A 57,671-nucleotide genomic window follows, 5' to 3' on the forward strand; every position below is an offset into this window, starting at 1 on the left:
GAACACCCTGAAACCCGAGGACAAGAAGACAATATCTAATTCCTGTTTTCTACTCTACAAAATTTAAAAAATTCATTGGATGACGATTTAAGAGGAGCGATTGTTCATCTTATGGTAAAATAGAACCGATTAATATTTTTATACGTCCGGACACAGCTCTATTCTTTGTGGATAGTGGAGATCCCGGCCGTCACTATCATTTTTGAATGGAACGCTTTTTAGGAGGAAACATGAACAAACAGATTCGAATTGCTATTGATGGACCTGCAGCGGCAGGAAAAAGTACGGTTGCAAAAATCGTTGCGGAAAGGCTCGCATACCTTTATATAGATACTGGTGCGATGTATCGGTCCCTTACATATAAGGCGATAATCAATGACATCGATTTACATAATGAGAATGCTTTAGTGGACATTCTTCACAATACGGAAATCGAACTGGTTCCGGAAGCGGGCGGACAGCTGGTCTTTTTGGATGGCAAGGATGTCACAACAGAAATCAGGAAAGACGTTGTCACGAATTCAGTGTCAATTGTCGCGAAGCACCGTGCGGTCCGGGAAGAAATGGTCAAACGTCAGCAGAAGTTTGCAGTTGGTGGCAGTGTTGTCATGGATGGCCGGGATATTGGCACCCATGTCATCCCCGATGCTGAGGTTAAGGTATTTCTGCTTGCAAGCGTACAAGAAAGAGCCGAGCGGCGTCACCAGGAAAATCTCGAAAAGGGATTTCGCTCCGATTTAGAAAAATTAAAAGAGGAAATCGCGGCAAGAGATAAGCTTGATTCCGAACGGGAAGTGGCTCCGTTAAAAAAAGCGGAGGACGCTGTGGAAATTGATACAACGTCGCTCTCAATTGAAGAGGTTGTCGAGAAAATCATGGTACTGGCCAGGGAAAGGATTGGATGACCATGAATCTATATAGCTTTGCAAAATCGCTTATTTACGTTCTGCTGAAGCCTGTTTATCGTTTTGAAGTAATTGGAAGGGAACATTTTCCGAAAGAAGGAGGGGTGTTGCTTTGTGCAAATCATATCGACAATCTCGATCCTCCTGTAGTTGGCATTAATGCACCCCGCCCGGTGCATTTTATGGCGAAAGCCGAGGTTTTTTCCGTTCCGTTACTGGGAAAGATCCTTCCCCGTGTAAACGCCTTTCCGGTAAAAAGGGGAATGAGCGACAGGGAAGCGTTGCGTAAAGGCCTGGCAATCTTAAACGATGGCCATGTTTTAGGATTGTTTCCAGAGGGAACAAGAAGCAAAACAGGGGAATTGGGAAAAGGTTTGGCCGGAGCCGGTTTTTTTGCGCTTCGTTCCGAGTCAGCGATTGTCCCATGTGCGATTATCGGCCCTTATAAACCTTTCAAACGACTGAAGGTTGTATACGGCAGACCGGTCGATTTTACAGAAATAAGAAGAAACAAGGCTACCGCAGACGAAGCAACCGAATTGATCATGGCGGCGATTCATAAACTAATTGAAGAGCATAAATAGAGGTTCACACTTGACAAAAGTACTCATTTGTAAGAAGTTAGGTAAAAGAGTTTTTTAAAAAGTTTATAAAAATCTATAAACTTTTTAAATTGGTTGGGCGTCTCAATTTCCAGGCTCCGACGTACAGGATGTACCATTGCCGACGACGCCACAGGACGTAGCGCTTTAAGTCGGGGAGCGCTGTCGCGGTTAAGCGATAGGAAAAAGCGGCTTTTGACTTTTTCCGCAAGGTCTTCCGCTTTTCTAATTCTTTAGTCATTTTTGAAAGCTCGGTATTAAATGCGGCACTGCTGCATTTCGAATAAATTTTTGAGCAGTCATTGGATTAAGGAGGAGTACATATGACAGAAGATATGAATAATGTTGAGGTTACAAACTTTGAAGTTGGCGATAAGGTAAAAGCTCAAGTAACAAAGGTTGAGGAAAAGCAGGTGCTTGTTCATGTTGAAAACAGCAAGCTTGATGGAATTATCCCGATCAGCGAATTATCAAGTCTGCATGTTGAAAAAGCTTCAGATGTAGTTGCTGAAGGAGACGAACTCGAACTTGAAGTATTAAAGGTCGAGGAAGAGGCCTTGATCCTGTCGAAACGAAAGATCGATGCCGGGCAGGCATGGGAAAACCTTGTGAAGCGATTCGAAAGCGGCGAAATATTTGAAGCCGAAGTAAAGGATGTTGTTAAGGGCGGACTTGTTGTCGACCTCGGTGTCCGGGGTTTTGTACCGGCTTCGCTTGTTGAAGCACATTTTGTAGAAGACTTTTCCGATTATAAGGGCAAGCAGCTTACATTTAAAATTGTTGAGCTCGATCGCGACAAGAATAGATTGATTCTTTCCCATCGCGCAGTAGTTGAAGCAGAAAAAGGAAAACAAAAAGAAGAGCTGCTCGAGTCTCTTCAACCCGGCCAGGTTTTGGATGGTACGGTCCAGCGCATAACCGATTTTGGAGCTTTTGTTGATATCGGGGGAATTGACGGCCTTGTCCATATTTCCCAGCTGTCACATGAACATGTTGAAAAACCATCCGATGTTGTCGAAGAAGGACAGCGGGTAAAGGTAAAGGTACTTAGTATCGATCGTGATAATGACCGAATTTCGTTATCGATTAAAGAGACTTTGCCTGGGCCGTGGGCGGATATTGCTGAAAAAGCCCCTAAAGGAAGTACGCTTGAGGGGACTGTCAGGCGTCTTGTCTCTTACGGCGCATTTGTCGAGGTTTTTCCGGGCGTGGAAGGACTTGTTCATATATCGCAAATTGCCCACAAGCATATTGGAACGCCTCATGAAGTATTAAAGGAAGGCGAGCGCGTCCAGGTCAAGGTCCTCGATGTCAATGAGCAGGAACAGCGCTTATCTTTGAGCATTAAAGACCTTCAGGAAAGGGATTCTTATGATGCCGGGGACTATGAGCTTCCGGAGGAATCCAAAGGCTTTCAGCTTGGTGAAATGATTGGCGATAAATTAAAGAATTTGAAAAATTAATGGTGATAATCTTTGTCGAGATCAAAACGAAAATGGGACCATGTTCAATTTGCCCTGAAAACGGGGCAGGAACGCAGCAACGGTTTTGATGATATTCAATTCGTCCATCAAAACTTGCCGAGTGCATCTGTTAATAATATCGGTTTAAACACGCAAATTGGCGAACTTTCTTTAAGTTCGCCAATTTTTATCAATGCCATGACTGGCGGCGGTGGTGAGAAGACATTAGAAATTAACCGGAAGTTGGCAATTGCAGCCAAAAGGTCCGGGATTGCAATTTCCATGGGTTCGCAAATGTCTGCGTTGAAGGATCAGACTGAGCGTAAGACATATGAGATCATTAGGAAGGAAAATCCGGACGGAATCGTTTTCGGCAACATTGGCAGTGAGGCAACTGTCGAGCAGGCCCAGGCTGCTGTGGAGATGGTTGCCGCTAATGCGCTGCAAATTCACTTAAATGTTATTCAGGAGCTGACAATGCCCGAGGGAGATCGCGACTTCCGCGGTGCTTTGCGGCGAATCGAAAAAATCATTCAGCAACTGCAAGTTCCGGTCATCGTGAAAGAAGTCGGTTTTGGCATGAGCGGGGAGGCCGTTGCACAGCTTGCTTCTATCGGGGTAGCCGCAGTGGACGTGGGCGGATTTGGCGGTACTAATTTTGCAAAAATCGAAAATGAGCGCAGGGAAAGGCTGTTAAGCTTTTTTAACAGTTGGGGAGTACCGACCGCTGTATCGATTGTCGAAGCCAAACACGCAGCCGCATCTGTTCCGATCATTGGTTCGGGAGGAATCCAGAACAGCTTGGATGTTGCAAAAGCAATTGCTCTAGGTGCCGATGCTGTTGGAATGGCCGGGTTTCTATTAAAAATTCTGTTCGAAAACGGGCTTGAAGCACTGATCGATGAGATCGCAATCATCCATCATGAGCTGACGTTGATGATGACTGCATTAGGTGCAATAAATATTAACGCATTGCAGAAAGCACCGCTGATTATATCGGGAAACACTTTCCACTGGCTGAATGAACGCGGCATAGACACAAAAAAATACAGCCAGAGAACGCTTATGTAAAGAAAGCTTTGGTTTATGCCGAAGCTTTTTTCTATTGAAAATCCAACCAGCCCGCTTCAGGTCTTGACCTGCTCCTTCCCTCCGCATTTTTCTTCCCCCTATATCACACACGTATGATTCACACCAGAAAATTAAGTGCTGAAAGATTAAATCACATATTCTTTACCCATACTGGAAACGATAGGGGGGTAAAGGGATGGAAGGAATAATATTTTATTGGATTTCCTGGCTTATCTGGATTTTGGCAACCTTTTTTCTGAAAAAAGAAAATCGATATCGGTTCAGAATATCATTAGCAATGCTAATTGCAATCATGCTTTCGACTGCACAGTTTAGCCTGTTCGGATTTAGTTTTTACTGGGCACCTGTGGTTTTGCTCCTTTTTGTTTATTGGGAGATAGCCAAATTGAAAAAAGGACAGTTGGCCTATTATATCATCTGCGCATTGATTGTAACGCTGGCGTATGTCAGTTTTTTGCTGTTTGAATTATTTGATCCAGTCTGGGTTCTATTCGACCGCAAGCTCATGCTTGGCTTTATCATCGTTTATTTAATTGTTGTGCTTTACGAGGATATAAAGATGAGAATCTGTATCTTACTTTCAGGAGCTTTTCATGGCGAGGTCGTATTCGCGTTAATTATAAAAAAGCTGGCTATCAATTACAAAATCGGCGCACTGGAATTTTTAGATCTTGTCGCCCTGGCAGCAGGTGTGCTTTTGGGCTGGAACGGATTAAAATATGCGATCCTCTTATTAGAAAAGACAGTAAGTCAGTTTGAAAGGGAGAAACAAAAAACCTCATGAACGAATACACACTACCGATTATATTTGGGGTTGCCGCCGGAACTTTAAGCCGTATTTACATGCTGAGAACAGATTATCGGCAATATCCAACCTATCTTCACGGAAAGATTATTCATATTGCACTTGGCTTTATAGCTGCCGGGTTGGGAGCCGTTGCCATTCCTTCCATTATGGAGGAAGAGTTTACGGCCGTTACTTTTTTAACTCTCGCAGCTTCGCAGTTCCGTGAAGTCCGCAATATGGAAAGAAATACGTTATCTGAGCTTGACGGTTATGAATTGGTGCCCCGGGGTAAAACGTATATTGAAGGAATTGCTGTTGCATTTGAAAGCAGAAACTATCTTGTTATTTTTACCTCACTAATCAGTACCTTTGCGTATATCGTTTTTAATATTTGGGCGGCACTGCTGACCGCTGCAGTTGGCCTGATCATCTGCCGAAAATTGATGGCCGGCGGCAAGCTCAAGGATATTGTTGACATCAACTATACTCAGCTGAGGTTTGAAGGTGCCGGCTTATATATTGATAATATTTACATCATGAATATCGGGCTTCCTGAGCGACAGAAAGAGATTTTACGGTATGGGATGGGATTTATTCTGAAGCCGAAAAACTTTAATGCAAGGTCTACGATTGCAAATTTGGGCCAGCGCCAGGCCGTCCTTCATGACGTATCGACCGCACTTGGCGTTTATCGCGATTCAGGAACTCCTGCGCTTGTCCCGCTTGCAAAAAGGGATCTGGATGATGGTAGAGTTGGTGTGTTTGTTTTACCTCAGGAAAAGAATATTGAAAAAGCGATCCGGATCATCGGTGAGGTTCCGACTCTGGAAAATGCGATCAGAATGCCTTCGGAAAGAAAGGAATAAAAGGAAGGACGAAACAGCTAATGACGCATGAAAAAATGATTATGGCTGTGATTACGACCAATCCAAAGAAGGTTCCAAGCGGACTAGCGGTTTTTCATTGTGATTCTGGCGAAGAGTTGACAGTCATAGCAGAGAACCTTGAGGCAATTCTCGACGGAATTGCCCACAGACTTACGGATGAACTTTATGTGATCGTCAGACATTGATTGTTCTTCCAACTTTTATTTGCTAGGTTGTAATCACTTTGATAAAATAGTGAAGCTAGACCCTTCTCTTGTCAAGAAGGGTTCTTTTACTATTTATCAAATTTAAGGATTTTCTTGATTTTTAGCGAGTGCACGGTTCTTAATTATAACTAATATTAGAATGCACGGATAAGAAAGGGTGGAATTGATGGCGAAACCAGTCGTAGCGATCGTCGGGAGGCCAAATGTCGGAAAATCTACGATCTTTAACCGAATCGCCGGTGAAAGAATTTCAATTGTGGAGGATATTCCCGGAGTAACCCGAGACAGGATTTACAGCTCGGGAGAATGGCTTACTCATGATTTTAGTATTATTGATACAGGTGGCATAGATATCGGCGAGGAACCATTTTTGGAGCAGATTCGCCAGCAGGCTGAAATTGCAATTGATGAAGCCGATGTCATCATTTTTTTAACGAACGGCAGAGAAGGGGTAACAGCAGCGGACGAAGAAGTCGCGAAAATACTGTATAAATCAAAAAAACCGGTTGTTCTCGCTGTAAATAAAGTCGACAATCCGGAAATGCGCGCCCAGATTTATGATTTTTATTCGCTTGGTTTTGGCGAGCCATTCCCGATTTCAGGTACACATGGTCTTGGTTTAGGAGATCTACTTGATGACGTTGCCAAGCATTTTCCAAAGACCGATTACCAGGAATATGATGATGATGTGATTAAATTCTCCTTGATCGGGCGTCCGAATGTTGGCAAGTCATCACTCGTCAATGCGATCCTTGGTGAGGACAGAGTAATCGTCAGCGATATTGCAGGTACGACAAGGGATGCAATTGATTCGACATACACGTATAATGGAGAAAAGTATGTCATTATCGATACAGCTGGAATGCGCAAAAAAGGAAAAGTATATGAAACAACAGAAAAATACAGTGTCCTTCGTGCATTAAGAGCAATTGAACGTTCAGATGTCGTTCTCGTTGTGATTGACGGGGAAGAGGGAATTATCGAACAGGACAAACACATTGCCGGCTATGCACATGAGGCGGGACGTGCTGTTGTAATCGTTGTGAATAAATGGGATGTCGTTGAAAAAGATGAAAAAACAATGAAGGTATTTGAACAAAAAATTCGCGACCACTTTTTGTTTCTCGATTATGCACCGATTGTTTTTTTATCTGCGAAAACGAAAAAACGGATCCATACATTAATTCCGATGATTAATATGGCCAGTGAAAACCATTCCTTGCGAGTGGATACGAGCGTTCTGAATGACATCATTATGGATGCTGTGGCGATGAATCCTACTCCAACCGATAAAGGACGAAGATTAAAAATTTACTATACAACCCAGGTTTCTGTTAAGCCGCCGACATTTGTTGTGTTCGTGAATGACCCGGAATTGCTTCATTTTTCATATGAACGATTTTTGGAAAACCGGATAAGGGATGCGTTCGGTTTCGAAGGAACACCGATCAAAATATTTGCAAGAGAGCGCAAGTAGATCGGGAGGAACGAGCCCGGGAGGTTAGTTTTTTTAGGTTTGCGGTTCTGTAACAGGGAAAAGATTTTTTTAACCGAGTAAATTTCACAATGCATTAAGCTAACCGAAAAACGAATTGAATTGTCTTAATAAACCAGGGAGCCTTAGTAAGAAACGAATAATACTGTGTTAATTCTAAATAATTGTTCGTTTTTCAATTGAAGACATGCTTTATGGAATTTACTCAACTACAAAAAAGGTTGTGAGTGACATTGAACCGTCCAAAGGAAAAAGTTGCTGTTATCGGTGCAGGAAGCTGGGGAACGGCGCTTTCAATGGTTTTGGCAGATAATGGTCATCGGGTACGATTGTGGGGGCATAATCAGTCCCAAATTGATGAAATTAACGAAAAACATATGAATTCAAAGTATCTCCCCGATATTTTATTGCCTGAATCAATTGAAGGGTATCATTCCATGGCAGAGGCGGTGGATCATATCAATACGATCATCCTCGCTGTCCCTACGAAGGCGATCCGGGAAGTTCTTGGCCGGATGAGGGAGATAAAACTTGAGCCGCTGACGATTGTCCATGTCAGCAAAGGAATTGAACCGGATACGCTGCTGCGCATTTCCGAAATGATTGAAGAAGAAATGCCCGAGGAGCTATTGAAAGACGTTGTTGTTTTATCCGGGCCAAGCCATGCAGAAGAAGTCAGTCTCCGTCACCCGACTACCGTCACCGTTTCTGCTAAAAACATGAGTGCTGCCGAGCGGGTGCAGGACCTGTTTATCAATCAAAATTTTCGTGTCTATACGAATCCTGATCTTATTGGGGTCGAAATTGGTGGAGCGCTTAAAAACATTATTGCGTTAGCTGCGGGACTGTCAGATGGACTTGGCTACGGGGACAATGCGAAAGCGGCTTTAATTACGCGCGGGCTCGCTGAGATCGCCAGACTCGGCACGAAAATGGGGGCCAACCCGTTGACTTTTTCGGGCTTAACCGGAATCGGCGATCTGGTTGTAACGTGTACAAGTGTTCATTCCCGTAACTGGCGGGCCGGGAACCTCCTCGGCAAAGGAAAGAATCTTGAGGAGGTTCTCGAAAATATGGGAATGGTTGTCGAAGGAGTACGGACAACAAAGGCTGCCTATCAGCTTGCTGAAAAATACCAGGTTAAAATGCCGATTTCACAGGCTCTTTACGATATTCTGTTTAACAATATAAACCCAAAAGATGCAGTTGATGCGTTAATGGCCCGGGGCAAGACACACGAAATGGAAGATCTCGTTGATATACTCGGTGAAAGAACGAGATGCGAATAATATTAATCTGCGAAATATAGGCATTAGAGGATGCGCTTCCTGTCTCCCATGCATACAATGCAACGAAGCAAACTGGTAATCTGAACAGGGTGCATGGGTGATTTAGTCGATTTGGCTAAAGTAAAGATATTGCCCCATCTTTACTTTAGCCATTTTTTCGTTGTCGCTTGGCCAGATTGCTAGAGACTGGCTGAAGTTGAACTTTGTGCCTGTACTTTTCTGTTTAATGGTCCTGTGATATAATACTTTTCGGAAAAAGGAGTGGTTCATATGTCTCCCGCTTTAATGAAAATGTGGGTTTCTCTTGCCGCAATGGCGTTTATGTTTATTTCAATTATTTCAATCTATTTGAGCCGCTATAAGCTAAAAGGATTTTTTCGGATTTTTACGGCCGTAGTAGCTTATCTATTAATGATTGTGTCCGGAATTATTATTCTTCTCGTTGTTTTAAGCGGGCCAACAAGTGAATAATCACTACATATAAAGGATTGATTCGGATGAAAAAAGCATTGATTGTTTTTCTTGTGGCAATCATCACCGCTATGTTGACAGGCTGCATGTATCCTAACGAACGACTGGCTGAAAACCAAATTCCATATAAAGACCAGGCAGATGCTGTCCAGTCTGCCGTTGATCAGTTTCGGGAAGCATCAGGAGGACTGCTCCCGATTAAGACAAAAGAGGCAGAGACACCGATTTACGAGAAATATCCGATCGATTTTGCAAGAATTGTTCCAACCTATATGGCTGAACTGCCGGGAAATTCTTTTGAAAACGGCGGGGTTTTTCAATATGTGCTTGTAGATGTTGAAACAGACCCAAAGGTAAAGCTGTTTGATTTACGAATAGCCGAGACAATCAGGGATATTAAAATGCGGATCTATTCAAATGGATATCCACCTTACAAAGAGCAAATTGCAGATGGTATTTTTACGCTCGACTTCAAAAAGCTTGGCTATAAGGAGGACCCTGTAGTGATCAGCCCCTATACGCAGCAAAACCTTCCGTTTATAGTGACAGGCGAAGGTGTGGTTCTGGTAGACTACCGGAGCGATTTATATCAGGCTCTGAAAGCGAAAGAAAGTAATTACGAACCTGGTGAAGATATCCGCAATATACTCGTCGAGGACTCTTATTTTGTCCCTGCCTATTCCCACCCGTATACAATTGAACCGGAATCAGATGAACCAATCTTTTTGGTGAAATAGTCATAACCCTTCTTCTGCAAAATATATTGTAGGAGAAGGGTTTTTTCTTTTATTCTTTAAAAATCTTTTCATCACATCATACGATGCTTCTTAAAATAACTGGCTGGTATACGGAATAGAATCGGGACAGGAGGTAAAAAAATAAAAATCTGTCATAACTTCATAGGACAACATCATAAACATATACTGTCCAAAATTACCGAAGAAAAGGATATTATTTATCCCACTAACTGTAAGATTCGGGAGGGGAGATCACTTGGAAAAGGTCGATATTTTTAAAGATATTGCCGAAAGGACTGGCGGTGATATTTATTTAGGAGTAGTAGGAGCAGTACGAACTGGCAAATCAACATTTATTAAGAAGTTTATGGAGCTGGTTGTTTTACCAAATATAAGCAATGAAGCAGACCGGGCCCGGACACAGGATGAACTGCCTCAAAGTGCAGCTGGAAAAACGATTATGACGACTGAACCGAAATTTGTTCCGAACACAGCGGCAAATATCCATGTTGATGAAGGGCTGGAAGTGAATATTAGACTGGTAGATTGTGTAGGTTATACCGTGCCGGGAGCGAAGGGATATGAAGATGAAAATGGCCCGCGCATGATAAATACTCCGTGGTATGAAGAGCCAATTCCGTTTCATGAAGCGGCTGAAATTGGTACAAGAAAGGTGATTCAAGAACATTCAACGATTGGTGTTGTGATCACAACGGACGGAACAATCGGGGAGATTCCGAGATCAAACTACCTTGAGGCAGAAGAACGTGTTATTGAAGAACTGAAAGAGGTAGGCAAGCCGTTTATTATTGTGATTAACAGCGCCCAGCCTCACCATCCGAACACAGATACCCTTAGGGGCCAGCTTGTTGAAAAGTACGATATACCGGTTATCCCAATGAGTGTCGAAAGTATGCGTGAAACAGATGTACTAAATGTTCTCAGAGAGGCGTTATACGAATTTCCTGTTTTAGAAGTAAACGTTAACCTGCCAAGCTGGGTTATGGTGTTAAGAGAAAGCCACTGGCTGCGCGGAAGCTACCAGGATGCAGTAAAAGAGACGGTAAAAGATATTAAGAGGCTCCGTGATGTAGACAGGGTCGTCCATCAATTTAGTGATTTTGAATTTATTGACCGGGCCAGCCTGGCTGGGATAGAGATGGGTCAGGGGGTTGCGGAAATTGACCTCTATGCACCGGATGATTTATACGATGATATTTTAAAAGAGATTGTCGGTGTCGAAATTCGCGGGAAGGACCATTTGCTTGAGCTTATGCAGGATTTCGCACATGCGAAGGCAGAATATGACCATATTGCCGATGCTCTTAAAATGGTGAAGCAGACTGGTTATGGTATCGCAGCCCCGACATTGACAGATATGAGCCTCGATGAACCAGAAATTATCAGACAGGGTGCGCGGTTTGGCGTAAGGTTACGGGCAGTGGCACCTTCGATTCATATGATCAAAGTCGATGTGGAATCTGAGTTTTCGCCGATCATTGGCACGGAGAAACAAAGTGAAGAGCTGGTCCGCTATTTGATGCAGGATTTTGAGGATGATCCGCTCTCGATCTGGAATTCTGATATTTTTGGCCGCAGTCTAAGCTCAATCGTCAGGGAGGGCATCCAGGCAAAACTTTCGTTAATGCCTGAAAATGCACGTTATAAATTAAAAGAAACGTTAGAACGGATTATTAACGAAGGTTCCGGTGGATTAATTGCGATCATTCTCTAATATTCGACTCCGATAAGGGGTCTTTTTCTTTTTTAAAATTTTTTCTCCCATCACTAATTTAGATTTGCTAATTTGCTGATTTCTCAAGCGGGATCTAGGTTGGAAGGGCGTTTCAACTGCGAAAAATGACGAATTTTATATTACAAGAATATTTCAAATAAGAAAACATTACCATTATTTTGATGAATTTTCTTGATATAATGAATCTATTATGATAATCTTTTAACAGAATTGAAGTTGTGAGGCTCAAAACCTTATGGATAAAGGATTTTTTCAATAAAATAGATTGAAATCTTCCTCTTAATCATTTAATATAAGGGCTGTGCTGAAAAAATCTTTCACAACGTATAGAATTCAGTAATTATGTTTAAGAATGTAGGTAAGACGCCTATTGTTACTGAATTTTATTTCAATTTTTGGGAGGAGGTGACAAGCATGAACAAGACAGAACTAATTAACGCAGTTGCAGAAGCTAGTGAACTTTCTAAAAAAGACGCTACTAAAGCGGTTGACGCTGTTTTTGACGCAATCCTAGATGCTTTAAAAAATGGTGATAAAGTACAATTAATTGGTTTCGGAAACTTTGAAGTACGTGAGCGTGCAGCCCGTAAAGGCCGCAACCCACAAACTGGCGAAGAAATCGAAATTTCTGCAAGCAAAGTCCCTGCTTTCAAACCAGGTAAAGCGCTTAAAGATGCAGTAAAATAATTACATAAGTGCTTAAAGCCAATGCTTGGGGAAAAGGTCGTGTGAAAACACGGCCTTTTTCTTTTGTTGCGAAATTTTGGTTTTTTTATCGAGTCAACAAACATAAGGTGTAAATGGCTGCTTAATTAAACTTCTGTTTTGCTTGAATGAAAATGATTATGCTAATATGTAAATGTTATACTTTAAACTAGTGGGATAGTGCTTTATTAGGAGGAAGTTGTATGTCTAACGTAAATCGTACGCAGATAGAGGAAGCGGTTCGTCTAATTTTGCAGGCAATCGGAGAAGACCCGGATCGTGAAGGGCTTGTCGATACACCGAAGCGTGTTGCTAAAATGTATGAAGAAGTTTTTGCCGGTTTAAACAAGGATCCAAAAGAGCATTTTGAAACGATTTTTGGGGAAGACCATGAAGAGCTTGTGCTCGTTAAAGATATTCCTTTTTATTCGATGTGTGAACACCATTTAGTGCCATTCTTTGGGCAGGCACATATAGCTTACATACCGAAAAACGGGAGAGTGACAGGATTAAGTAAATTAGCAAGAGCATTGGAGGATGTGGTGCGCAGGCCCCAGCTTCAAGAACGAATCACTGCAACGGTAGCCGATGCTATTATGGAAAAGCTTGAGCCTCATGGTGTGATGGTGGTTGTTGAAGCAGAGCATATGTGCATGACGATGCGGGGAGTTAAAAAACCCGGGTCAAAAACAATTACATCGGCTGTGAGAGGCGTATTGCAGGAAGACCCAAGAGCCAGGGCTGAAGTGCTTGCACTAATAAATAAACAATAGAGCAGGATAAAAGGCTGGGAGATTACTTTTAGCCTTTTTAATTGCTTTAATAAAGCATGCTGGCAAATTTAATTAATAATTAGCCAGCTCGCATCTTAACTGGAGAATTTTTAAAGCTGGAGGTGAAAGAATTGGAAAAACGCAACCCGGCAAATGGTGACTATGTCGTAATCAAAGCGATGGATGATGGAGTGAATGTCATCGGATTAACGAGAGGGACCGATACAAGATTTCACCATTCCGAGAAACTGGATAAAGGTGAAGTGATGATTGCACAGTTTACCGAGCATACCTCTGCGATAAAAATTCGCGGTAAAGCTTCGATCATAACTTCGTATGGGCAGGTAGAAAGTGATCCGAAAAAGTAATCGGGAAAATGGGAGATTTGGGAAAGTTTTTTATTTCCTTAACCCCGACAAACAATTGATATTTTGTGATATAATTGTCACTGCCTTTCAATGCATGGATTTTCTTACTAACACTACCATCGATGCAAAAATACATATACATATATTTTGGGGAACAAGGGTGATTAATTTGCAAGATCTTCGAGAGAAACTAGCTGAAATAAAGGAGCATATCAAAGCAAAAGCATCCCATCCATACTTGCTTAAGCACGTTGAGGCTCCGGACATTGATGAAGACAAGCTAATATTGCTTCTTTCCCTGTTAAATCAGCTTGATCTGTCAAAAGCTGAAATAGATCGTTATGCACTAACGATAACGCTTATTCAAATTGCCCTCGATACCCATGAGCATGTGACGAACAGTAAAGCCTTAAAAGATAGCAGCCAGAACATGCAAAGACGGCAGTTGACTGTTCTAGCAGGCGACTATTACAGCGGGCTCTATTATAAATTTCTCGCTGAAATTGATAATATATCAATGATTCGTACTCTTGCCGAAGGAATTAAGAATATAAACGAACATAAAATCACCGTCTATCAACGGGATACCGACGGTGTTGATAAATTGATGAACAGCATTAGGAAAATTGAATCATCTTTATTTGAGAAGATTTCTGAATACTTTCATGCCGGAGCCTGGAATGAAGTGGCGTCCAATCTTTTGCTTGTAAAGAGGTTAATGGCAGAAAGAAAGCAGTTTTTACAGGCCAGTCCCTCGATTGTTTTTGAGATATTAAAAAAATTGACTTTCCCTAAACATGATTGTGCGAATCATGAACTATCAAGCGAACAACAGAAATATTTATTATTGGTGTGCGATCGTTACATTGAATATGCCAGGAAATTGATTGAAAATGGCTTAAAGAAGCTCCCAAAAATAAATGAACTTCTTGAAGAAAGGATTTTATTCTTCTTCAACGAGCATCAGCCGACGGCGAAAACTTATGTGGAAGAAGGGTAAGATACATGCAACAATCAAAAGAAGAACGCGTTCACAATGTTTTCGAGAAGATTTCCCAAAATTACGATAAGATGAATTCAGTGATAAGCTTTCAACAGCATAAAAGATGGCGCCAGGATACAATGAGACAGATGAATGTGCAAAAAGGGGCAAAAGCTCTCGATGTATGCTGCGGCACCGGTGATTGGACAATTGCGCTGGCTAAAGCGACAGGATCCGACGGAGAAGTGGTCGGACTCGATTTTAGTCAAAATATGCTGAAGGTTGGCGAAGAGAAGGTTAAAGAACTGGGGCTTGACCACGTTTCACTTATACATGGAAATGCAATGGATCTGCCGTTTCCTGCCGATTCTTTTGATTTTGTAACGATTGGTTTTGGTTTAAGAAACGTCCCGGATTATATGCAAGTTTTGAAAGAAATGAATCGGGTTCTAAAACCGGGCGGCGTTGCAGTATGCCTCGAAACCTCACAACCGACAATGATTGGTTTTAAACAGCTCTATTATTTTTATTTTAAATTTATTATGCCAATTTTCGGCAAAGTGTTTGCGAAAAGCTATGCTGAATATTCATGGCTGCAGGAATCTGCCAGAGAGTTTCCGGGCATGAAAGAGTTGGCCCGGATGTTTAAAAAAGCCGGGTTTGAAGAGGTAAAATATAAACCGTATAGCGGAGGAGTTGCCGCGGTTCATATGGGCCATAAAAAATACTGATGTCAAATGAAAACCTGCAGCGAAGGGATCCATTGTGACAGGAAGTTGAAGCTGGGTGGGAACAGATGAAATTAAAAATGATGTATTCATTTTTGAATTCGGATTTAAGCATAATAGAAAAAGAGCTGGAAGAAACAATACATGCAGATTCGCCGCTGCTTCGGCAGGCATCTTTGCATTTATTGCAGGCCGGGGGAAAACGGATTCGCCCAGTTTTTGTATTACTTGCTGGTAAGTTCGGAAATTATGATATTAATGTGACTAAAAACATAGCAATGGCTCTTGAATTGATCCATACAGCCAGTCTCGTTCATGATGATGTCATCGATGATGCCGAGCTGCGGCGCGGGCGGCCAACCATTAAAGCAAAATGGGACAATCGGATTGCGATGTACACGGGTGATTATATTTTTGCCCGCTCTCTTGAATTGATCACGAATATTGAAAATCCTCTTGCCCACCAGATTCTTTCCAATACAATTGTCGAAGTTTGTATTGGGGAAATTGAGCAAATCAAAGATAAATACAGGTTTGATCAAAATATAAAGGATTATTTCCGCAGAATAAAAAGAAAGACAGCCCTGCTAATTGCAGTCAGTCTGCAGCTTGGTGCCATTTCAGCCGGCGTTGAAGAAAGAATTCATCGAAAACTGTTCCAGTTTGGCTATTATGTCGGCATGTCCTTTCAAATAACCGATGATATTCTCGATTTTACAGGCACGGAAAAGGAGCTTGGCAAGCCAGCGGGTGGCGACCTGCTCCAGGGGAATTTAACTCTGCCGGTATTTTTTGCGATGGAGGATGCGAACATTCGGACAAAGATCGTTCGTGTTCATGAAGATATGCCGCGCAGCGAGATCGATGAAATCATCTCCCTGATCAAAAACAGCAGTGCCATTGAACGCTCGGTTCAAATAAGTGATCGATATTTGGATAAAGCTATTTCACTTCTTGATGAACTCCCGGACAATCGGGCGAATAAGACACTTAAAGAAATTGCCAGATACATCGGAAAGCGCAAATTTTGAGTAAAGTTGCTAAATAGTCAAAAGAATGTTACTATTTTCGTGGATTGTCCTCCAAGGGTAATCCACTATACATAATGTTGTAGGAGTGGAGTTCATGGAAAAAACATTTTTAATGGTAAAACCTGACGGCGTCCAACGCAATTTAATCGGTGAAGTTGTCGCACGTTTTGAGAAAAAAGGTTATCAATTGGCGGGTGCCAAGCTGATGATTATTTCGAAAGAGCTTGCCGAACAGCATTACGGAGAACATAAAGAGCGTCCTTTCTTCGGCGAACTCGTCGATTTTATTACTTCCGGGCCTGTGTTTGCAATGGTTTGGCAGGGAGAGAACGTAATTGCTGCCGCACGACAAATGATGGGCGCTACGAATCCTAAAGATGCAGCTCCTGGAACACTGCGTGGCGATTTTGGTGTGACTGTTGGCAAGAATGTCATTCACGGTTCGGATTCACCGGAAAGTGCCAAGCGGGAAATCGGTCTATTTTTTAACAATGATGAAGTGGCTGAATATAATAAGCTTGTCAAAGAATGGATTTATTAAAATAGAACGTGTCACAGGGCGCTTGAAATTTAGGCGCTCTTTTTTGTATCCCTTTTCTCTGCTGATTTAATAAAAACAGAGCTCTTCTCTGAAAAAAAGCTCTCATGATTCTCGGTTTTCCGCTATACTTAAGAATGTTATTAGAAAATATTAGCGGATTTTGTCAGAGGAGAAGCAGAAATGGCACAAAACGATTATCAAGACTTTATCAGTAAAATCAAAAGAAAGACCGGAATAGATCTGTCCCTTTATAAAGAAGCACAGATGAAACGCAGATTAACATCTCTTTATGAAAAGAAAGGTTTCGCTTCCTTCGAGGTTTTTTATGAAGCATTATCAAAAGAACATCAGCTTTTAGATGAGTTTCTTGATAGAATGACGATTAATGTCTCCGAATTTTACCGTAATTCGAAACGATGGGAAGTACTCGAACAAAAGATTTTGCCGAAAATTCTTGCCGAAAACAAGCGGCCGAAAATTTGGAGCGCTGCGTGTTCAACGGGGGAGGAACCATACACGATTGCGATGGTTATGTCGAAATTTATGCCTCTTTCAGAGCTGCAAATCCAGGCTACCGATCTTGACACCAATGTGATTAATCGGGCCAAGGCAGGAGTTTACCCGGAAAGGTCGTTAAACGAGGTTCCAGCTGAGATTAGAAAGAAGTATTTTACCCAGGAAGGCAGCTTTTATAAAGTAGACGATAAAATCAAGAAGACGATTGTTTATAAGCAGCACAATTTACTTGCCGAGCCTTTCGGCGGTCCATATGATTTAATCGTCTGCCGGAACGTCCTGATTTATTTTACCGAAGAAGCAAAGGATGAACTGTATAAAAAGTTCAGTGCCGCTCTAAGACCTGGCGGAATCTTCTTCGTCGGCAGCACAGAACAAATTTTCAACCCAGCGGCGTATGGTTTCGATACAGAAGATACATTTTTTTACAGGAAACAGTAATAGCAGCCGGGCGGATACAGCCTGGTTTTTTTCTGTGAAAAACTGCAGCCGCGCTTCACCTCACTTTTGATACATGTCTGTTAAATGTTAAAATAGCTTCATTCATGTTAAAGAGGATAAAAAGATTATTTTGAATCTTTGACTATTCTTATCCACAGTCATATGATATATTGATACATAATCCTTTAACGAGTTGAAGGGAGAAAGAGTTATGAGATATTTAACCGCAGGAGAATCACATGGGCCGCAATTGACGGCGATTATTGAAGGCCTGCCGGCTGGAATGCCACTGTTGGCTGAGGATATTAACATCGAGCTGGCAAGAAGGCAAAAAGGCTATGGCAGAGGCCGCAGAATGCAAATCGAGAAGGATACAGTGCAAATTGCCGGTGGCATCAGGCAAGGACTTACGCTCGGATCACCAGTGGCCCTTGTCGTTGAAAATAACGACTGGAAGCATTGGACGAAAATAATGGGCCAGGAGCCGGTCGCCGACGATGATGAAGAAGTAAAACGAAAAATTACCCGGCCTCGTCCCGGCCATGCTGATTTAAATGGCGCTCTGAAGTACGGGCATCGCGATATGCGCAACGTTCTTGAACGTTCCTCTGCCCGTGAAACAACGGTAAGGGTGGCGGCTGGTGCTGCGGCTAAAAAATTATTGTCGCTTCTTGGCATTGAAATAGCTTCCCACGTCATCGAAATTGGCGGGGTGAAAGCAGAAAAACGCCGCTTTCAATCGATACAAGAATTAATAGAACGGACTGAACAATCTCCAGTCCGCTGTGTGGATGATGAAGCCGCTGAAAAAATGATGAAAGCGATTGATACAGCCAAAAATAATGGAGACTCAATTGGCGGAGTGGTCGAAGTTATTGCAGAAGGGATGCCGGCAGGAGTCGGAAGCTATGTGCACTTCGACCGGAAGCTCGATGCAAAATTAGCTGCTGCGGTTGTCAGTATTAATGCATTTAAAGGTGTTGAATTTGGAATCGGCTTTGAGGCAGCACGTAAACCAGGCAGCGAGGTACATGATGAAATTGCCTGGGATATAGAGCAGGGTTATTATCGAAAAACGAATCGTCTGGGCGGACTGGAGGGCGGAATGACAACAGGAATGCCAATCATTGTCCGCGGCGTGATGAAGCCAATTCCTACCTTATATAAACCTCTGAAAAGTGTCGATATCGACACGAAAGAGCCTTTTGCTGCAAGCATTGAACGCTCTGACAGCTGTGCAGTACCTGCAGCGGCCATTGTTGCAGAAAATGTTGTGGCCTGGGAGCTGGCGGCAGCGATTGTCGACCAGTTCTATGCAGACAGATTCGAAACCTTGAAGGAAGATGTTGACAGGCAGAGGAAGTTTGCGAGGGAATTTTAATGGCGACATTAAATGTGAAAACAGATACAAAGGAATACCCTGTATTTATTGGTGCGGGGGTCAGCGGCCAGTTAGCCGGCTTTCTAAAAGAACACTTCCCCCATTTAACGTCGCTGCTAGTGATTACGGATGAAACTGTAGGCGCTCTTTATTTGGACGATCTTAAGACACGGCTTTCTGCTTTTCCTATCCATGCCTATCCTGTTCCGGCAGGAGAAAAAGCGAAAACATTTGAAGTTTACTATCAAGTCTTAACCTATGCGCTGGAACAAAAACTCGACCGCCATTCGCTTGTGATCGCCCTGGGTGGTGGAGCGGTTGGGGATCTGGCCGGGTTTGCTGCGGCTACATTTATGCGCGGGATTCCGTTTATTCAAGTGCCAACGACGATTCTTGCGCATGACAGTGCGGTAGGAGGAAAAGTTGCGATCAACCATCCGATCGGGAAAAATATGATCGGGGCCTTTTACCAGCCAGAGGCTGTTTTTTATGATCTTGACTATCTATCATCACTGCCAATAGCAGAGAAGCGTTCAGGCTTTGCGGAAGTGGTCAAGGAGGCGCTCATCAGTGACAAGGCATTTTACAGCTGGCTCAGAAACCATATTCATTCTCTCGAGTCGATTGCACGTGGTGAGCTGGAGTACGCACTAACAAACGGAATTAAAATTAAAGGCGAAATTGTAGCTGAAGATGAAAAAGAAACCGGAGTCCGAGCTTATTTAAATTTTGGGCACACGCTCGGGCATGCCATTGAAGCGGAATATGGGTATGGAAGCATAACCCATGGCGAAGCTGTTATGATTGGGACTGTTTTTGCTCTTCAATTAAGCAAGCACCTCCACTCATTGGAGTTTAAGCTTACGGAGTTCACCGCGTGGCTTGGACAGCTTGGCTACGAAACGGCGATTCCCGCAGGTTTATCAGCAGAAAAGATGATCGAAAGAATGAAACAGGATAAAAAATCAGTAGGGCAAAAAGTTCGTTTCGTCCTGTTAAAAGAGGTCGGGACCCCTGTATTAACAGAGATACCGGACAGCGTTTTACTGGATTATTTAAAAAACTTTCTGGCAACGGGGAGGACTGCATAGTGATTAGGGGAGTTAGGGGTGCCATAACCGTTAATGAAAACAGTGAAACAGAAATTGTCGCAGCTACAGAAAGACTGCTGAAAATAATGATTGATGAAAATCGGATAGAGCCTGACGGGGTCGCCTCTGTGTTTATTTCGGTGACAGAGGATATAACAGCGGCATTCCCGGCAAAAGCGCTCCGCTTGTTTGCAGGCTGGGAGTATGTCCCGGTAATGTGCATGCGGGAAATCCCGGTTCCGGGGTCGCTTGAAAAATGCATCCGCGTTATGCTGCATGTGAATTCCTCAAGCCGACAGGATGAAATCAGCCATATTTACCTTGAAGAGGCGGTTCGCTTGCGCCCCGATTTAAATGCAGGCAAGCTTTAGAATATGTCCATGCAACAAATTGAATAACTCATCGCGATAAAAAATTTAAATGAGGTGATTGAGATGAGATGGAAACAGCAACTGCTCACACTGAATCCATACCAGCCTGGAAAGTCGATTGATGAAGTGAAGAAGCAGTATCGCTTAAAAGAAATTGTCAAGCTTGCTTCCAATGAAAATCCGTACGGCTGTTCGGAGCGTGTTCTGGGTACTTTGGAGCAGAGCACTGGTTTCTTTGCACTTTATCCGGACGGTTATGCCACCAACTTGCGTGAAACATTGGCCACCCACCTGGACGTTTTTCCTAATCAAATTATCTTCGGAAATGGATCAGATGAAATCATCCAAATTATTTCACGGTCTTTGCTCCATCCCGGAGCAAACACGGTGATGGCAGCACCAACCTTTCCGCAATATAAACATAACGCCATTATTGAAGGTGCGGAGGTTCGTGAGATTCCGCTTAAAAATGGCAATCATGACCTGGATGAAATGCTTGCTGCGATTGACGGGCAGACAAATGCAGTCTGGCTTTGCAGCCCGAACAATCCGACCGGCACGTATATTCCCGAGGACCAATTAATTGCTTTCCTGGATCGAGTGCCGAAAGATGTTCTTGTCGTGCTGGATGAGGCTTATTTTGAATACGTAGTGGCAGACGATTACTATGATTCTGTCGAACTGTTAACGCGTTATGAAAATCTGATTGTGCTCAGAACCTTCTCGAAAATTTACGGACTTGCAAGCCTTCGCATTGGATACGGGATTGCTTCACAGGCGATTATTCGCGCGATAGAGCCGGCGCGCGAACCATTTAACGTTAACCGCTTTGCACTGCTCGCCGCAGAGGCTGCACTTGGCGACCAGGCATATGTAAACGAATGCCGGCAGAAAAACAGACAAGGTCTTGACCAGTTTTATCGTTACTGTGACATAAATAATCTTGACTACTATCCTTCTCAGGGGAACTTTATTTTAATCGATTTTCAAGTAGACGGAAATGAAGTGTTTCAGTTTTTGCTGGAAAAGGGCTTCATCGTTCGTTCAGGACCGGCGCTTGGCTTTCCAACCTCGATAAGAGTTACGGTTGGATCCCGGGAACAAAACGAAAAATTGCTCGGAGCCATTTCCGAGTTTTTGGCTGCCAAAGCAGCACTGTCATAAAATTTTCAAGTAGGACGTGATTGTTTGAAAGGCCGCGTTTTTATCATTGGGCTGGGCTTAATCGGAGGCTCACTCGCGCTTTGTATAAAAGACAAGCATCGTGAAGCTGCGGTTATCGGCTTCGACATTCATCCGGAACAAAGCAAGCTTGCCAAGATGCTCGGTGTTATCGACGAGGCGGCAGAAACGGTAGAAGAGGGTGCGGCCGGGGCGGACCTTATCCTGATTGCAACCCCGGTTACAGAAGCAGAGCGCATCATCGATTCCCTGTCACAAATCAACTTGAATAAAGATGTCATTATTTCCGATGCTGGTAGCACAAAGGCTGAAATAATGAAAAAAGCAGCCCGTTTAAAGGAGAATGGAGTTACATTTATCGGAGGCCATCCGATGGCTGGGTCGCATAAAAGCGGGGTGGCAGCGGCAAGAAGCCTCCTGTTTGAAAATGCTTTTTATTTATTGACTCCTGACAAGGAAACGCCAGTGCAGGATGTTGAAAAGCTTAAAAGCTGGCTGGCAGGGACGCGGGCAAAGTTTTTGATCATAGACCCGGCGCAGCATGACTATTTGACCGGGGTCATCAGCCACTTCCCCCATATTATTGCTGCATCTCTCGTCCATCAGGCAGACAGGACGAGAGATGAGGAAAACCTTGTTCCGAGGCTCGCCGCCGGGGGCTTTCGTGATATTACCCGGATTGCCTCAAGCAGTCCCCATATGTGGCGGGATATCCTGCTTCATAATAAAGATGTGCTGCTTGAACTTCTGATCGAGTGGAAAGTCGAGATGGACAAAGTTGCACAAATGCTGAAAGCAAATGATAGTGAAGCGATCTATCAATTCTTTTTAAAGGCGAAAGAATTTCGCGATGAACTGCCGCAAAAAGAAAAGGGTGCGATTCCGGCTTTCTATGATTTATACGTTGATGTACCGGACTATCCCGGGATCATTTCCGAGATTACCGGCTATTTGGCAGAAGAAAAGATCAGTATCACAAATATAAGAATTCTAGAAACAAGAGAAGAGATTTATGGTGTGCTTGTGATTAGCTTTCAAACAGACGAGGACAGACAGAGGGCCGAAGTCTGTATCCGCCATCAAACACAGTATGAGACTTTTACAGGTTCTTAAGTATTGAAGGGAGCGCATTTCCAGTGAATATTTTGCAGATGCATCCAAAAAGTAAAGGGTTACGGGGCTCAATTGCGGTTCCCGGAGATAAGTCTATTTCACACCGAAGCGTAATGTTCGGTGCAATTGCGCATGGCACAACAACCGTTCAGCATTTCCTGGCCGGTGAGGATTGCTTAAGCACGATCAGCTGCTTTCGCAAGCTGGGGGTCACGATCGAGCAGGAAGGAGACCGCTTGCAAATTATCGGAAAAGGGATCGATGGATTACGGGAACCGTCAGAAGTTCTCGATGTCGGCAATTCAGGTACGACCATCCGTCTCTTGCTTGGCATATTGGCAGGCAGGCCGTTCCATGCCTCACTGGTAGGAGACAGTTCAATCGCGAAACGTCCGATGACGAGAGTGACCAGGCCGCTTGCTGCGATGGGAGCTTCGATTGATGGGAGGAATAAGGGCGAGTTCACGCCGTTATCGATTAGAGGCGGACACTTAACCGGAATCGAATACAAGTCGCCTGTCGCCAGCGCCCAGGTGAAATCCTCCATTTTGTTTGCCGGATTACAGGCAGAAGGTGAAACGAGCGTCATCGAACCGTCAAAAACGAGGGATCATACTGAACGAATGCTTCAGCAATTTGGCGGGAACGTTGACATCGATGGTTTATCGGTTAAAGTAACAGGCGGGCAGCAGCTCAAAGCTGTGAACATTGATGTGCCCGGCGATGTATCATCCGCCGCTTTTTTCCTGGTCGCGGCTGCGATCACCCCGAACAGTGAGCTAGTGCTGCACAATGTCGGCTTAAATCCAACGAGAACAGGGATCCTTGATGTTCTGGAGCAAATGGGGGCTGACATCAAGATCCTGCCGAAAAAAGAAGACAATGCCGAGCCTGTCGGTGATATTATCATTAAAACATCCGCCTTAAAAGGCATTGAAATTAGCGGGGATCTGATTCCCAGGCTGATAGACGAAATTCCTGTCATCGCACTATTGGCCACACAGGCAAATGGAACAACGGTCATAAAGGATGCCCATGAATTAAAAGTCAAAGAAACGAATCGAATTGATACTGTTGTCAATGAATTGACAAAGCTTGGTGCTGAAATCGAGGCGACCGAAGACGGGATGATTATTGCCGGGGGATCCACTTTAAATGGCGGACATGTAGATAGCCATGGAGATCACCGGATCGGCATGATGCTTGCGATTGCCTCACTCATTTGCAGCGGCGAAGTCAATTTGGCTGAAAGCGAAGCGATTGCTGTCTCATACCCGGCGTTTTTTGAAGACTTGGCCCGGGTAAACGTGCAATAAGCTAACGTTATGAATGAAAACCTTGCTGCCCAGGCAAGGTTTTTCAGTTTCGCTTGCGATTCAAGCATAATTTCAGAAACTCGACATAGCTTGTCTTAAGACCTGAAAGAGGTGGTTTTATGGCGAGCTATTTGATTGAAAATGCCAATATTTTAAAGGAAAAGTATTTAGACAAAGCGTCATTGCTGATTAAAAATAATCGGATTGTATCAGTGAGTAAATCCTGTCGCAAATTAACGGTTATGAAGATGGATGCCAACAAGTTTATCATGACACCCTCACACATCATTTATGACAGCGGTCTGCCGTTATCACAGCCTTTTCAGGATATGAAGAACTATTTTACTGCCAATTACTTGCTTAAGGGCTGCACGGCACTGATGACAGCTGCAACAGTCAGATATGAGAACGAACTGGCTGCTTGCTTGAAAAACTTGCGGACGAGCCTGCTCAGCAGCCCGGTTGATATGATTGTCGCTGTTAAAATTCCGCCGGAATTACTTACGCCGACATTTATCCGTAAATGCAAAAAAGAAAGGATTCCAGCCATTTTTGTTGAAATCAATAGGGAAAAAGATATATCATTGCTGCCATGGGGTTGGATCAGGGAGGCGATGTTTCCTTACAACAGTCCGCTCATCCCTGTTTTCAGCGAAGAGGCTCCGCGAAAAAGAAACCGCCTTAAAGACACATGGAAACAGGTCATGCTCGAGGAGAAAATCCCTGCGATTGATGAAGAGATAAGCGTTAATGAGCCGATTAGCCAGCATGTCCTGGCGAAGATTGGCATTTATCCGCTTAAATCGTATTTAAATGCCGGGGGAGAGTTAAGCTATAATTTGTATTGGAAGAGCAGGGAAATCCAGAATATTGAAGAATCTTCGCTCTACCATCATCATAATCATAGATTGGCGGTGACTGTCCATAGAGGGACAGTGATCCGGGCGGGGGCGGACGTTTTGTTTCGTCCCGGATTTGGAGAACATGTAACTATCAAAACACCGTCATTCTTTGCAGCCCCATGACCATTTACATCATGCTGCCCAGTCTGGTAAGCATGCAATTTATATCCGGTTTAGGAAAGGATTTTGTTTATGGATATCATCGAAAAAATTCTCGCTCTTTTAGAAAAAGGCCAGCAACAGGAAGCGCTCATTGAATATAAAAAGATTTTAAACAGCGGCAGTGCCGAGGAAAAATTCTCGCTCGCAGAAGAACTTTTCCAATTCGGTTTTATAGACGAAGCAAAGGCATTGTATGAAAATCTACTTCAAGCATATCCCGATGAAGGGGAGCTGCTTGTCCTCCTGGCTGAAACATGCATTGAGCTGGGCGATGAAGATCAGGCAATGCTGGCACTGGAAAAAGTCACCCCGGCTGATTCCAGCTATCCGCAAGCATTATTGCTGTTGGCAGATTTATACCAGATCAATGGATTGTACGAAGTTAGCGAGCAAAAGCTAAAGAGCGCAAAACAGCTGCTTTCTGATGAAGTGGTCATTGATTTTGCGATGGGAGAATTATATGCAGAGCAAGGCAAAGTAACGGAGGCTATCCGCGCTTATCAGGCCGTTCTTTTGCAGGAAACGGAAATTGCCGGGGTCATCATCCACCAGCGGATCGCCGATATACTTAGTTCTTCCGGCTCTTTTGAAGAGGCGTTGCCGCACTATGAACAGGCATTGAATGAAAAGCTCGAAATAAACACTTTATTTGGCTATGCGTTCACGGCTCTGCAGGCCGGCTTTAACAGAACGGCGATTGAAAAGTTCAATGAAATCAAAAGTCTCGACCCTGATTACCATTCTTTATACCTTCCTTTAGCGAAAGCGTACGAACGCGAAGAACAATTGTTGCAATCGTTTGAAACCGTTAAAGAGGGAATCAGGCAGGATGAGTTTAATAAAGATTTATTTTTTTACGGCGGAAAAATCGCTTTAAAGCTTGCTGAAGAGGATGAGGCAGAACGGCTGTTCAGGGAAGCACTCGCTCTCGACCCGGCCTTTACCGAAGCTGCCCTGACTTTGAATAAGCTGTTTATCAAGCAGGAACGCTATGAAAACGTCATTGATTTGATCAAGGAACTGGATATTCAGGAGGAAGAGGAGCCCCAATTAATCTGGGATGAGGCGCTCGCTTTGCAGAACCTTGAAAAATATTCACATGCATTAAACAAATATGAGCATGCATATACTTTTTTTAAGAATGATCACGAATTTTTAAATGATTATGGATATTTTCTTATAGAAGAAGGAAAAAACGCCAAAGCTGCCGAAATTTTTATTAAGCTGCTAAAAGGTGATCCAAGCAACGAAGACTATCAGCAAATGATCGAACGGCTCACTGATGAGTTGCCTAAATAGGGATCTTGAAAAATTGGCTTTAAATGCAGAGGAGGGATTCAAAATGACGGCCCCTGTTTCTGTCAACGAGAAGAAGGACTTCATTCGCTGGTTTTTAAACCACTATCAGTTGAAACGGAGAGAATGTGTCTGGATTCTGAATTACTTAATGAGCCATGATCAGTTAATGGAGAGGGTCCATTTCGTCGAACAGGCTCAGTTTTGCCCGCGCGGACTGGTGATGTCAACCCACTGTGTGGATGAAGTCCCGTTTCGGTTTTATAAAGAAAATATTATGACGACCGATGCGGAAAAATCTTTTCATGATATCCGTTTAAACAGAGATGAAGAGATTTATATCCAACTGAATTTTCATGCTTCGAACCAGGCGCACCAGTATGCGGCAGTGCTGGAAGAAAACCCTTACATGCCGAAGAAACTGCAAATCAGCGAAAAAGACAGGCTGATTGCAGAACGCTTCCTTTCTGAAAGTCTGCAGCGTTTCCAGGAGGAAAAGCTGTTAAAGCTCATTGACGAAGCTCTTGACCGAAGAGATAAAGAGACCTTTAAGGCATTGGCCGAGAAGCTCAATGCCATCAAAAAATAACATTAGCAGAGGCTTGCTGTTAACAGCAGGCTTTTTATTTTGCAATAATGACTTGAAGATCATTGGAGGTTGTCCAAGCCAGATGGTATGATAAAAGAGTAAACCTACTGATTGGAGTGTTTAGTTTGAAATGGAGTCCGCAGGATATTGATATGTATTTAAACGCAAAAGAGTACGTAGATACGGCTGTATTGCCGTTGCTGCCCGTATCATTTGATGAAGACATGAAGCAGGCAGCAGCGATGACAGAATTTATTACATTACTGGCGGTTCAAATTGAAAGGCAGTTCAAAGGGCGCCTCATCCTCCTCCCGGGGTTCGCTTATTTGAAAAGCTCAGAAGAAAGCCGCTTGCTCGCAAATATAAAAGAATGGGAACGGGAACTGAAAGCGAAAGGGTTTCCGCATATTATTTATGTTACATCAGACAGTGCCTGGAAAAGTCGCGAAAACGAAATGGAAGGTTCGTTAATTTGGCTGCCTACCCTTCCGCTTGAGCACATGGATGAATCTAATAAAATAACGATTATTGAGGACCAGGTCAAACAACTATTGCAGCTATTCATCCAAAAATGGCGGGAAAATAGTTAACTGCGATATAAGTCACACACTTGCCATCTTTTCGTAATAGTATTATATTGACCTAACTTTAAGATTGATATATCATGGTTATGTCCTAGTTTTATAATGTGTCTAAATATGTCCGCTGGACTTAACTTTTTCATAGAGGGGGGAAAAGCATGAGTAAGCACCAAGTTTCAAGACGTCAATTCCTGAGCTATACACTTACAGGTGTAGGCGGTTTCATGGCGGCAGGTATGTTAATGCCGATGGTACGCTTTGCAATAGACCCGGTACTAAAAGCGGGTGCAGGCGGAGATTTCATTCCAACAAAACAAAAAGTAGATGATTTAACAACTGAACCGGTTCGCGTCGATTTCCAATACACACAGAAAGATGCCTGGTATGAGTCTGAAGTGACGAATACTGCCTGGGTTTATCTGGATGAAGCGGGAGAGATCGTTGCCCTTTCACCTGTCTGTAAGCATTTAGGCTGTGTTGTTGACTGGAACACGGATGAAGCGAATCCAAACAAATTTTTCTGTCCATGCCATTACGGATTGTATACAAAGGATGGAATGAACGTAGCGGGTACTCCGCCGCTCGGACCGCTTGATCTATACGATTACAAGGTTAAGGACGGCTATTTGCATATCGGCCAAATTAAACCATGGGAGGCGTAATAATTGCTTAATAAAATTTATGATTGGGTCGATGAGCGTTTGGATATTACGCCGTTGTGGCGCGATATTGCCGACCACGAAGTACCGGAGCACGTCAACCCGGCACACCATTTTTCTGCGTTCGTGTATTGCTTTGGCGGTCTGACGTTTTTCATCACCGTGATCCAAATCCTTTCAGGTATGTTTTTAACCATGTATTATGTTCCTGATATTGAAAATGCTTGGAAGTCCGTTTACTATCTCCAAAATGAAGTGGCATTCGGCCAGATTGTCCGCGGGATGCACCATTGGGGCGCAAGTCTGGTTATTGTCATGATGTTTTTACATACGCTGCGCGTCTTCTTTCAGGGAGCCTATAAAAAACCGCGCGAACTGAACTGGGTTGTCGGAGTTCTAATTTTCTTCGTTATGCTCGGTTTAGGTTTTACAGGGTACTTGCTGCCTTGGGATATGAAAGCTTTATTTGCGACAAAGGTAGGTTTGCAGATTGCTGAATCAACTCCGTTAATCGGAACTTACGTTAAAGCTCTGCTTTCCGGGGATTCATCAATTGTCGGTGCGCAAACATTAACGCGTTTCTTTGCGATCCATGTCTTCTTCTTGCCTGGTGCATTGCTCGGCTTAATGGGTGCCCACTTCCTGATGATCCGCAAACAAGGTATTTCAGGGCCGTTGTAAACCGAACGAACTGTTTTTTAAATTGATTAACTTATGAATAAAAGGAGGGGGATTGCTCGATGCATCGTGGAAAAGGGATGAAATTCGTAGGTGACTCAAGGGTTCCTGCTGACAATCGCAAACCGAATATTCCGAAAGATTACTCGGAATACCCGGGGAAAACAGAAGCGTTTTGGCCTAACTTTTTATTAAGGGAATGGCTCGTCGGTGCCGTTTTCCTGATTGGCTATTTATGCTTGACTGCCGCTCACCAGTCTCCGCTTGAGAGAATGGCAGACCCGACCGATACAGCCTATATTCCGCTGCCGGACTGGTATTTCTTGTTTTTATACCAATTGCTGAAATACCGATTTGCTTCTGGACCGTATAACGCGATTGGTGCATTTATCATTCCAGGTCTGGCATTCGGCGCTTTAATGCTTGCGCCATTCATTGACCGCGGACCTGAGCGCCGCCCGTCAAAACGCCCGATTGCAACCGGCTTTATGCTTCTTGCTGTGGCAGCTGTTATCTTCTTGACATGGCAGTCTGCCAGTACTACAGACTGGAAAGCAAGAGCGAAAATGGGTGAAATCGTCGCGGAAGCTGATATCGATACTAAAGACCCGGGTTACGGAGTTTATGAAACGCAAGGCTGTATAAATTGCCACGGCGCTGAACTTACCGGTGGCGCAGGGGCACCGCCTTTAATTGATACAGGCTTAGCCCCTGAAGAAATTGCCGACATTGCCAAAAATGGTACAGGTAATATGCCAGCGGGCATGTTTAAAGGAACAGACGAAGAGCTGCAGCAGCTTTCTGAGTTTATTTCTAAGCTTGAAAGTAAATAATATGTTGAAAAGCTGGCGTAAACCTTGCGCCAGCTTTTTTAACGAACAGCGATGACTCTAGTAAAAGATTCCTTGCAGTTGTTTTTTCTTATAAACTATAGTTGGCAAAATGATGATGAAAGATTAGTTGAAAAGAGGAAAAAATAATGAAAATGATTTATCCTGTCCTTGCCAGCCGGGCGTTTCTATGGATGCTTCTAATCATAAATATTGCCGGAACGATTTACGGGTATGTCTGGTATCAATGGCAATTAGCGGACACACCACCGATTTTTCTGCCGTTTGTCCCCGACAGCCCGACAGCCAGCTTATTTTTTGTATTTGTGCTCATCGCTTTTTTGTTAAAAAAGAATTGGGGATTGCTTGAAGCGCTCGCGATCGTTACATTATTTAAGTACGGCATCTGGGCAGTCGTGATGAATTTGCTTGTCTACGTTGTAAACGGGCAAATCGATTTGGTCAGCCTAATGCTGATTTTTTCGCACCTTGGCATGGCGGTACAGGGACTGCTGTATGCCCCTTTTTACCGAATTAAACTATGGCATTTTGTCGTTACGGCGATCTGGGTTCTTCACAATGAAATCATCGATTATGTCTTTCTAATGATGCCCCGCTATCAGACATTAAATTTGTACATACAGGAAATCGGTTATTTTACTTTTTGGCTCAGTATTTTTTCACTGGCGATAGCGTATATTCTTTGTTTAAGGAAAGATCGCTTTATACTGAAAATAAAAACATAGAGGCGCTCCTCAGGTTTCTGGTCTAACCTTGTCCATCCCTTCATACATTTTAATAGTAATTTGGAGGGGGGGACAACCATGAGAGCAAAATTTGTCATATTATTTTTGGCTGTTTTATTGCTTGCGCCGATCTCTACAGTATATTCGGAACAACCGTCGCCTTTAGATAAGCTGGATTTGTTATCTGATCAAGCATTGCAGATGATTAAATTGCAGAGATATGATGATGCAGGAAAATTGCTTGAATATTTTTCAGAGGAATTTCTCGCCTTTACCACTTCAGAGCGGATTTTCTCGATGGATGAACTAAGAATTATCACTGTCGCTCACGATGAAGCGGTCGAGGCTGCGGGAAACGGACAATTGAACCCTGAAGAAAGGTTAAACAGGGTAACAAAGTTTCGTCTTGTCGTTGACGCTGTCACATCCACCCATCAACCCCTGTGGACAGAGATGGAAGACCCGATTATGACGGTATTTCACGATGTGAAGGAAGCCGCCGGCAACGGTGATAACGAGAAGTTCCACCTGACTCTTAACTCTTTCTTATCCCTTTATGAGGTCATTTACCCGAGTATCAAGCTTGATGTTTCCCGGGAACGGGTGCAAAAATTGAATACCCGCGTCCAATACATTGACCACAACCGGCCTCAACTGCTGTCGGGAACGTCCAGCCAGGAGGAGCTAAATGCCCTGCAAACGGATTTAGAGAGCCTTTTTGATGAAATGACTGAGGATGATGCAGACCCATCGTTATGGTGGGTAATCATTTCTACAGGAAGCATCATAATTATCACATTATCTTACGTAGGCTGGAGAAAATATATGGGTGGCCAAAAACCTGAGAGAAACCGGTCAAGAGATCATAAAAATTGACACCTCTTTCAGGGATTTATACAATAAAGATAAAAGCATCACGAGCTGAAATGGAGGTATAATATGTTTTTAATCTATTTTGCGATTATTATTTTGATACCGCTCTGGGCCCAATTCAGGGTAAAGGGAACGTACAAAAAATACTCTAAAGTACCTTCTTCCTCACAAATGGTAGGAGCCGAAGTGGCGAGAAGAATTCTTGATGCGAACGGATTATATAATGTCGGGGTTGAGGAAACAAGGGGTTATTTAAGTGACCACTACGATCCACGCTCCAAGACCGTAAGACTGTCTTCGGCCAACTATCACGGCCATTCTGTTGCTGCTTCTGCGATCGCAGCCCATGAAGTTGGACATGCAATTCAAGACGCACAGGAATATGCCTTTCTCCGTTTTCGCCATGCATTAGTGCCAGTAGCAAGCCTTGGTTCCAATTTTTCATGGATCCTGGTTATGATCGGGATTATTGCCGGGCTAGCTGATTTGCTTCTTTTGGGGATTGTTTTTATGGCTGCAGCGGTCGTTTTCCAGCTCGTAACACTGCCAGTTGAATTCAATGCTTCAAGCAGGGCGATGGACGAAATAGTTTCGCACGGGATTATCCGCAATGATGAAGAACGTGAGACAAAGAGAGTCCTGAATGCTGCTGCGTTAACGTATGTTGCCGCCGCTGCTGTAGCCGTGATGGAACTTGCCCGCTTGGTACTGATTTACACAGGAATGGCAAGAAACGAATAAAAAACCAGCCCTAAATACGGCTGGTTTTTTTATGAGGCTAAAATGAAAACATATCATTACTTCTCAAAAGTGGATAATCGATAATAAAGCGTTATTTGTAAGAAACTCACTTACCGCTCAAGTGGCTTCTTATTTTCGTCGAGAGTAAAGCCTTCACCGAGAACATCGTGGACGACACTGACAGATACAAATGCATGCGGATCAACGGAGGTAATCACACTTTTCAGCCTGACGATTTCGTTTCTGGCGACCACACAATAAAGCACATCCCTGTCTTTTTTCGAAAATGGGCCATGCCCCCGTAAAATGGTAACACCCCGATCCATTTCCTTCATAATCCGCGCGGAAATTTGCTCATTAAAGTCGGAGATGATCATTGCCCCTCTGGCTGCATAGGCGCCTTCCTGCATAAAATCAATCACTCGTGCCCCGACAAACACAGCGACAAGCGTATACATCGCTTCCTGGTACGTTAAATAGAAGATGAGCGAGAGCGTGATCACCGCTACATCAAATATGAACATTGTTCGTCCCATGCTCCAGCCCACATATTTTTGAACAAGTCTGGCAATGATGTCGACGCCGCCGGTTGTTCCCCCGTAGCGGAAAATGATGCCGAGCCCGACGCCGATAAAAACACCGGCAAACAAAGCGGCTAACGTCAGGTCATCATTAAGCGGCATCTCAATTTGATAACGCTGAAAAATCCACAAAAAAACCGAAACTGCGATTGTCCCAATCACCGTATACAAAAAGACATTGCGGCCGAGCAGCTTCCAGCCAATTATAAAGAGTGGAATGTTGAGAATTAAGTTTGTATAGGAAGGATCCCAATTGAAGAGAAAGAACAGCAGTAAAGTAATTCCGGTAAAGCCGCCCTCGGAAAGGTTATTTTGCATATTAAAATGGACGATTCCAAACGCAAAGATAGCTGCACCAACCAAAATAAATAAGATATTTTTCAATTTAAGGCCGAAAAACATCGTCATTCCCCCTGTTTCATAAATACCGCTTTTAATTATATATAAGTACTATCATAAGAGCAATCGTTGCCCGACACCTTTACCTTCTCCTACAGAAAAACAATCAATTATATTTGTAAATAACCGCAGATTTAGCTAACATGAAAAGATGAAGGCAATGATACATATCGATAATTAGATTTTGGACAAATCGGGGTGAATGATGAGTACGAAGAAATCGTTACAGGACATTCAAGGTGAAGTCGACGGATACATAAGCCAGTTTAAAGAAGGCTACTTCAGTCCGCTTGCTTTAATGGCACGAATGACTGAAGAGCTCGGGGAATTGGCCCGGGAAGTTAACCACTATTACGGAGAAAAGCCGAAAAAAGCAACAGAAAAGGAACAAACCATTGAGGAAGAACTTGGGGATATGTTGTTTGTTCTCATTTGTTTTGCCAATTCGTTAAATATCGATTTGGAAACAGCGCACAACACCGTGATGAATAAATTCAATACAAGGGACAAAGACCGATGGACAAGGCTTGAACAAACAGATGAGGAGAATTGACAATGGAGCAAGTAAGAATCGTTATTGCTGGCCCACGCGGCAGAATGGGCAGGGAAGCTGTACATATGGTAATGAATACCGAGCGCTACACGCTGGCCGCTGTGTTAGACCATAAGTATGAAGGGATCATGCTGAGTGAGCTTGAAGGTTTTCAAGGCTATCAGGTGCCGGTTTATAGTGAAATAGAGAAATGTCTTTCGGAAGCAAACACGGATGTATTAATTGATCTTACGACACCTGAAGTGGGGATGTACCATACAAAAACGGCTTTACAACACGGTGTCCGCCCGGTTGTCGGAACGACTGGTTTTTCAAAGGAAAACCTCGCAGAATTAGCGGCTATCTGTGAAGAAAAGGAGCTAGGCTGCATCATTGCTCCGAATTTCGCTGTCGGGGCCATTTTAATGATGAAATTTTCACAAATGGCAGCGAAATTTTTTAAGGATGTTGAAATTTTGGAGCTGCACCATGATCAGAAGCTTGATGCGCCGTCAGGGACCGCTGTAAAAACAGCCGAACTGATTGCGGAAGTACGGGAGACTAAGAAGCAGGGCCACCCTAACGAGAAAGAAACAATCCACGGAGCCAGAGGCGCCGACTATGAGGGGATGCATATTCATTCCGTCCGCCTGCCAGGCTTAATTGCCCACCAGCAGGTGATGTTCGGGGCAGACGGGCAGACGTTAACGATCAGGCATGATTCTTACAACAGAGCTTCGTTTATGTCCGGTGTCAAGCTGGCTGTAGATACAATTGTCAACATTGACTCGTTTGTATACGGCCTTGAAAACATTATTGAATAGACGGGGAGTGTTAAGGTGAATATTGCATTAATAGCCCATGATAAGAAAAAAGATGACCTTGTTGGGTTTGTGACCGCATATAAAGTGATTTTTTCGAAGCACAAACTGTTTGCAACCGGTACGACTGGCCTGCGAATTATCGAAGCAACAGGCCTTGAAATTACAAGATGCAAATCGGGGCCTCTCGGCGGCGACCAGGAGATTGGCGCGATGATTGCGAATAATAAAATGGATATCGTCTTCTTTTTCCGCGACCCGCTGACAGCCCAGCCCCACGAACCGGATGTGACGGCATTAGTCCGGTTATGCGATGTGTACTCGGTTCCGCTGGCGACGAATATGGGAACAGCTGAGGTTCTGATAAAAGGGTTGGAACGCGGCGACATCCAGTGGCGTGAGATTGTAAAAGAAACGCGGTGAATGGAATTGTCATTATTTGATATAGATATACTGGCATTTGGTGCCCATGCCGATGATGTTGAAATCGGCATGGGTGGAATAATAGCAAAATATGCTGCGGAAGGAAGAAGAATTGCTATTTGTGACCTGACGGAAGCAGAGCTGTCCTCAAATGGAACAGTCGAAACACGCAAACAGGAAGCAAACATGGCCGCAGGTATATTGGGCGTGTCAACCAGGGAAACATTAGCATTCCCTGACCGGGGACTCCTTTTTTCGAATGAATACATAAAGAAGATCGTTGAAGTGATTCGCGCACATAAACCGCGCATTGTTTTTGCACCGTATTTTAAAGACCGCCACCCCGACCACGGGCATTGTGCCCGTTTAGTTGATGAAGCCGTTTTTTCGGCAGGGATAAAAAAGTATAAAACAGCGGGTGATTTGCCGCCCCATAAACCGGGCGAAGTTTACTATTACATGATCAATGGCTTCCATCAACCCGATTTTACAGTTGATACATCCCTCTATATGGAACAAAAAATACAAGCACTGAAAGCATATGAAAGCCAATTTTTTCTTCAGCGCGGCGGGGTTGAGACACCGCTCGTAACCGGCTATATTGAAACAGTTGAAGCGCGCGACCGGTTGTTTGGCAAAGAAGTTGGTGTGCAATACGCAGAGGGATTTAAAGTGAGAAGGCCACTACTAATCAATCATGATTTATTAGGGGATTTCCAATGACAAACTTAAAAATCGGCATCACCTGCTACCCGACAGTCGGCGGCTCCGGCGTCGTGGCGACCGAACTCGGCAAGCTCCTTGCAGAAAGAGGGCATGAGATCCACTTTATTTCTTCGAGCATGCCCTTCAGGCTTAAGAAAATGTACCACAACATTTATTACCATCAAGTCGAGGTCAGCCAGTATTCAGTTTTTCAATACCCGCCATACGATATCGCATTGGCCAGTAAAATGGCCGAAGTCGTCAACCGGGAAAATCTTGATATCCTGCACGTGCATTATGCGATTCCGCATGCGGTCTGTGCAATCCTCGCTAAGCAAATGACGAATAAGCAGGTGAAAATTGTCACCACCCTGCACGGAACCGATATTACAGTTCTTGGTTATGATCCGTCACTTGCTGGCGCCATCAAATTTGGGATAGAAAAGTCAGATGCGGTCACGGCTGTTTCCAATGCCCTAATCGAGCAGACTGATGAAGTGATCCAACCGGATAAACCTATCAAGGCAGTCTATAACTTTATCGACAGCCGTGTGTATAAGAAAATGGATGCAGGCCATCTCCGCCACGAGTACGGTATTAGAGACGATGAACAGGTGATTATCCATGTCTCCAATTTCCGACCGGTCAAGCGGGTCCATGATGTCGTCGAAACATTTAAGAATATTGCCGAACAAATTTCGGCTAAACTCCTTCTTGTCGGCGATGGCCCCGAGATAACCAGGATTTGCCAAATGGTTCACGATCTTGGCCTGCGCGACAAGGTTCTGTTCTTAGGGAAGCAGGATAATTTGGAAGAGCTGTATTCGATCAGTGATCTCATGCTATTATTATCGGAAAAAGAAAGCTTTGGGCTCGTAGCATTGGAAGCGATGGCTTGCGGCGTTCCCTGTATCGGTACAAATATCGGCGGAATCCCGGAAGTGATCAGCGATGGGGAAACGGGGTTTGTATGCGAATTGGGGAATATCAAGGAAATTACCGCAAAAGCTCTCGAACTCTTGACAAATCCAGGCTTGCATGAAAATTTTTCGGCAAAATCAGTTGAGCGAGTTAAACACCAGTTTGGCGCGGATTTGATCGTATCGCAATATGAGAACTTATATTTAGAGCTGTTAAACTGAAGGGGATCCTATATGATACAACCATTTGCGAAAGCCAAACAGCTGCTTTTAACAATTGAAAATGCAGGGTATGAGGCCTATTTTGTAGGTGGCTCTGTCCGTGATTTCCTGCTCGGGCGCCCGATTGAGGATGTTGACATTGCCACATCAGCGACCCCGGAAGAGATCAAAACGATCTTTCCTCGTACAGCCGATGTTGGGATCGAACACGGGACTGTGCTTGTTTTCTTCAATGGAGATTCTTATGAGATTACCACCTTTCGGGCCGAGGCCGAATATCGTGATTTTCGCCGGCCTTCTCACGTCGATTACATACGTTCTTTAAAAGAAGATCTCCAGCGCCGTGACTTTACGATGAACGCAATCGCGATGGATCGGCACGGAAAATTGATCGATCCATTTGATGGCAGATCGGCAATTAACCGAAAAAGAATCGAAACGGTCGGGAACGCCAGTGAAAGATTCTCCGAGGATGCCTTGCGGATGATGAGGGCGGTCAGATTCGTCAGCCAGCTTTCTTTTACATTGGCACCGGCAACACAAGAAGCTTTGCATATATATGGCCATTTGCTCGAAAAAATTGCCACCGAACGAAAGACAGCAGAATTTGAAAAGCTGATTGCCGGACTAAATCGCCAGGAGGCAATCAGCCTAATCATTGATTCAGGGCTGTATCGATTTCTGCCGGGGCTGTCAGGATGCAAAAAAGCGCTTGAGAAAATGAATGAATATGACTATAGCAGCCTGTCTGGAAATGAACTATGGTGCCTGCTTCTGTACTGTTGCGACATTTCAGCAGAGGAGATTGATCCGTTTTTGAGAAAGTGGAAACTGCCTGTCAAAAAAATCAAGGAAATTGAGAAAATTTATCGCTTTCTCAAGTTTCGGCTCGAGCAGGAGTGGACTAGCTTGGCAGCTTATCAAGCCGGGATCGCTGTGATCATCTCAGCTGAAAGAATCTGGCTCACTTTAAAAGGAGTGCAAGATGATTCCAGGCTTGCACAACTGCGTTTGGAATATGAAAGGCTGCCAATTAAAAGCCGGACTGACATAAAAGCATCTGGCAATGATTTAATCGAATGGACAGGGAAACCAGGCGGCCCATGGGTGAAGGAAATATTCACAAAAATTGAAGCAGCAATCGTGGCCGGGGATCTTCATAACGATCAGGAAAATCTTAGAGAGTGGGTGGGCAAATGCAGTCGGAACTGAGAAAACAACTGCTTGATGCCTTTACAAATGCCGGCGGGGAATACTTATCAGGCCAGTCTTTAGCTGACTTGATTGGCTGTTCGCGCACGGCCGTGTGGAAGCATATTGAGGAGCTCAGAAAAGATGGATTCGAGCTCGAAGCGGTCCGAAGAAAAGGCTACCGCATTATGAAAACGCCGGAAAAGGTTTCAGCGGATGAAGTAAGACTGGGCTTAAAGACCGCTTTTGCCGGCCAAAATATTCATTACGAGGAAACGGTACAATCGACGCAAAAAATTGCCCACAGCCTTGCATTTGACGGGGCTGAAGAAGGAACTGTCATCCTGGCCGAGGAGCAGCTTTCCGGCAGGGGGAGACTTGACCGGAAATGGTATTCTCCAAAATACACGGGTATATGGATGAGCGTTATTCTGCGCCCGAACATCCTGCCTTCGAAAGCTCCGCAGCTCACGCTGTTAACAGCGGTTGCTGTCGTTCAGGCAATTGAAGAAATGACCGGCTTATCCCCGCAAATTAAGTGGCCGAACGACATTTTAATAAATGGCAGGAAGGTGACCGGCATTTTAACCGAGCTGCAAGCTGATGCAGACCGGATTATCTCGATCATTATCGGGATTGGCATTAATGTAAACCAGCAGGAACAAGACTATCCCGAGGATATCCGGACAATCGCTACCTCGCTTTCGATTGAAAAAGGAGACAAGCTTTCTAGAGCTGCTCTGATCAGGATGGTTTTGACCAGGCTGGAAAAACTCTATCTTCTCTATTTGGAAAAAGGCTTTTACCCAATTAAGCTGCTCTGGGAAGGTTATGCCATCAGCATTGGCAAAGAAATTACTGCCCGGACGCTTACAGGCAATATTTCCGGACGCGCTTTAGGGATTACCGATGAAGGTGTTCTGATGATTGAAGACAGCGCCGGAAAAGTGCATCATATCTATTCAGCGGATATTGAGCTGGCTGAATAAAGACATATAGATATTTTTTTTCGCCAGATTGGCATAAATTTGCTATAATCGAGTTGGGCAGTATCATATTGAACTGCACCTGTTTACCGCAAGCAACTTTAATTTTATATCTGCCTAGATCCGACGAGCGGACCGGGACAGAGGGATGAAACGATTATGAAAGCGCCCAAAGAATCCTTCTGACGTAAAGCAGGATTCTTTTTTGCTTCCAAATAGAGTGTTTTATCTCCTCTTTCCAAACAAGGAGGAATGAAGATGAAGCAGACGACAGATTTTTTAAAAATGAAACGGGCAGGCGAGAAAATTGCGATGCTGACGGCCTACGATTTTCCTTCTGCAAAACACGCAGAGAAGGCCGGAGTCGACCTTATTCTCGTCGGTGATTCACTCGGGATGGTCGTACTCGGCTACGACTCAACGGTACCGGTAACGATGGATGATATGATCCATCATGCCAAGGCTGTAAAAAGAGGAGCGAACGACACCTTTATTACGGTTGACCTGCCATTTATGAGCTACCATTTATCCACTAAAGATACGCTGATAAATGGCGCGAGAATTGTTCAGGAAACAGGCGCAAATGCGGTTAAGCTCGAAGGTGCCGGCGATGTTATTGAAAAAATAGCTGCACTTACTGCTGCGGGTATACCGGTTATGGCTCATCTCGGTCTTACTCCGCAGACGGTGGGAGTCCTCGGCGGTTATAAAGTGCAGGGGAAAAACGCAGCGGCAGCAAGGCAGCTGATCGAGGATGCCTTGCGGTGCCAGGAAGCCGGGGCTTTTGCACTTGTTCTTGAATGCGTCCCAAAACAGCTTGGTGAAGAAGTTTCTGCAGCACTGGAGATTCCGACGATCGGAATCGGTGCCGGTGTCCATTGTGATGGCCAGGTTTTAGTTTATCATGACCTTTTAAGCTACGGTGTCGACCGCGTTGCCAAGTTTGTCAAAAAATATGCCAATGTTGATGAAGAGATCGAAGATGGCATCGAAGCATATGTGTCAGATGTCAAAGCAGGCTTTTTTCCTGAAGAACAGCACAGCTTTACGATGAAAGAGGAAGAACTAAAGAGCCTGTATGGAGGAAAAGAATGAAAGTCATTACAGCCATTTCAAATATGCAAAAACAGATGCTGACCGACAAGGCGCAGTGCAAGTCGATCGGCTTTGTGCCAACAATGGGATTTTTGCATGACGGACATGCTTCCTTGCTTAGAAAAGCCAGGGCCGAGAATGACCTTGTCGTTTTAAGTATTTTTGTGAACCCGCTCCAGTTCGGCCCAAACGAAGACCTTGACGCCTATCCCCGCGATTTCGAAAGGGATAATCAGCTCGCCGAACAATTAGGAACAGATTACATTTTTGCACCAAGTGCTGATGAGATGTATCCCGGGCCTCCTTCGGTTGTAGTCAAGACAACAGCCCGTACAGAGGTGCTGTGCGGCAAATCGCGGCCAGGCCATTTTGATGGTGTGGCAACGGTGTTAACCAAATTATTCAACATTGTCAGGCCGGACAGGGTTTATTTTGGGATGAAGGACGCCCAGCAGGTAGCGGTGGTCGAAGGACTGCTCGCTGATTTTCATTTTCCGATCGAGCTTGTTGCCGGTGAAACGGTTCGTGAACCGGACGGGCTGGCGAAAAGCTCAAGGAACGTCTACCTGCTTCCAAATGAAAGAAGTGAGGCCGCCTTTATCTATAAGGCGCTGAGACTCGCCGAACAGATGGCGGCTGCCGGGGAAAAAAGCGCTGCCAAGATTCAGGCGGCTGTAGAAACCGTCATACGGGAGAACACGACCGGTCAAATTGATTACCTCGAAATCCTAACCTATCCCGACTTGGAGCAAGTCGGAGAGTTAAAGGGGAAAATCATTGTTGCGGCTGCTGTGAGATTCCAGAAAGCCCGGTTGATCGACAATATCATTTTAACAATAGAGTAATTTCACAATGTATTAAGCTACACCGAAAAACGAATTAAATCGTCTTAATAAATCAGCATTAAACGAATAATCTGTGTTAATTTTTTGTTCGTTTTGCAAGTAAAGAGATGATTTATTAAATAAAGTAACTTGACCATGAGGAGGAGAAGACATGTTTCGCACCATGATGAATGGGAAAATCCATCGGGCCACTGTGACGGAGGCCAATTTGAACTATGTCGGCAGCATTACGATTGATGAGGATATAATCGATGCGGTCGGGATGCTTCCAAATGAAAAAGTGCAAATCGTCAACAACAATAACGGAGCCCGCTTTGAAACGTATATTATTCCCGGCCAGAGGGGATCAAAGGTCATTTGTGTGAATGGTGCAGCGGCCCGCCTCGTTCAGGAAGGTGACACAGTCATTATCATTTCATATGCATTAATTTCCGAGGAAAAAGTAAACACCCATCAGCCAAAAGTTGCGATTATGGGTGAGGGTAATGCAATAAAAGAATTGCTTCATGCTGAACCGGAAATGACGTTTCTTTAAGTCCCGCCATGCGGGGCTTTTTGTATGAACGAAATATACGGTCTCCATATTTGGATCCCTGCATCAGCGCTTGCGCTGTTCTTTGCTTTTGTGATACCGTTTGATTGACGAATGTTTGAGGTGTAAGAAATGAGCAATAAATTTGTGGTCATTGACCTGGAAACAACCGGTAACACTCCAAAAAAAGGGGCTAAAATCATTCAATTTGCGGCTGTTGTCATCGAGGGAGATACAATTGTCGAACAATATTCTTCTTTTATCAATCCGGAGCAGCCAATTCCACCTTTTATCGAAGAATTGACAGGCATTGATGATCATATCGTAAAGGATGCGCCGTTGTTTGCAGAAATTGCTCCAAGGGTGTTGTCTTTGCTTGATGACGCATATTTTGTGGCGCATAATGTTCACTTCGATTTATCTTTTCTGCAAGAGGAATTAATCGAGGCGGGCTATCATGGCTTTTACGGCCCGGTCGTTGATACGGTGGAATTGTCAAGAATCCTTTTTCCTGCCGCGGACAGCTATAAATTATCAGAGCTATCTTCGCGTTTTTTCTTTAGCCATGATCGGCCTCATCAGGCGGACAGTGATGCGTATGTTACGGCGGAGCTTCTTTTGCTGCTTTTAAATAGGCTCGAATCGATTCCGACCAGAACATTAAAACAATTATCAAGGCTCGCGCCAGGCTTGAAAAGCGACATACATATATTGATGGATGAGCTAATCCGCGAAAAAGAAAAATCAATCGAGATTTTGCCTGATTTCATTGACATCTATAGGGGAATCGCCTTGAAACGACCCGATAAGAAAGCAAAAGACAGACCCGGGCTGATCGAAATCCGTTTTCCTTATAGTGATGAAGAGAAGGAGAATCTGATGAAAGGCGCTTTTCCTAATTACGAGAAAAGAACCGGGCAATTTAAAATGATGGATCTCGTATACCAATCATTTGCCGATGGACACCACTCGATGATTGAAGCGGGGACAGGCGTAGGAAAGTCGCTGGGTTATTTAATTCCTGCTGCGTTCTTTTCCATTCAGACTGCGAAAGCGGTTATTGTCAGCACCTATACAACCTTGCTGCAGGAGCAGCTTTTAACAAAAGATATCCCGCTGTTGAACCAAATGCTGCCCTTCCCGGTGAAAACGGTTTTACTAAAGGGCAGAAACCATTTCATCAGCCTGGCTAAATTCGAACAATCTTTAAAAGAAGAAGACGACAACTATGATACAACATTGACAAAAATGCAAATCCTGATATGGCTTCTCGAAACCGAGACTGGCGATGTCGATGAATTAAACCTCTCAAGCGGTGGCAGGCTTTACTGGCATAAAATTAAAAATGACAGCAGTGTGTTTCTGCATGATAAAGCTTGGCGGCATTATGATTTTTACCTGAACGCCCGGAAAAATGCTCAGGTCGCAGATATTGTTATTACCAACCATTCCTTGCTGCTTTCGGATCTAACTTCAGATCATTCTCTGCTTCCCGACTATGATTATGCGATCCTTGATGAGGCCCATCACTTCGAAAAAGCGGCCGGCAAATACTTTGGCTTTTCAATCGATTATTTATCGATCAGGCTGTTGCTCGGCCAGCTTGGATTGTATGAACAAAAACAGCTGTTTTTTAAACTTGAGAAATTACTGAACGAAATCGACCGGTATGATCAATTGGAGCATACGTTTGAAATTAATGCGTTGATCGGCGATCTTCAACTGGAGATGGATGAGTTTTTTAAAACAATCAGTTTGTTCGCCAATGAAAAACTGAAAGATCACCAGAGTGCTTATAAACGAATCCAATATCGGTTAACCGGACAGGAAACAGGTAAAACATGGAAAGTACTCGTTGCAATGGCGGAGCGTTTTTCTTTTCAAATTCATGATCTGGTCAAGCTGTTGGAAAAACGGCTTGATTTTATATTGAAAGCAGACCACGAACTATCAAATGAGGACAAAGCTTTTTTGGATGAACTGGCTTCTTTACTTGGAGATTTCCGTGAAGTGAGAGAGAATGTCAAAAGCCTGTTTTTGCATAGGCAGAACCGATATGTCACATGGATTGAAGTCGATTTGCGGGCCGCACAAAACGCCACCGCTGTCTACGGGCAACCTGTTGATATTTCTAATTATTTACAGGAATATTATTTCTCCGTTAAAAAAAGTGCTGTGCTAACGTCGGCGACCCTGACAGTAAAGCAATCCTTCGATTATATGATGAAGGAGCTTGGCCTGTATGGAACAAATTGCCGCAAGGAAGTGATTTCCTCACCGTTTCAATATAAGGAAAAGGTGAAAATGTTCGTCCCGAACGATTTACCGGAAATAAATGCTGTATCAATCGATGATTATACCGCGGCAATTAGTGAGCATATTATTTCAATTGCCGAAGCGACGAAAGGGCGCATGCTCATTCTGTTTACATCTTATGAAATGTTAAAGAAAACATATGAGCTATTGAAGGAAAGCGGTTTTCTCGAAGATTTTGCCTTAATTGCGCAGGGAATTTCCGGAGGAAGCCGGACAAGGTTAACGAGAAGCTTTCAACGCTTCGACAAATCGATTCTCTTTGGCACAAGCAGCTTTTGGGAGGGAATCGATATCCCCGGGGAGGATTTATCATGTCTTGTGATTGTCAGGCTGCCGTTCTCTCCGCCGGATGAACCGGTCACAGAAGCGAAATGTGAAATAATTGAAGAGAAGAACGGGAATCCATTTTATGATTATTCATTGCCAGAGGCTGTACTCCGCTTTAAGCAGGGGGTTGGACGCCTGATCAGGACAGAGAATGATCGCGGACTTATCGTTGTTTTTGACAGGAGAATTATTTCAACTAAATATGGAAAAGCATTTTTGCAGTCTATTCCAGCGATACCATTGCAAAAAGTCAATATCGACGAAATTGTCGAGCAAATTTATGATTGGCTGTAATTAACTAAAGGATTCTGGCCGCCCGATAAAAAGCAGCGCTATTATTTGCAGCCTATCACCGCTGTGAACTAGAAAGAATTTTGCTTGAAAATGTTATCCTAAACGGTTGACACCTGATATAATGAGTGTTAATCATAAAACGATGTGTCATTATATTATCGGTCCAGCTCCGAACCATATAAATAACAATAATCACCTGAAAAGGAGGAGAAAACGCGGTATGGAAAGCAAAATCGAAATATTGTCGACCGTTAAAGTGCAGCAGAGCCCTGACTTATATAAGATTGTCGATGCCTTAAACCGCACCCTGAAACGAGAAAATTTAATGTTCGGACTGGCCCTCGACCCGGAAGAGCGGGAAAAAGCAGTTTTTACTATATATCGTACATAAAGAAGTGATCTGATATGAAAAAATGGATAATCATTATCTCAATTGCTGTTGTTATTTTAATAGGTCTGGCGGCGAATGTGTATTTAAATGCGCTCAAGCCCGTCAAAGCGGCTGAGCAAAAGGCGGCGGCTATAGCAAATGCAAAAACCGACTTGCAAAGCATAAAGGATTTCAGCATATTCAATGGCGATGAAACCTACTATGTCGTTAAAGGGACGAACAGTAAAAATGAAAAAACGATTGTTTGGATCCCTGAAAAGGGAGGCGAAATTCTTGAACGGAAAGAAGCTGAGGGCATTTCCAGGGAAGAGGCAATCAATAAAGTAAGAGAAGAAAAAAACCCGGAGAAAATTCTGTCGGTCCGGCTCGGAATGGTCGACAATCAACCTGCCTGGGAAATATACTCGCAATCCGAGAGCGGGTTAATAAATTATTATTATCTTGATTTTGATACAGGTGAAGAATGGCTCACCGTAATTGAGAATTTATAGGATAACGGAGGCAGAGGAATGGAAACGTTACTGGCTAAAAGAGTAAAAGCACTAACCCCATCATCAACATTGGCAATTACCGCAAAAGCAAAGGAATTAAAGGCTCAGGGCAAAAATGTGATCGGGCTCGGTGCCGGTGAACCGGACTACAATACCCCGCAAAATATTATTGATGCAGCTGTTGACTCAATGAATCAAGGACATACGAAATATACACCGTCTGCAGGATTGCCGGCCCTAAAAAAAGAGATTGCCGCGAAGTTACAACGCGATCAAGGGCTCAGCTACGACAGCAGCGAAATCATTGTGACAAATGGAGCCAAGCATGGACTGTACACGCTGTTTCAGGTAATTTTAGACGAAGGTGACGAGGTTGTTATCCCGATTCCGTATTGGGTAAGCTATCCGGAGCAAGTGAAATTGGCCGGTGGTGTTCCCGTCTATGTGGAAGGCGAAGAGCGCAATCAATTTAAAATCACTCCTGAGCAGCTGGAGAATTCGTTTTCAGACCGTACAAAAGCGGTTATTATCAATTCCCCAAGCAATCCGACAGGCATTCTTTATACAGAAGAGGAATTGCGAAAACTGGGCGAAGTTTGCCTGGAACACAACGTTTTGATCATCTCCGATGAAATTTACGAGAAGCTCGTCTACGGAGGGTATAAGCATGTCTCTGTTGCTGAATTATCACCGCAGCTAAAAGAGCAAACGATCATCATCAATGGCGTTTCGAAGTCGCATTCAATGACAGGCTGGAGAATTGGCTATGCTGCAGGGAATAAGCAAATTATCAAGGCCATGACCAACCTGGCGAGCCATAGTACATCAAACCCAACCACAACCGCTCAATACGGCGCAATCGCAGCTTATGCCGGATCCCAACAACCGGTTGAAGAAATGCGGCAGGCTTTTGAACAACGTCTTAAAATCATATTTGCCAAGCTTGTCGACATTCCCGGCTTTACATGTGTAAAACCACAAGGTGCTTTCTATCTGTTTCCAAATGCGAAGAAAGCAGCGGAATTAACTGGCTTTAACAATGTTGATGAATTTGCGGAAGCGTTACTTGAAGAAGCAATGGTTGCGGTTATTCCCGGATCCGGTTTCGGTGCCCCGGACAATATCCGGCTGTCCTATGCCGCATCACTGGAACTTTTAGAAGAAGCGATCGACAGAATTCACCGTTTTGTCGAAAGCAAGCTAAAATAAGCTTTTTTATGAACGAACGCAGGTAGCCTGCATAGCCGCCATAGTTGATCTTGAATCTTGCACATGGCGCAGTTTTCCGGGCATGAGGGAGTAATATTGCTTGTCATTCATGCTAACGGTATAATAAACAGCATATATGGCAACCGTTTTTGTTAGGTTTTTTGGAGGGAAATGACAGTGAATAAAACAACAATAGCAGAAGTATACAAATATGTAGACCAGGAAGTGAAGATTGGCGCATGGCTTGCCAATAAACGCTCAAGCGGTAAAATTGCCTTTTTGCAGCTTCGTGATGGAACAGGATTTATCCAGGGAGTCGTTGTCAAGAGTGAGGTTCCCGACGAAGTGTTTCAAACTGCCAAATCGGCGACACAGGAATCCTCTTTATACGTGACCGGAGTAGTCCAAAAAGATGAGCGCTCCCCGTTCGGATACGAATTGTTGGTAAACGGCATCGAAGTGATCCAGCAAGCGGTGGACTATCCGATCACCCCTAAAGAGCACGGCACCGAGTTTTTAATGGATAACCGTCATCTATGGCTTCGCTCGCGGCGCCAGCACGCGGTCATGAAAATTCGCAACGAAATCATCAGGGCGACATACGAGTTTTTTAATGAACAAGGGTTTGTCAAAGTGGACCCGCCGATCCTGACAGGCAGTGCACCCGAAGGGACAAGCGAACTGTTTGCGACAAAGTACTTTGATGAAGATGCCTACCTGTCACAAAGCGGACAGCTTTATATGGAAGCAGCAGCGATGGCACTTGGCAAGGTTTTTTCCTTTGGCCCAACGTTCCGGGCAGAAAAGTCAAAAACACGACGGCATTTAATTGAGTTTTGGATGATTGAGCCGGAAATGGCCTTTTATGAATTTGAAGACAATCTTAAGGTGCAGGAAGAATATGTTTCCCATATCATTCAAGCTGTATTGAAAAATTGCAAGCTTGAATTGCACACGCTTGGAAGGGATACAAGCAAACTCGAACAAATCAAAGCACCATTCCCAAGAATCTCATATGACGATGCCATAAAATTCTTGCATGAAAAAGGCTTTAATGATATCGAATGGGGTGACGACTTTGGCGCGCCGCACGAAACAGCGATTGCAGAAGCATATGATAAGCCTGTATTTATTACTCATTACCCGACAGCAATTAAACCATTTTATATGCAGCCTGCCAAGGATCGGGAAGAGGTTGTCTTATGTGCGGACATGATTGCTCCAGAGGGCTATGGTGAAATTATCGGAGGTTCCCAGCGTATTCATGATCATGGCCTGTTGAAACAGCGCCTTGAAGAACATGGATTAAGCAATGACGCTTACAAATGGTATCTAGAGCTCCGCCAATACGGCTCTGTTCCCCATTCAGGATTTGGCCTTGGATTGGAACGAACAGTAGCCTGGATCAGCGGAGTGGAGCATGTTCGTGAAACAATCCCGTTTCCACGCCTGCTCAACCGCCTCTATCCTTAAGGCTGGCCGATCTATCCGGCAGTATCAAACAGTCCGCACCTGCGGACTTTTCTTTACGCAATTTTCGACAAGTATTTATTGGCAGTGGCTATGTTCTCTTACCCCGAAAAACGGGTTCATGTTATACTTAAGGGGAGGTGTCCACAGATGAAAGCAAATATATTATCCTGGCTGGAAGAAGGATCAGTGTCGATTCCCGGCGTATTATTAACACATTATAAGAAGCTGAATATGAATGAACAAGAGCTTGCAACCCTATTGCATATTATCTCTTTCTCAACGAAGGGCAATGAATTTCCTACTCCGGCTGAGCTTGCCGCACGTATGACAATAACAGCTATGGAATGTACTGGCATGCTTCGAAGACTTATTCAAAAAGGCTTTCTCAGTATTATGGACGCACACTCCCCAGAAGGGATTATCCATGAAAAATATTCATTGCAGCCATTATGGGAAAAGCTTGTCGATCAATTCCTCCTCGATACTAAAGGTAAGCAAGCAGATCGGCAGCAAAACGATGAAATGGACTTGTACACATGTTTCGAAAGAGAGTTTGGACGGCCGTTGTCGCCGTTCGAGTGCGAATCACTGGCAATGTGGATGGACGATGATCTGCATGATCCAATCATCATAAAGGCCGCATTGAGAGAAGCTGTCATTTCCGGGAAGCTAAATTTTCGTTACATAGACCGAATTTTGTTCGAATGGAAGAAAAACGGTATCCGAACTATTGAACAGGCCAGAAGTCATAGTCGGAAATTCAGGCAGCACCAGAATCACCAGCGGGAAAATCAAGGTGATCTCCCTGAAAACGCAAAAACGATTCCTTTTTATAATTGGCTTGAACAATAGGCGGGATAACGAGAGAAGGTGCTTCTCTCGTTTTTGCCATTTTCTATCATGAAAATAAGGTGGGAACGATGTTAAATAAAAATGAAATTAGATACTGTCTCGACCACATGAGGGAAATGTTCCCGGATGCTCATTGCGAGCTGAACCACAGCAATCCGTTTGAACTGGTTATTGCCGTTGCCTTGTCGGCACAGTGTACAGATGCACTTGTCAATAAAGTTACTAGAAATCTGTTTACGAAATATAAAACTCCGGAAGATTATTTGCGTGTGCCACTGGAAGAGCTCGAGAACGATATCCGTTCGATCGGTTTATTCCGGAATAAAGCGAAAAATATCCAAAAACTGTCGAGAATGCTGATTGATGATTACGGGGGAATTGTCCCGCGCGACCGCGATGAACTAACGAAGCTGCCCGGCGTTGGGCGGAAAACGGCAAATGTAGTTGTATCGGTTGCTTTCGGTGTTCCGGCGATAGCAGTCGATACGCACGTCGAAAGAGTCAGCAAACGGCTCGGTTTTTGCCGCTGGAAGGATTCAGTACTCGAAGTGGAGCAGACGTTAATGAAAAAAGTACCAAAAGACGAGTGGTCGGTTACCCACCATCGGATGATCTTTTTTGGACGATATCATTGCAAAGCGCAAAATCCCCAATGTCAAATTTGCCCGCTTCTCGACATATGCCGGGAAGGGAAAAAGCGCATGAAGAGGAAAACTGGTAATGGACAGTAAACGGGGAGTTCCTGAAGAATTAAACCATCCATTCTTTTTGACAAATGAGGCAGGAATATGGGAAAAACAAAACGGCAAGGAAATGCAAATTTTTCCGCTTTTTTATTATGAGTGGGCTTTTTACTCAAATATTGAGGCGCTCAAGCCGTGGGAAGATCCGGTGAATTATGTTCCTTTATTGTTCGATGAATGGAAAAGTCTGAAGGACAGTCTGGCTCAATTATTCCAAAACCGGAATCAGCGCAGGACTGAAACGCCGATGAAAAAGGGGGTTGGCTTGTTTGTTGAGTGCCTTTTTTGGACAAACGCCGTGCCTGTGGTCCTGTCAAACCTGGATCATGCCGAAAAACTGATGATTAAGCCTGTAAATATGAGGGAGAGGCTCCAGTTTATTATGAATAGGCCGACGCTGTACCATTCCTTTATTCAATTATCCGTGCTTATGACTGAGCTGGAAAAAGCGTTTATGAAACATGTGGCGCTAAGGAAAAAACACTGATTTGAGTAAAAGGTGCTAAGCCCAAAAACGAATTAAATTGTCTTAATAAACCAAGAGGATCCAGTATGAACGAATAACATTGTCTTGATTTCAAAAAATTGTTTGGTTTTCAATTAAAGAAATGCTTTAAGAAATTTATTCATTTAATGAAAAAAGAGTTCAAGTACATTGCTTGAACTCTTTTTCATTACAAAATTATGGACTTGGAGGAGTGCCCGGTGGGTTTGGAATTGGCTGGCCGGGTGGCTGTGTTCCTGGATCACCAGGGTTACCGTTACCATTACCATTGCCGTTGCCATTGCCAGGGTTATCTCCTTCGCCCTCGTCTGACTGATCTCCATCGTCATCTTCTTCATGTTCTTCTTCACGATTGCGGCCTTGTTCATCTTCGCCTTCTTCAAACTCATCTTCTTCAGTGACCGGAGCAGGAACTGACACTGAGACACTTGCCGGCTCACTGCTTTGCTCGCCTTTTATTGCTGTAATGGTAAAGGTGTATGTTCCACCGGCCACAACATTTGCTACTCTCATGGACTTTTCGCCTGTAACGGTAAGCTGCTGGGCAGCACCGCCATTGATTGAGGCGTTTACTTTAAACTGAACACCATCAGCTTTACCGTTATAATCCCACGACAGGACGATCTCGTTGCTTGATTGCTCGTATGACGCATTTGCGTTGGACGGGCTGTCAAGTCGATCATACCGGTCAGACACTTGGTTTGGCCGATTTCCTTTGACCGCATATTCATAAATAACCTGGTCCTCAGGAGTAAATTCACTGGCAAGCTTGGCCGGAATGGTGCCCTTTTCAATCGCTACCTTTTCAACCGTTTTCGGTACAGTAAAGTCTGCAGTTTCCTTGCCTTTTGAAACATGGGTCATTAAATTTTTAAAGAGCTGCTGGGCAATTTTTTGGTCCTTGGAATTAATATAATTTTTCTTCTGGTTCTCATAACCGGTCCAGACTGCAGCCGTATAGTTTGTCGTATAGCCTGCAAACCAGGCATCAGGAACAGCGCCATTAGGAATGCCATTTGCCTTCTTCACGTCGGACGAGTAGTTCGTCGTACCGGTTTTGCCTGCAACATGCAGGTTTGGAATGTTGGCTGCCTGGCCGGTTCCATTTGATAAGACGCTTTTCAACATATCGGTAATCATAAAAGCTGTATAGTCCTTCATGACGACCTGCGATTCAGGAGCGGTATCCAGTTTTGTACCATCACGCAGCTCAATCATTTTCACTGTGTGAGGTTTTGTATAAAAACCGTTATTTCCAAACGCACTGTATGCTCCGGCCATCTCAAGCGGCGAGACGCCTTTATCAAGTCCGCCAATTGCATACGACTCATGGATTTCCTCAAGTGGAATTCCGAGCTTGACAGCGAAATCTTTCGCTTTGTTTAAACCAACTGCCTGTAATGCCTGGAGGGCAGGGACGTTGCGTGATTTTGCAAGTGCTTCCCGCATCGACATCGGTCCCATATGTTTATTGTCCCAGTTGTTGATAGGGGTCTTTTTCGGATCGGAATAAGTGTATGGTTTATCATCCAATGTATGATATGTTCCCCATTGTAGATACTCGATCGCCGGGCCATAATCCAATATCGGCTTGATCGTCGATCCCGGCTGCCGTTGTGTATCGACTGCATAGTTAAAACCGCGCTTCGCTTGCTGGTTTCGCCCGCCTCCGAGTGCGCGCACTTCACCTGTCTTCGTATCTAAAAGCGTAATCCCGGCCTGGAATTCATCGTCCGGGAACTGGACGACTTCATTTGAGTTTAGCATGTGCTCTACATGTGTTTGGGCATCCTGGTCTAAAGTGGTATAAATATGGAGCCCGTCAGAGAAAATATCAAAATCGCCTTGTGCCTGGACTTCTTCAATTACGGCATCGACGAAAGCATCGTACTGATCTTCACCTGTTTCGCGATTTTCTGCCTTTACAAGCGATGATTCAACAGGAATCGCCTGTGCTGCTTGCATCTCGTCCTTAGTAATAAAGCCATGCTGATTCATTAACGAAAGGACGATGTTCCTGCGCTTCTCGGCATTGTCCGGATGTTTAAAAGGATTATAATTTTCCGGACTTTGCGGCATGCCGGCAAGCAATGCTGCTTCATGGAGCTGTAATTCGGAAAGTTCTTTATCAAAATAAACCTTTGAAGCAGTTAAAATACCGTGACTTTTTTCGGACATATAAATTTTATTGACATACATCTCAAAGATTTCTTGCTTCGTATATTTGCGCTCCAGCTGGAAGGCAAGCCATGCTTCCTGTGCTTTTCGGCTTAATGTTTTATCAAACTCAAGGAAAGAGTTTTTCACGACCTGCTGGGTAATCGTACTCGCACCTTCAGAGCCAAAGCCGTCCGTAATATTGGCAATGACCGCGCCGCCAAGACGGATTACATCAATCCCGTTGTGGTCATAGAAACGAACATCCTCGGTAGCAAGGATTGCACTTTCGACAAGCTCGGGGATATCTTCATAAGCTACATAATCGCGATTCACTGAGCCAACTTCGGCAAACTCTTTTCCATTTATATCATAAAGCTTTGAAGAAATAGGGTCCCTTAGCTGAGCTTCGTCCAATTTTGGAGTATCTTTTACCATAAATGCAAAAGTGGCAACACCGGTAAGCATTCCGATAATTCCAAGTGCAATAAGAACGAGAAAGATCTTTTTAAATGTCCCGCGCGGACTTTTCTTTCCCTTGCCCTTTTTTGGTTTTTTAGCGGCAAGCTGTTTGCGGCGCTCCTCTCGCGATTGATATTGATCTGCCATATATGTGTGTCATTCCTTTCTATGCAAACGAACGATATTTACAGTGTTACTGAAGCTGTATTCCTTTTTCCCCTGTAAGGTTATAAAGATAATCTATTACTTTAATATAGTCAATTCTGGGCCGGAAACCGAGCTTAATGGGATGGGAGCATTCTGCAATCTCTTGCTTTGTAATCGATTTTCTCCCTCCGCTGTTCATTCGGTTCCAAAAAGCAATCAAATGATCGGCTGGCAGAAGATACACTTCTTCTGTAGCGGAAAACCGGATGATAATAAAACATATGCCGCCATGGAGCAGAACCGTTTCCATATGGTGAATCTGGTGTTCGTGAAAATTTTTTAACGGGAACGAAGTTTTATGCCTCGTTTCCTTTGCTTCAAAATCAATATATTTCCCTTTATAGACACCATTATAATCGGTTGTCGAAGCTTGTTTAAAATAGGCTTCCCTGATTACGGCAGCACTCCGTTTTGGATAATCGACCTGGACAATTTGGACAGGAGTTGGTTTTTTATGGATAACGGCCAGCTTCTGTTCTAAATAAAACAGGTTTGTTTCATTTAAATCATCCTCGAGCGTCATTCCCCGGTTGCTGTACGACAGTTGTTTGTCAGCCTTCGTCGGCAAGCCCTTGGACTGTTTAGGAATGTAGCGGCGCCCGTTAGGATAATGAAAATTCATTGTAACCACCTCACAAACTACAACTATCATACCAAATCTGCACAGCTTTTGGTTGAATAAAAAGCACCATTCTGTTAAACGCTAAATTTAACACTTGCTGTAAGGGGTACTTTTATGGAAAAAAGTCTGCTGCCTATGGCACGATATGAAAACACAGAGGATCATTCACTGCTCAGGCAATGGATCTCAACCGAAACAAAATTACAAAACAAAGATAATATCTCGCGGACAAATGCTTATTTTCATTATTTTAAGACCCATCCGGAAATCGAATGGGCATTTCTTGCGAGCATGGTTTCCAGGAATGCCGGCTGGAATATGTGTGACCTCGAAGGCCCCATGCTTCCGCATATCATTCCAAAGCAAATAAGGAAACGGCTTTTTCTTGCCTATGAACGGGCAAACTGGCTGATTTTTCATGATGCATTTCCCCAACTGCTCCTCTACCATTATTCGACGAAAATAAACAGTCCAATGTTTCATCTTTTAGCATTTTTTCGTGTTTCTGCTTTTATGGAACAAGAATGGTGCATGTTTTGGCGGGAACGGGATCAAACGAGATTGCTGATCGCGATGATTATTAATGAACAAAATGTCATCCAGCAACCAGTGCTTCTTAGTCCGTTATATCAAAATAAGGTATTTCATTCACTCTTATTCTCTTTCCAGGATTCGTTTCATTTCAGTTCTGTTTTGTTTCCAGATAGAAAGGGTCATTTGTATGGGGCAAGCGTGAATGGGTTTAGATCAGTATCGAAGCGGATCGATCTTGGGAAGCGGCTCAGCAGTATTCTTTTCAGGGATGACTTATTCCCGGCCTTTTATGAGTTTGCCGAAACGACTCCGCATACAGGTTCACGGTCAGACTATGAACAGTATTTTGTAAATGACCGGAAACGGAAAGCGGGGCCGCGTCTGAGAAGGGCCTATCCTCCGATTCATCATCATATTGACTGCGACTATCCTGACTGGTGCAAGAGAACAAAAGTGAAGGAAAAATGGCTTTCACCACATGTCCATCACCTTCATCCACTTCTGATTACAAAATGGTATTTACAAAAGCAACAGCAGCTTTCCACTATCATTTCTGTGTCGAAAACATGCAGGAACATATGCAGAAATCTTCTTTCTTTGCCGAAAATCTTCTAGTTTTGTCAGCCTGGCAGGAAGGGCTGACCGGGTATGGAATTACAAAGGAGAAAGAAATGCAAAGGAGGCATTAAAATGAATGAACAAAGCTTGGAAAAAGAAAAGCTGTTAACGATGTTAACGGAAATATATGATCAGCTTGAAGAATTGGAATCAGGATTGCACAGTTCATTGGCAGATCTCCGTGATGATTGGAATGAAAAACAGGCGGCACGGTTGACAGGCTGCGGAAACCGGCTCTCCGCGTTAGAAATAAAAATGAAGCTTATTAATGAAAATGGAGAGTTGGATAAAAACCAGGGCTTGAAGCTTGAATTGGGCTTTTAAGATACACTAAAATAGATTTAATTCATTAGTAGCTTTGATAACGTCAATGCTACTTTTTATTTTTATGAATTTTTCTGTTCGGAGAGAATGGATTTATGGAGGCAGCAAATGAAAACACAAACCCTATACGAGCTTACGAAGCAGCTCCTTGCTTATGTGGAAGAGTCGTCAGTACGTTTCGAAGAAATAAAGAGCTCTAAAATCGAAGCCGATTTTTACAGTGAAGTCAAGCCGTTTGCTGATAAGGTGAAGGAGCTAAATGATAGGTGGAAAAACGAAGCTATTTTATGGCTGATAGAGACAGCACCAAAAAACCTTCACCGTAATCAAATCGAAACAACCTCTGACCATATCGAAATCATTTCAATTCAAGCTTTTTTTCCGCAGACAAGCCGGAAAAGGTTTATCGACCAATTTCAGTCCGTTAAATACGTGTTGGAAAATATATTGGTTCACCTTGATATGAAGAAATGACAGACTTCTATATGTAAAAAACAACCGTTCAGAGGCAACGGTTGTTTTTATACATTAATTGAATGATTTTGATAAAGCCATTCTTCAATTGAAAAATTAACATAGGTTATTCGTTTCCTACCGCACGGTATACTCCTGTTGAAATAAACAAATTCATTCGTTTTTCGGTTTAGCTTATTACATTGTGAAATTACTCAATTATTAAGCGAGTGTTCTTTAATACTGTCAGCAACAACTGCACCTGAAGCCTCTAATTCACGAACAAGATTACGGTAGTCATTAATAGAAATTTCATTATGGATATATGCTTTTTTGGCAAAATCCAATAGTTCGTTTACATCTTCTGTACGATAATCCCTGATGCTTGAAAATTTCGTTTTAAGCTCCTGAATGTTCATGAATAATCCCCCTCGGCTTTTTTTATATCCTATCATGAAAAAGAAGAAATCCTTATTTTTAAAAAATTTTAACTTCCGACACAGTTAGACATAACAGGAAGGCTTTTCCTTTCGATTCACCTTGGTGGGCCTTTTGCATAATGTGTAATAAGGGAAGCGTTGCTCGGGTCTATGTTAATTTCCATTAATCATATAACAACCAAGAAGTTCATTTATCAGGAGAAAATAAGGAGGATGCTAACATGTTCGGCAATAGAAGATACATGAAACATGACCTATACTTACAGCGGAGAAACGAGGCAAGGATGAAGCCTGTCAATCCAGGCTGGAACCGGCAACAATTTATGCAGCACCCCTATTTTCAGCAAGCGAATATCAATCCGTATTTACAGTACAGTGGGCCGCAAATACCCCCGATGAATGCAAGCGGAAACGGCTATACACCTTATCAAGCGCCATACAGCCAAAGCTTCTACCAGGGAAATGGCGGACCCACATACGTCCCGCATCAGCCAAGCTTTTCGCAAATGGTTTTTCAAAACCCGTTGCATCCAATTGAAGAAATGTATACTGCCAATACAAATTACGTTCAGCAACAAAATCCATATCCCGGTGTAAATCCTTATCCTAAAAATATGTTCATGGCGAAGCAGTCTTCCGGGATGAAATCGATTCTGAATTCGTTCAAGGGCCAGGACGGCAGCCTCGATATAAACAAAATGGTCAATACGGCCGGACAGATGATGAACGCTGTAAGTCAGGTTTCATCTATGATAAAAGGGATAGGGGGAACCCTTAAAGTATAGGTGGTGTCTATACTTTTATTATGCTTGGCTTATTTAGGGAGGATTTTTAGAGAATGGACGAGAAGGGGGGAACAACGAAAAAGGCTATCCCATCGTGGAGACAGCCTTACCCTTTTGTGCCAATTTGCACGCTTTTTCCTTTTAATTTAGGGATGCGAATTTCCAAAAGCCCATTTTCATAGGATGCTTTGACCTTTTTTTCGTTAATTGGATGGGACAGAGTAATCGTGCGGCTAGACCGTTGGAAGGTTTGTTTTTTTCGGTAATAGTGATTTTTTTCATCTTCCTCAGTCATTACCTCGCTATTTTTTACCTCGATCGTAATTTGGTTGCCAAGAATATCAATGTGAATTTCCTCTTTTTTAACGCCAGGGAGCTTGGCAGTAATGACATGCTCCTTATCTGTCTCATATACTTCAACGGGAAAAGAGCCATGCGGAAAAGGGTTATTAAAAAATTGATCTACTGTTTGTAAAAATCCTCGTACGGGCTTTTCATGAAAAAAATCATTCATAGATTTCATTATATCAGCGAAAGCTTCCTGTTTATTGTTTTTTGAATCGCGGTGAGGGTTGGATGACATTCTGCTATCTCCTTTCATACACTATTCTCGTCTGAATTCAAATCTGTTTTTTGATATATTATGCAGGAAAACCGCAAAAGTGAGTGTACGAAATATGGTGTGATCACTGTAAGCTGATGGGCCTTTTCAATGGATTGTTATAGTAGTCAGCATTCCCCCAGACAGAAGGAAACGTAAGTAGGGGCTGGCAAATTTATGAACGATTTTTGACAGATCAACTCTTTGTGATTTACATCACTCATTGCAGGTGATTTCGGTAGTATGCTGAGACAGACAAAAAGTTGAAAGAAGGGATCAGCACGATGTTTTGTTACCAATGTGAGCAAACTCCAGCCGGGGGTTGTAAT

The 57,671-nt window shown here is 43.6% G+C and carries 63 protein-coding genes and 1 pseudogene (1 of these 64 running past the window's edge); 59 read left to right on the top strand and 5 right to left on the bottom strand.

Annotated elements, in window-relative coordinates:
- Window positions 1-230: 230 nt before the first annotated feature.
- The 36 genes from cmk (at window position 231) to CVD23_RS15760 (ending at window position 32,286) form a co-directional block, all read left to right on the top strand.
- Window positions 231-905 (top strand): (d)CMP kinase, encoded by a 675-nt coding sequence (gene cmk, locus CVD23_RS15585; RefSeq protein WP_101575786.1) that lies wholly within the window; start codon window positions 231-233, stop codon window positions 903-905.
- A 2-nt stretch (window positions 906-907) separates the two neighbouring features.
- Window positions 908-1,489, top strand: coding sequence for a lysophospholipid acyltransferase family protein (locus CVD23_RS15590; RefSeq protein WP_101666514.1), 582 nt, complete (start codon window positions 908-910; stop codon window positions 1,487-1,489).
- 341 nt (window positions 1,490-1,830) lie between these two features.
- On the top strand, window positions 1,831-2,970 hold the full coding sequence (gene rpsA / locus CVD23_RS15595) for a 30S ribosomal protein S1 (RefSeq protein WP_101666515.1): 1,140 nt from the start codon (window positions 1,831-1,833) through the stop codon (window positions 2,968-2,970).
- A 12-nt stretch (window positions 2,971-2,982) separates the two neighbouring features.
- Complete coding sequence (fni, locus tag CVD23_RS15600) at window positions 2,983-4,041, top strand: type 2 isopentenyl-diphosphate Delta-isomerase (RefSeq protein ID WP_101575789.1); 1,059 nt, start codon at window positions 2,983-2,985, stop codon at window positions 4,039-4,041.
- Between the two features lie 196 nt (window positions 4,042-4,237).
- On the top strand, window positions 4,238-4,846 hold the full coding sequence (locus CVD23_RS15605; protein ID WP_101575790.1) for a YphA family membrane protein: 609 nt from the start codon (window positions 4,238-4,240) through the stop codon (window positions 4,844-4,846).
- Entirely contained in the window at window positions 4,843-5,715 is an 873-nt protein-coding gene (locus CVD23_RS15610; RefSeq protein WP_101575791.1) for a YIEGIA family protein, read from the top strand. The genes CVD23_RS15605 and CVD23_RS15610 overlap by 4 nt, the downstream gene beginning before the upstream one ends.
- 20 nt (window positions 5,716-5,735) lie before the next feature.
- A complete protein-coding gene (locus CVD23_RS15615; protein ID WP_101575792.1) occupies window positions 5,736-5,921 on the top strand; it encodes a capping complex subunit for YIEGIA in 186 nt (61 codons plus the stop codon).
- A 187-nt stretch (window positions 5,922-6,108) separates the two neighbouring features.
- Window positions 6,109-7,419 (top strand): ribosome biogenesis GTPase Der, encoded by a 1,311-nt coding sequence (gene der / locus CVD23_RS15620; protein ID WP_101666516.1) that lies wholly within the window; start codon window positions 6,109-6,111, stop codon window positions 7,417-7,419.
- A 251-nt stretch (window positions 7,420-7,670) separates the two neighbouring features.
- Window positions 7,671-8,726, top strand: a complete 1,056-nt coding sequence (locus CVD23_RS15625) for an NAD(P)H-dependent glycerol-3-phosphate dehydrogenase (protein WP_101666517.1) — start codon at window positions 7,671-7,673, stop codon at window positions 8,724-8,726.
- A gap of 270 nt (window positions 8,727-8,996) precedes the next feature.
- Window positions 8,997-9,197, top strand: coding sequence for a DUF2768 domain-containing protein (locus CVD23_RS15630; RefSeq protein WP_101575795.1), 201 nt, complete (start codon window positions 8,997-8,999; stop codon window positions 9,195-9,197).
- A 26-nt stretch (window positions 9,198-9,223) separates the two neighbouring features.
- Window positions 9,224-9,934: a hypothetical protein gene (locus tag CVD23_RS15635; protein ID WP_101575796.1), complete on the top strand. Its 711-nt coding sequence runs from the start codon at window positions 9,224-9,226 to the stop codon at window positions 9,932-9,934.
- A gap of 256 nt (window positions 9,935-10,190) precedes the next feature.
- A complete protein-coding gene (gene spoIVA, locus CVD23_RS15640; RefSeq protein ID WP_101666518.1) occupies window positions 10,191-11,669 on the top strand; it encodes a stage IV sporulation protein A in 1,479 nt (492 codons plus the stop codon).
- A gap of 435 nt (window positions 11,670-12,104) precedes the next feature.
- Window positions 12,105-12,377: a non-specific DNA-binding protein Hbs gene (gene hbs, locus CVD23_RS15645; RefSeq protein WP_142383442.1), complete on the top strand. Its 273-nt coding sequence runs from the start codon at window positions 12,105-12,107 to the stop codon at window positions 12,375-12,377.
- 221 nt (window positions 12,378-12,598) lie between these two features.
- Window positions 12,599-13,168, top strand: coding sequence for a GTP cyclohydrolase I FolE (folE, locus tag CVD23_RS15650; RefSeq protein WP_101575799.1), 570 nt, complete (start codon window positions 12,599-12,601; stop codon window positions 13,166-13,168).
- Window positions 13,169-13,299: 131 nt separating this feature from the next.
- The gene (gene mtrB / locus CVD23_RS15655) at window positions 13,300-13,536 is read left to right on the top strand and encodes a trp RNA-binding attenuation protein MtrB (protein ID WP_101575800.1); all 237 of its coding nucleotides are present in this window, start codon (window positions 13,300-13,302) and stop codon (window positions 13,534-13,536) included.
- A 160-nt stretch (window positions 13,537-13,696) separates the two neighbouring features.
- Window positions 13,697-14,536 carry a heptaprenyl diphosphate synthase component 1 gene (locus tag CVD23_RS15660; protein ID WP_245917296.1) on the top strand — a complete coding sequence of 280 codons (840 nt, stop codon included), beginning with the start codon at window positions 13,697-13,699 and terminating at the stop codon, window positions 14,534-14,536.
- A 5-nt stretch (window positions 14,537-14,541) separates the two neighbouring features.
- Window positions 14,542-15,249 (top strand): demethylmenaquinone methyltransferase, encoded by a 708-nt coding sequence (locus CVD23_RS15665; protein WP_101575801.1) that lies wholly within the window; start codon window positions 14,542-14,544, stop codon window positions 15,247-15,249.
- Between the two features lie 65 nt (window positions 15,250-15,314).
- Window positions 15,315-16,277: a heptaprenyl diphosphate synthase component II gene (gene hepT, locus CVD23_RS15670; RefSeq protein ID WP_101575802.1), complete on the top strand. Its 963-nt coding sequence runs from the start codon at window positions 15,315-15,317 to the stop codon at window positions 16,275-16,277.
- A 94-nt stretch (window positions 16,278-16,371) separates the two neighbouring features.
- On the top strand, window positions 16,372-16,818 hold the full coding sequence (gene ndk / locus CVD23_RS15675) for a nucleoside-diphosphate kinase (RefSeq protein WP_101575803.1): 447 nt from the start codon (window positions 16,372-16,374) through the stop codon (window positions 16,816-16,818).
- 180 nt (window positions 16,819-16,998) lie between these two features.
- A complete protein-coding gene (locus tag CVD23_RS15680; protein ID WP_101575804.1) occupies window positions 16,999-17,775 on the top strand; it encodes a CheR family methyltransferase in 777 nt (258 codons plus the stop codon).
- Between the two features lie 211 nt (window positions 17,776-17,986).
- Window positions 17,987-19,156 (top strand): chorismate synthase, encoded by a 1,170-nt coding sequence (gene aroC, locus CVD23_RS15685; protein WP_101575805.1) that lies wholly within the window; start codon window positions 17,987-17,989, stop codon window positions 19,154-19,156.
- The gene (aroB, locus tag CVD23_RS15690) at window positions 19,156-20,247 is read left to right on the top strand and encodes a 3-dehydroquinate synthase (protein WP_101575806.1); all 1,092 of its coding nucleotides are present in this window, start codon (window positions 19,156-19,158) and stop codon (window positions 20,245-20,247) included. Before aroC ends, aroB begins: the two co-directional genes overlap by 1 nt.
- Entirely contained in the window at window positions 20,247-20,618 is a 372-nt protein-coding gene (gene aroH, locus CVD23_RS15695; protein WP_101575807.1) for a chorismate mutase, read from the top strand. Before aroB ends, aroH begins: the two co-directional genes overlap by 1 nt.
- A gap of 63 nt (window positions 20,619-20,681) precedes the next feature.
- Window positions 20,682-21,782 (top strand): histidinol-phosphate transaminase, encoded by a 1,101-nt coding sequence (hisC, locus tag CVD23_RS15700; RefSeq protein ID WP_101575808.1) that lies wholly within the window; start codon window positions 20,682-20,684, stop codon window positions 21,780-21,782.
- Window positions 21,783-21,806: 24 nt separating this feature from the next.
- Complete coding sequence (locus CVD23_RS15705; RefSeq protein ID WP_101575809.1) at window positions 21,807-22,913, top strand: prephenate dehydrogenase; 1,107 nt, start codon at window positions 21,807-21,809, stop codon at window positions 22,911-22,913.
- A gap of 38 nt (window positions 22,914-22,951) precedes the next feature.
- Window positions 22,952-24,229 (top strand): 3-phosphoshikimate 1-carboxyvinyltransferase, encoded by a 1,278-nt coding sequence (aroA, locus tag CVD23_RS15710; protein ID WP_101575831.1) that lies wholly within the window; start codon window positions 22,952-22,954, stop codon window positions 24,227-24,229.
- Between the two features lie 119 nt (window positions 24,230-24,348).
- Window positions 24,349-25,254, top strand: coding sequence for a hypothetical protein (locus CVD23_RS15715; protein WP_101666519.1), 906 nt, complete (start codon window positions 24,349-24,351; stop codon window positions 25,252-25,254).
- Between the two features lie 69 nt (window positions 25,255-25,323).
- Entirely contained in the window at window positions 25,324-26,592 is a 1,269-nt protein-coding gene (locus CVD23_RS15720) for a tetratricopeptide repeat protein (protein WP_101666520.1), read from the top strand.
- Window positions 26,593-26,635: 43 nt separating this feature from the next.
- A complete protein-coding gene (locus CVD23_RS15725; protein WP_101575812.1) occupies window positions 26,636-27,178 on the top strand; it encodes a ReoY family proteolytic degradation factor in 543 nt (180 codons plus the stop codon).
- A 125-nt stretch (window positions 27,179-27,303) separates the two neighbouring features.
- A complete protein-coding gene (locus CVD23_RS15730) occupies window positions 27,304-27,768 on the top strand; it encodes a YpiF family protein (protein ID WP_101578804.1) in 465 nt (154 codons plus the stop codon).
- Window positions 27,769-27,917: 149 nt separating this feature from the next.
- Window positions 27,918-28,421 (top strand): ubiquinol-cytochrome c reductase iron-sulfur subunit, encoded by a 504-nt coding sequence (locus tag CVD23_RS15735; protein ID WP_142382806.1) that lies wholly within the window; start codon window positions 27,918-27,920, stop codon window positions 28,419-28,421.
- Between the two features lie 3 nt (window positions 28,422-28,424).
- Window positions 28,425-29,099, top strand: a complete 675-nt coding sequence (gene qcrB, locus CVD23_RS15740; RefSeq protein ID WP_101578803.1) for a menaquinol-cytochrome c reductase cytochrome b subunit — start codon at window positions 28,425-28,427, stop codon at window positions 29,097-29,099.
- Window positions 29,100-29,158: 59 nt separating this feature from the next.
- The gene (locus CVD23_RS15745) at window positions 29,159-29,929 is read left to right on the top strand and encodes a menaquinol-cytochrome c reductase cytochrome b/c subunit (protein WP_101666521.1); all 771 of its coding nucleotides are present in this window, start codon (window positions 29,159-29,161) and stop codon (window positions 29,927-29,929) included.
- Between the two features lie 146 nt (window positions 29,930-30,075).
- Window positions 30,076-30,672 (top strand): DUF1405 domain-containing protein, encoded by a 597-nt coding sequence (locus CVD23_RS15750; protein WP_101666522.1) that lies wholly within the window; start codon window positions 30,076-30,078, stop codon window positions 30,670-30,672.
- A gap of 78 nt (window positions 30,673-30,750) precedes the next feature.
- On the top strand, window positions 30,751-31,548 hold the full coding sequence (gene ypjB, locus CVD23_RS15755) for a sporulation protein YpjB (protein ID WP_101578800.1): 798 nt from the start codon (window positions 30,751-30,753) through the stop codon (window positions 31,546-31,548).
- Window positions 31,549-31,611: 63 nt separating this feature from the next.
- Window positions 31,612-32,286: a zinc metallopeptidase gene (locus CVD23_RS15760; RefSeq protein WP_101578799.1), complete on the top strand. Its 675-nt coding sequence runs from the start codon at window positions 31,612-31,614 to the stop codon at window positions 32,284-32,286.
- Between the two features lie 110 nt (window positions 32,287-32,396).
- Here the strand turns inward: CVD23_RS15760 and CVD23_RS15765 are convergent, their stop codons facing one another.
- Entirely contained in the window at window positions 32,397-33,269 is an 873-nt protein-coding gene (locus CVD23_RS15765) for a YitT family protein (protein ID WP_101578798.1), read from the bottom strand.
- Between the two features lie 202 nt (window positions 33,270-33,471).
- Here CVD23_RS15765 and CVD23_RS15770 point away from each other — a divergent pair, with 202 nt between their 5' ends.
- The 18 genes from CVD23_RS15770 (at window position 33,472) to CVD23_RS15855 (ending at window position 50,121) form a co-directional block, all read left to right on the top strand.
- A complete protein-coding gene (locus tag CVD23_RS15770; RefSeq protein WP_101578797.1) occupies window positions 33,472-33,819 on the top strand; it encodes a nucleotide pyrophosphohydrolase in 348 nt (115 codons plus the stop codon).
- Window positions 33,820-33,821: 2 nt separating this feature from the next.
- Complete coding sequence (gene dapB / locus CVD23_RS15775) at window positions 33,822-34,622, top strand: 4-hydroxy-tetrahydrodipicolinate reductase (RefSeq protein WP_101666523.1); 801 nt, start codon at window positions 33,822-33,824, stop codon at window positions 34,620-34,622.
- A gap of 15 nt (window positions 34,623-34,637) precedes the next feature.
- Window positions 34,638-35,042, top strand: a complete 405-nt coding sequence (gene mgsA / locus CVD23_RS15780; RefSeq protein WP_101578795.1) for a methylglyoxal synthase — start codon at window positions 34,638-34,640, stop codon at window positions 35,040-35,042.
- Complete coding sequence (gene bshB1, locus CVD23_RS15785; RefSeq protein WP_180955683.1) at window positions 35,043-35,765, top strand: bacillithiol biosynthesis deacetylase BshB1; 723 nt, start codon at window positions 35,043-35,045, stop codon at window positions 35,763-35,765.
- Window positions 35,762-36,889: an N-acetyl-alpha-D-glucosaminyl L-malate synthase BshA gene (gene bshA, locus CVD23_RS15790; protein ID WP_101578794.1), complete on the top strand. Its 1,128-nt coding sequence runs from the start codon at window positions 35,762-35,764 to the stop codon at window positions 36,887-36,889. Before bshB1 ends, bshA begins: the two co-directional genes overlap by 4 nt.
- 12 nt (window positions 36,890-36,901) lie before the next feature.
- Complete coding sequence (locus CVD23_RS15795) at window positions 36,902-38,101, top strand: CCA tRNA nucleotidyltransferase (protein ID WP_101666524.1); 1,200 nt, start codon at window positions 36,902-36,904, stop codon at window positions 38,099-38,101.
- Window positions 38,086-39,069 carry a biotin--[acetyl-CoA-carboxylase] ligase gene (locus tag CVD23_RS15800; protein WP_101578792.1) on the top strand — a complete coding sequence of 328 codons (984 nt, stop codon included), beginning with the start codon at window positions 38,086-38,088 and terminating at the stop codon, window positions 39,067-39,069. The genes CVD23_RS15795 and CVD23_RS15800 overlap by 16 nt, the downstream gene beginning before the upstream one ends.
- A gap of 255 nt (window positions 39,070-39,324) precedes the next feature.
- The gene (gene panB, locus CVD23_RS15805; protein WP_101666525.1) at window positions 39,325-40,161 is read left to right on the top strand and encodes a 3-methyl-2-oxobutanoate hydroxymethyltransferase; all 837 of its coding nucleotides are present in this window, start codon (window positions 39,325-39,327) and stop codon (window positions 40,159-40,161) included.
- Complete coding sequence (gene panC / locus CVD23_RS15810) at window positions 40,158-41,006, top strand: pantoate--beta-alanine ligase (RefSeq protein ID WP_101666526.1); 849 nt, start codon at window positions 40,158-40,160, stop codon at window positions 41,004-41,006. The genes panB and panC overlap by 4 nt, the downstream gene beginning before the upstream one ends.
- Before the next feature lie 151 nt (window positions 41,007-41,157).
- Entirely contained in the window at window positions 41,158-41,541 is a 384-nt protein-coding gene (gene panD, locus CVD23_RS15815; RefSeq protein ID WP_101666527.1) for an aspartate 1-decarboxylase, read from the top strand.
- A 129-nt stretch (window positions 41,542-41,670) separates the two neighbouring features.
- Window positions 41,671-44,475, top strand: a complete 2,805-nt coding sequence (gene dinG, locus CVD23_RS15820) for an ATP-dependent DNA helicase DinG (protein WP_101666528.1) — start codon at window positions 41,671-41,673, stop codon at window positions 44,473-44,475.
- A 220-nt stretch (window positions 44,476-44,695) separates the two neighbouring features.
- Entirely contained in the window at window positions 44,696-44,866 is a 171-nt protein-coding gene (locus tag CVD23_RS15825) for a YpmA family protein (protein ID WP_101578787.1), read from the top strand.
- A gap of 14 nt (window positions 44,867-44,880) precedes the next feature.
- The gene (locus tag CVD23_RS15830) at window positions 44,881-45,357 is read left to right on the top strand and encodes a cell wall elongation regulator TseB-like domain-containing protein (RefSeq protein WP_101666529.1); all 477 of its coding nucleotides are present in this window, start codon (window positions 44,881-44,883) and stop codon (window positions 45,355-45,357) included.
- An 18-nt stretch (window positions 45,358-45,375) separates the two neighbouring features.
- Window positions 45,376-46,566 (top strand): pyridoxal phosphate-dependent aminotransferase, encoded by a 1,191-nt coding sequence (locus CVD23_RS15835; RefSeq protein WP_101666530.1) that lies wholly within the window; start codon window positions 45,376-45,378, stop codon window positions 46,564-46,566.
- A 171-nt stretch (window positions 46,567-46,737) separates the two neighbouring features.
- On the top strand, window positions 46,738-48,039 hold the full coding sequence (gene asnS, locus CVD23_RS15840) for an asparagine--tRNA ligase (protein WP_101578784.1): 1,302 nt from the start codon (window positions 46,738-46,740) through the stop codon (window positions 48,037-48,039).
- Between the two features lie 147 nt (window positions 48,040-48,186).
- On the top strand, window positions 48,187-48,891 hold the full coding sequence (locus tag CVD23_RS15845; RefSeq protein WP_101666531.1) for a DnaD domain-containing protein: 705 nt from the start codon (window positions 48,187-48,189) through the stop codon (window positions 48,889-48,891).
- A gap of 68 nt (window positions 48,892-48,959) precedes the next feature.
- Entirely contained in the window at window positions 48,960-49,622 is a 663-nt protein-coding gene (nth, locus tag CVD23_RS15850) for an endonuclease III (protein WP_101666532.1), read from the top strand.
- Complete coding sequence (locus CVD23_RS15855; RefSeq protein WP_101666533.1) at window positions 49,612-50,121, top strand: YpoC family protein; 510 nt, start codon at window positions 49,612-49,614, stop codon at window positions 50,119-50,121. Before nth ends, CVD23_RS15855 begins: the two co-directional genes overlap by 11 nt.
- A 195-nt stretch (window positions 50,122-50,316) precedes the next feature.
- On the opposite strand, the gene CVD23_RS15860 is transcribed toward CVD23_RS15855, so the two are convergent.
- Together CVD23_RS15860 and recU are read right to left on the bottom strand one after the other, a co-directional pair.
- Window positions 50,317-52,905 (bottom strand): PBP1A family penicillin-binding protein, encoded by a 2,589-nt coding sequence (locus tag CVD23_RS15860; RefSeq protein ID WP_101666534.1) that lies wholly within the window; start codon window positions 52,903-52,905, stop codon window positions 50,317-50,319.
- A gap of 46 nt (window positions 52,906-52,951) precedes the next feature.
- Window positions 52,952-53,587, bottom strand: a complete 636-nt coding sequence (recU, locus tag CVD23_RS15865; RefSeq protein ID WP_101666535.1) for a Holliday junction resolvase RecU — start codon at window positions 53,585-53,587, stop codon at window positions 52,952-52,954.
- A 114-nt stretch (window positions 53,588-53,701) separates the two neighbouring features.
- Here recU and CVD23_RS15870 point away from each other — a divergent pair, with 114 nt between their 5' ends.
- The 3 genes from CVD23_RS15870 to CVD23_RS15880 all read left to right on the top strand — a co-directional run bounded on the left by CVD23_RS15870 (window position 53,702) and on the right by CVD23_RS15880 (window position 55,537).
- Complete coding sequence (locus CVD23_RS15870) at window positions 53,702-54,736, top strand: DUF2515 family protein (RefSeq protein WP_245917522.1); 1,035 nt, start codon at window positions 53,702-53,704, stop codon at window positions 54,734-54,736.
- Between the two features lie 75 nt (window positions 54,737-54,811).
- Window positions 54,812-55,063 carry a hypothetical protein gene (locus CVD23_RS15875; RefSeq protein ID WP_101578778.1) on the top strand — a complete coding sequence of 84 codons (252 nt, stop codon included), beginning with the start codon at window positions 54,812-54,814 and terminating at the stop codon, window positions 55,061-55,063.
- Window positions 55,064-55,171: 108 nt separating this feature from the next.
- Window positions 55,172-55,537: a YppE family protein gene (locus tag CVD23_RS15880; protein ID WP_101578777.1), complete on the top strand. Its 366-nt coding sequence runs from the start codon at window positions 55,172-55,174 to the stop codon at window positions 55,535-55,537.
- A gap of 194 nt (window positions 55,538-55,731) precedes the next feature.
- Here the strand turns inward: CVD23_RS15880 and CVD23_RS15885 are convergent, their stop codons facing one another.
- Window positions 55,732-55,935, bottom strand: coding sequence for a YppF family protein (locus CVD23_RS15885; protein ID WP_101578776.1), 204 nt, complete (start codon window positions 55,933-55,935; stop codon window positions 55,732-55,734).
- Between the two features lie 242 nt (window positions 55,936-56,177).
- Here CVD23_RS15885 and CVD23_RS15890 point away from each other — a divergent pair, with 242 nt between their 5' ends.
- On the top strand, window positions 56,178-56,741 hold the full coding sequence (locus CVD23_RS15890) for a YppG family protein (protein WP_257988555.1): 564 nt from the start codon (window positions 56,178-56,180) through the stop codon (window positions 56,739-56,741).
- Between the two features lie 106 nt (window positions 56,742-56,847).
- Here CVD23_RS15890 and CVD23_RS15895 read toward each other — a convergent pair whose 3' ends face one another.
- Window positions 56,848-57,324, bottom strand: coding sequence for an Hsp20/alpha crystallin family protein (locus CVD23_RS15895; protein ID WP_101666536.1), 477 nt, complete (start codon window positions 57,322-57,324; stop codon window positions 56,848-56,850).
- A gap of 302 nt (window positions 57,325-57,626) precedes the next feature.
- On the opposite strand from CVD23_RS15895, the pseudogene hcp reads away from it, so the two are divergent.
- Window positions 57,627-57,671, top strand: a pseudogene (hcp, locus tag CVD23_RS15900) (hydroxylamine reductase) (it continues 1,259 nt past the right edge of the window).

Source organism: Bacillus sp. V33-4 (assembly GCF_002860225.1).
Lineage (GTDB): Bacteria > Bacillota > Bacilli > Bacillales > Cytobacillaceae > Bacillus_BJ > Bacillus_BJ canaveralius.

Coding starts and splice junctions, on each gene's coding strand:
- cmk (WP_101575786.1), top strand. CDS start 231: ATGAACAAACAGATTCGAATTGCTATTGATGGACCTGCAGCGGCAGGA.
- CVD23_RS15590 (WP_101666514.1), top strand. CDS start 908: ATGAATCTATATAGCTTTGCAAAATCGCTTATTTACGTTCTGCTGAAG.
- rpsA (WP_101666515.1), top strand. CDS start 1,831: ATGACAGAAGATATGAATAATGTTGAGGTTACAAACTTTGAAGTTGGC.
- CVD23_RS15605 (WP_101575790.1), top strand. CDS start 4,238: ATGGAAGGAATAATATTTTATTGGATTTCCTGGCTTATCTGGATTTTG.
- CVD23_RS15610 (WP_101575791.1), top strand. CDS start 4,843: ATGAACGAATACACACTACCGATTATATTTGGGGTTGCCGCCGGAACT.
- CVD23_RS15615 (WP_101575792.1), top strand. CDS start 5,736: ATGACGCATGAAAAAATGATTATGGCTGTGATTACGACCAATCCAAAG.
- der (WP_101666516.1), top strand. CDS start 6,109: ATGGCGAAACCAGTCGTAGCGATCGTCGGGAGGCCAAATGTCGGAAAA.
- CVD23_RS15630 (WP_101575795.1), top strand. CDS start 8,997: ATGTCTCCCGCTTTAATGAAAATGTGGGTTTCTCTTGCCGCAATGGCG.
- CVD23_RS15635 (WP_101575796.1), top strand. CDS start 9,224: ATGAAAAAAGCATTGATTGTTTTTCTTGTGGCAATCATCACCGCTATG.
- hbs (WP_142383442.1), top strand. CDS start 12,105: ATGAACAAGACAGAACTAATTAACGCAGTTGCAGAAGCTAGTGAACTT.
- folE (WP_101575799.1), top strand. CDS start 12,599: ATGTCTAACGTAAATCGTACGCAGATAGAGGAAGCGGTTCGTCTAATT.
- CVD23_RS15665 (WP_101575801.1), top strand. CDS start 14,542: ATGCAACAATCAAAAGAAGAACGCGTTCACAATGTTTTCGAGAAGATT.
- hepT (WP_101575802.1), top strand. CDS start 15,315: ATGAAATTAAAAATGATGTATTCATTTTTGAATTCGGATTTAAGCATA.
- ndk (WP_101575803.1), top strand. CDS start 16,372: ATGGAAAAAACATTTTTAATGGTAAAACCTGACGGCGTCCAACGCAAT.
- CVD23_RS15680 (WP_101575804.1), top strand. CDS start 16,999: ATGGCACAAAACGATTATCAAGACTTTATCAGTAAAATCAAAAGAAAG.
- aroC (WP_101575805.1), top strand. CDS start 17,987: ATGAGATATTTAACCGCAGGAGAATCACATGGGCCGCAATTGACGGCG.
- aroB (WP_101575806.1), top strand. CDS start 19,156: ATGGCGACATTAAATGTGAAAACAGATACAAAGGAATACCCTGTATTT.
- hisC (WP_101575808.1), top strand. CDS start 20,682: ATGAGATGGAAACAGCAACTGCTCACACTGAATCCATACCAGCCTGGA.
- aroA (WP_101575831.1), top strand. CDS start 22,952: ATGCATCCAAAAAGTAAAGGGTTACGGGGCTCAATTGCGGTTCCCGGA.
- CVD23_RS15715 (WP_101666519.1), top strand. CDS start 24,349: ATGGCGAGCTATTTGATTGAAAATGCCAATATTTTAAAGGAAAAGTAT.
- CVD23_RS15720 (WP_101666520.1), top strand. CDS start 25,324: ATGGATATCATCGAAAAAATTCTCGCTCTTTTAGAAAAAGGCCAGCAA.
- CVD23_RS15725 (WP_101575812.1), top strand. CDS start 26,636: ATGACGGCCCCTGTTTCTGTCAACGAGAAGAAGGACTTCATTCGCTGG.
- CVD23_RS15735 (WP_142382806.1), top strand. CDS start 27,918: ATGAGTAAGCACCAAGTTTCAAGACGTCAATTCCTGAGCTATACACTT.
- CVD23_RS15745 (WP_101666521.1), top strand. CDS start 29,159: ATGCATCGTGGAAAAGGGATGAAATTCGTAGGTGACTCAAGGGTTCCT.
- CVD23_RS15750 (WP_101666522.1), top strand. CDS start 30,076: ATGAAAATGATTTATCCTGTCCTTGCCAGCCGGGCGTTTCTATGGATG.
- ypjB (WP_101578800.1), top strand. CDS start 30,751: ATGAGAGCAAAATTTGTCATATTATTTTTGGCTGTTTTATTGCTTGCG.
- CVD23_RS15760 (WP_101578799.1), top strand. CDS start 31,612: ATGTTTTTAATCTATTTTGCGATTATTATTTTGATACCGCTCTGGGCC.
- CVD23_RS15765 (WP_101578798.1), bottom strand. CDS start 33,269: ATGTTTTTCGGCCTTAAATTGAAAAATATCTTATTTATTTTGGTTGGT.
- CVD23_RS15770 (WP_101578797.1), top strand. CDS start 33,472: ATGAGTACGAAGAAATCGTTACAGGACATTCAAGGTGAAGTCGACGGA.
- dapB (WP_101666523.1), top strand. CDS start 33,822: ATGGAGCAAGTAAGAATCGTTATTGCTGGCCCACGCGGCAGAATGGGC.
- bshB1 (WP_180955683.1), top strand. CDS start 35,043: ATGGAATTGTCATTATTTGATATAGATATACTGGCATTTGGTGCCCAT.
- bshA (WP_101578794.1), top strand. CDS start 35,762: ATGACAAACTTAAAAATCGGCATCACCTGCTACCCGACAGTCGGCGGC.
- CVD23_RS15795 (WP_101666524.1), top strand. CDS start 36,902: ATGATACAACCATTTGCGAAAGCCAAACAGCTGCTTTTAACAATTGAA.
- CVD23_RS15800 (WP_101578792.1), top strand. CDS start 38,086: ATGCAGTCGGAACTGAGAAAACAACTGCTTGATGCCTTTACAAATGCC.
- panB (WP_101666525.1), top strand. CDS start 39,325: ATGAAGCAGACGACAGATTTTTTAAAAATGAAACGGGCAGGCGAGAAA.
- panC (WP_101666526.1), top strand. CDS start 40,158: ATGAAAGTCATTACAGCCATTTCAAATATGCAAAAACAGATGCTGACC.
- panD (WP_101666527.1), top strand. CDS start 41,158: ATGTTTCGCACCATGATGAATGGGAAAATCCATCGGGCCACTGTGACG.
- dinG (WP_101666528.1), top strand. CDS start 41,671: ATGAGCAATAAATTTGTGGTCATTGACCTGGAAACAACCGGTAACACT.
- CVD23_RS15825 (WP_101578787.1), top strand. CDS start 44,696: ATGGAAAGCAAAATCGAAATATTGTCGACCGTTAAAGTGCAGCAGAGC.
- CVD23_RS15830 (WP_101666529.1), top strand. CDS start 44,881: ATGAAAAAATGGATAATCATTATCTCAATTGCTGTTGTTATTTTAATA.
- CVD23_RS15835 (WP_101666530.1), top strand. CDS start 45,376: ATGGAAACGTTACTGGCTAAAAGAGTAAAAGCACTAACCCCATCATCA.
- asnS (WP_101578784.1), top strand. CDS start 46,738: ATGACAGTGAATAAAACAACAATAGCAGAAGTATACAAATATGTAGAC.
- CVD23_RS15845 (WP_101666531.1), top strand. CDS start 48,187: ATGAAAGCAAATATATTATCCTGGCTGGAAGAAGGATCAGTGTCGATT.
- nth (WP_101666532.1), top strand. CDS start 48,960: ATGTTAAATAAAAATGAAATTAGATACTGTCTCGACCACATGAGGGAA.
- CVD23_RS15855 (WP_101666533.1), top strand. CDS start 49,612: ATGGACAGTAAACGGGGAGTTCCTGAAGAATTAAACCATCCATTCTTT.
- CVD23_RS15860 (WP_101666534.1), bottom strand. CDS start 52,905: ATGGCAGATCAATATCAATCGCGAGAGGAGCGCCGCAAACAGCTTGCC.
- recU (WP_101666535.1), bottom strand. CDS start 53,587: ATGAATTTTCATTATCCTAACGGGCGCCGCTACATTCCTAAACAGTCC.
- CVD23_RS15870 (WP_245917522.1), top strand. CDS start 53,702: ATGGAAAAAAGTCTGCTGCCTATGGCACGATATGAAAACACAGAGGAT.
- CVD23_RS15875 (WP_101578778.1), top strand. CDS start 54,812: ATGAATGAACAAAGCTTGGAAAAAGAAAAGCTGTTAACGATGTTAACG.
- CVD23_RS15880 (WP_101578777.1), top strand. CDS start 55,172: ATGAAAACACAAACCCTATACGAGCTTACGAAGCAGCTCCTTGCTTAT.
- CVD23_RS15885 (WP_101578776.1), bottom strand. CDS start 55,935: ATGAACATTCAGGAGCTTAAAACGAAATTTTCAAGCATCAGGGATTAT.
- CVD23_RS15890 (WP_257988555.1), top strand. CDS start 56,178: ATGTTCGGCAATAGAAGATACATGAAACATGACCTATACTTACAGCGG.
- CVD23_RS15895 (WP_101666536.1), bottom strand. CDS start 57,324: ATGTCATCCAACCCTCACCGCGATTCAAAAAACAATAAACAGGAAGCT.